The 56,709-nt window shown below is 46.2% G+C and carries 58 protein-coding genes, 4 tRNA genes, 2 rRNA genes and 2 pseudogenes (1 of these 66 only partly in view); 58 read left to right on the forward strand and 8 right to left on the reverse strand.

Going from position 1 to position 56,709, the window contains the following annotated elements; genetic code table 11:
- Positions 1-89 precede the first annotated feature (89 nt).
- The 51 genes and pseudogenes from CBI31_RS06640 to CBI31_RS06890 all read left to right on the forward strand — a co-directional run bounded on the left by CBI31_RS06640 (position 90) and on the right by CBI31_RS06890 (position 38,618).
- Positions 90-2,963, forward strand: a 23S ribosomal RNA gene (locus CBI31_RS06640).
- A gap of 105 nt (positions 2,964-3,068) precedes the next feature.
- Positions 3,069-3,182, forward strand: a 5S ribosomal RNA gene (gene rrf, locus CBI31_RS06645).
- Positions 3,183-3,286: 104 nt separating this feature from the next.
- Positions 3,287-3,371 (forward strand) — tRNA-Tyr (locus tag CBI31_RS06650).
- 5 nt (positions 3,372-3,376) lie between these two features.
- Positions 3,377-3,450, forward strand: a tRNA-Gly gene (locus CBI31_RS06655).
- Between the two features lie 20 nt (positions 3,451-3,470).
- A tRNA-Thr gene (locus CBI31_RS06660) sits at positions 3,471-3,545 on the forward strand.
- A 72-nt stretch (positions 3,546-3,617) separates the two neighbouring features.
- On the forward strand, positions 3,618-4,808 hold the full coding sequence (gene tuf, locus CBI31_RS06665) for an elongation factor Tu (protein ID WP_088525598.1): 1,191 nt from the start codon (positions 3,618-3,620) through the stop codon (positions 4,806-4,808).
- Between the two features lie 27 nt (positions 4,809-4,835).
- A tRNA-Trp gene (locus CBI31_RS06670) sits at positions 4,836-4,911 on the forward strand.
- A 20-nt stretch (positions 4,912-4,931) separates the two neighbouring features.
- Positions 4,932-5,309, forward strand: a complete 378-nt coding sequence (gene secE, locus CBI31_RS06675; protein ID WP_088525599.1) for a preprotein translocase subunit SecE — start codon at positions 4,932-4,934, stop codon at positions 5,307-5,309.
- Positions 5,310-5,316: 7 nt separating this feature from the next.
- Positions 5,317-5,889, forward strand: a complete 573-nt coding sequence (gene nusG, locus CBI31_RS06680; RefSeq protein WP_088525600.1) for a transcription termination/antitermination protein NusG — start codon at positions 5,317-5,319, stop codon at positions 5,887-5,889.
- Between the two features lie 149 nt (positions 5,890-6,038).
- Complete coding sequence (rplK, locus tag CBI31_RS06685; protein ID WP_088525601.1) at positions 6,039-6,470, forward strand: 50S ribosomal protein L11; 432 nt, start codon at positions 6,039-6,041, stop codon at positions 6,468-6,470.
- Positions 6,471-6,472: 2 nt separating this feature from the next.
- Positions 6,473-7,174, forward strand: a complete 702-nt coding sequence (gene rplA, locus CBI31_RS06690; protein ID WP_088525602.1) for a 50S ribosomal protein L1 — start codon at positions 6,473-6,475, stop codon at positions 7,172-7,174.
- A 237-nt stretch (positions 7,175-7,411) separates the two neighbouring features.
- A pseudogene (rplJ, locus tag CBI31_RS06695) lies at positions 7,412-7,930 on the forward strand (50S ribosomal protein L10); the annotation flags it as partial.
- Between the two features lie 156 nt (positions 7,931-8,086).
- Positions 8,087-8,464, forward strand: coding sequence for a 50S ribosomal protein L7/L12 (gene rplL / locus CBI31_RS06700; protein WP_087908794.1), 378 nt, complete (start codon positions 8,087-8,089; stop codon positions 8,462-8,464).
- Positions 8,465-8,691: 227 nt separating this feature from the next.
- Positions 8,692-12,792, forward strand: a complete 4,101-nt coding sequence (gene rpoB, locus CBI31_RS06705) for a DNA-directed RNA polymerase subunit beta (RefSeq protein WP_088525885.1) — start codon at positions 8,692-8,694, stop codon at positions 12,790-12,792.
- Between the two features lies 1 nt (position 12,793).
- On the forward strand, positions 12,794-17,056 hold the full coding sequence (gene rpoC, locus CBI31_RS06710) for a DNA-directed RNA polymerase subunit beta' (RefSeq protein ID WP_088525604.1): 4,263 nt from the start codon (positions 12,794-12,796) through the stop codon (positions 17,054-17,056).
- Positions 17,057-17,234: 178 nt separating this feature from the next.
- A complete protein-coding gene (rpsL, locus tag CBI31_RS06715; protein WP_088525605.1) occupies positions 17,235-17,615 on the forward strand; it encodes a 30S ribosomal protein S12 in 381 nt (126 codons plus the stop codon).
- 163 nt (positions 17,616-17,778) lie between these two features.
- A complete protein-coding gene (gene rpsG / locus CBI31_RS06720; RefSeq protein WP_088525606.1) occupies positions 17,779-18,249 on the forward strand; it encodes a 30S ribosomal protein S7 in 471 nt (156 codons plus the stop codon).
- 27 nt (positions 18,250-18,276) lie between these two features.
- Positions 18,277-20,379: an elongation factor G gene (gene fusA / locus CBI31_RS06725; RefSeq protein WP_088525607.1), complete on the forward strand. Its 2,103-nt coding sequence runs from the start codon at positions 18,277-18,279 to the stop codon at positions 20,377-20,379.
- 49 nt (positions 20,380-20,428) lie between these two features.
- Complete coding sequence (tuf, locus tag CBI31_RS06730; protein ID WP_088525598.1) at positions 20,429-21,619, forward strand: elongation factor Tu; 1,191 nt, start codon at positions 20,429-20,431, stop codon at positions 21,617-21,619.
- A 117-nt stretch (positions 21,620-21,736) separates the two neighbouring features.
- Positions 21,737-22,048 (forward strand): 30S ribosomal protein S10, encoded by a 312-nt coding sequence (rpsJ, locus tag CBI31_RS06735; protein WP_011901899.1) that lies wholly within the window; start codon positions 21,737-21,739, stop codon positions 22,046-22,048.
- 197 nt (positions 22,049-22,245) lie between these two features.
- On the forward strand, positions 22,246-22,902 hold the full coding sequence (gene rplC, locus CBI31_RS06740; protein ID WP_088525886.1) for a 50S ribosomal protein L3: 657 nt from the start codon (positions 22,246-22,248) through the stop codon (positions 22,900-22,902).
- 11 nt (positions 22,903-22,913) lie between these two features.
- Positions 22,914-23,534 (forward strand): 50S ribosomal protein L4, encoded by a 621-nt coding sequence (gene rplD / locus CBI31_RS06745; protein WP_088525608.1) that lies wholly within the window; start codon positions 22,914-22,916, stop codon positions 23,532-23,534.
- On the forward strand, positions 23,531-23,845 hold the full coding sequence (gene rplW / locus CBI31_RS06750) for a 50S ribosomal protein L23 (RefSeq protein ID WP_068947693.1): 315 nt from the start codon (positions 23,531-23,533) through the stop codon (positions 23,843-23,845). The genes rplD and rplW overlap by 4 nt, the downstream gene beginning before the upstream one ends.
- Positions 23,846-23,847: 2 nt before the next feature.
- The gene (gene rplB, locus CBI31_RS06755) at positions 23,848-24,678 is read left to right on the forward strand and encodes a 50S ribosomal protein L2 (RefSeq protein WP_088525609.1); all 831 of its coding nucleotides are present in this window, start codon (positions 23,848-23,850) and stop codon (positions 24,676-24,678) included.
- Positions 24,679-24,698: 20 nt separating this feature from the next.
- Positions 24,699-24,977, forward strand: coding sequence for a 30S ribosomal protein S19 (gene rpsS / locus CBI31_RS06760; RefSeq protein ID WP_088525610.1), 279 nt, complete (start codon positions 24,699-24,701; stop codon positions 24,975-24,977).
- Between the two features lie 7 nt (positions 24,978-24,984).
- Positions 24,985-25,317 (forward strand): 50S ribosomal protein L22, encoded by a 333-nt coding sequence (gene rplV / locus CBI31_RS06765; RefSeq protein ID WP_206075473.1) that lies wholly within the window; start codon positions 24,985-24,987, stop codon positions 25,315-25,317.
- Between the two features lie 8 nt (positions 25,318-25,325).
- Positions 25,326-26,153 carry a 30S ribosomal protein S3 gene (gene rpsC, locus CBI31_RS06770; protein ID WP_088525612.1) on the forward strand — a complete coding sequence of 276 codons (828 nt, stop codon included), beginning with the start codon at positions 25,326-25,328 and terminating at the stop codon, positions 26,151-26,153.
- A gap of 2 nt (positions 26,154-26,155) precedes the next feature.
- Positions 26,156-26,569, forward strand: a complete 414-nt coding sequence (gene rplP, locus CBI31_RS06775) for a 50S ribosomal protein L16 (RefSeq protein WP_071464443.1) — start codon at positions 26,156-26,158, stop codon at positions 26,567-26,569.
- A gap of 14 nt (positions 26,570-26,583) precedes the next feature.
- Complete coding sequence (rpmC, locus tag CBI31_RS06780) at positions 26,584-26,778, forward strand: 50S ribosomal protein L29 (protein ID WP_088525613.1); 195 nt, start codon at positions 26,584-26,586, stop codon at positions 26,776-26,778.
- 12 nt (positions 26,779-26,790) lie between these two features.
- A complete protein-coding gene (gene rpsQ / locus CBI31_RS06785; RefSeq protein ID WP_011901909.1) occupies positions 26,791-27,060 on the forward strand; it encodes a 30S ribosomal protein S17 in 270 nt (89 codons plus the stop codon).
- Between the two features lie 173 nt (positions 27,061-27,233).
- Positions 27,234-27,602 carry a 50S ribosomal protein L14 gene (gene rplN, locus CBI31_RS06790; protein WP_011901910.1) on the forward strand — a complete coding sequence of 123 codons (369 nt, stop codon included), beginning with the start codon at positions 27,234-27,236 and terminating at the stop codon, positions 27,600-27,602.
- 9 nt (positions 27,603-27,611) lie between these two features.
- Positions 27,612-27,920, forward strand: coding sequence for a 50S ribosomal protein L24 (gene rplX / locus CBI31_RS06795; RefSeq protein WP_088525614.1), 309 nt, complete (start codon positions 27,612-27,614; stop codon positions 27,918-27,920).
- A 16-nt stretch (positions 27,921-27,936) separates the two neighbouring features.
- Positions 27,937-28,479, forward strand: a complete 543-nt coding sequence (gene rplE, locus CBI31_RS06800) for a 50S ribosomal protein L5 (RefSeq protein ID WP_088525615.1) — start codon at positions 27,937-27,939, stop codon at positions 28,477-28,479.
- A gap of 9 nt (positions 28,480-28,488) precedes the next feature.
- Positions 28,489-28,794 carry a 30S ribosomal protein S14 gene (gene rpsN / locus CBI31_RS06805; RefSeq protein WP_011901913.1) on the forward strand — a complete coding sequence of 102 codons (306 nt, stop codon included), beginning with the start codon at positions 28,489-28,491 and terminating at the stop codon, positions 28,792-28,794.
- 24 nt (positions 28,795-28,818) lie between these two features.
- The gene (rpsH, locus tag CBI31_RS06810; RefSeq protein ID WP_011901914.1) at positions 28,819-29,214 is read left to right on the forward strand and encodes a 30S ribosomal protein S8; all 396 of its coding nucleotides are present in this window, start codon (positions 28,819-28,821) and stop codon (positions 29,212-29,214) included.
- A 10-nt stretch (positions 29,215-29,224) separates the two neighbouring features.
- Complete coding sequence (gene rplF / locus CBI31_RS06815; protein ID WP_088525616.1) at positions 29,225-29,758, forward strand: 50S ribosomal protein L6; 534 nt, start codon at positions 29,225-29,227, stop codon at positions 29,756-29,758.
- A 13-nt stretch (positions 29,759-29,771) separates the two neighbouring features.
- The gene (gene rplR, locus CBI31_RS06820) at positions 29,772-30,125 is read left to right on the forward strand and encodes a 50S ribosomal protein L18 (protein ID WP_088525617.1); all 354 of its coding nucleotides are present in this window, start codon (positions 29,772-29,774) and stop codon (positions 30,123-30,125) included.
- Between the two features lie 18 nt (positions 30,126-30,143).
- Positions 30,144-30,662, forward strand: coding sequence for a 30S ribosomal protein S5 (rpsE, locus tag CBI31_RS06825; protein ID WP_068947703.1), 519 nt, complete (start codon positions 30,144-30,146; stop codon positions 30,660-30,662).
- A 24-nt stretch (positions 30,663-30,686) separates the two neighbouring features.
- On the forward strand, positions 30,687-30,875 hold the full coding sequence (gene rpmD, locus CBI31_RS06830) for a 50S ribosomal protein L30 (protein ID WP_088525618.1): 189 nt from the start codon (positions 30,687-30,689) through the stop codon (positions 30,873-30,875).
- A gap of 27 nt (positions 30,876-30,902) precedes the next feature.
- Positions 30,903-31,343, forward strand: coding sequence for a 50S ribosomal protein L15 (gene rplO / locus CBI31_RS06835; RefSeq protein ID WP_088525619.1), 441 nt, complete (start codon positions 30,903-30,905; stop codon positions 31,341-31,343).
- A gap of 18 nt (positions 31,344-31,361) precedes the next feature.
- On the forward strand, positions 31,362-32,699 hold the full coding sequence (secY, locus tag CBI31_RS06840) for a preprotein translocase subunit SecY (protein ID WP_088525620.1): 1,338 nt from the start codon (positions 31,362-31,364) through the stop codon (positions 32,697-32,699).
- A gap of 4 nt (positions 32,700-32,703) precedes the next feature.
- Positions 32,704-32,922, forward strand: a complete 219-nt coding sequence (gene infA, locus CBI31_RS06845) for a translation initiation factor IF-1 (RefSeq protein ID WP_088525621.1) — start codon at positions 32,704-32,706, stop codon at positions 32,920-32,922.
- A 34-nt stretch (positions 32,923-32,956) separates the two neighbouring features.
- A complete protein-coding gene (gene rpmJ, locus CBI31_RS06850) occupies positions 32,957-33,073 on the forward strand; it encodes a 50S ribosomal protein L36 (RefSeq protein ID WP_012357167.1) in 117 nt (38 codons plus the stop codon).
- A gap of 24 nt (positions 33,074-33,097) precedes the next feature.
- Positions 33,098-33,463, forward strand: a complete 366-nt coding sequence (gene rpsM / locus CBI31_RS06855) for a 30S ribosomal protein S13 (RefSeq protein WP_088525622.1) — start codon at positions 33,098-33,100, stop codon at positions 33,461-33,463.
- A gap of 18 nt (positions 33,464-33,481) precedes the next feature.
- Positions 33,482-33,889, forward strand: a complete 408-nt coding sequence (rpsK, locus tag CBI31_RS06860; RefSeq protein ID WP_088525623.1) for a 30S ribosomal protein S11 — start codon at positions 33,482-33,484, stop codon at positions 33,887-33,889.
- A 117-nt stretch (positions 33,890-34,006) separates the two neighbouring features.
- Entirely contained in the window at positions 34,007-34,630 is a 624-nt protein-coding gene (gene rpsD, locus CBI31_RS06865; RefSeq protein ID WP_088525624.1) for a 30S ribosomal protein S4, read from the forward strand.
- A 23-nt stretch (positions 34,631-34,653) separates the two neighbouring features.
- On the forward strand, positions 34,654-35,634 hold the full coding sequence (locus CBI31_RS06870; protein WP_088525625.1) for a DNA-directed RNA polymerase subunit alpha: 981 nt from the start codon (positions 34,654-34,656) through the stop codon (positions 35,632-35,634).
- Positions 35,635-35,650: 16 nt separating this feature from the next.
- Positions 35,651-36,046 (forward strand): 50S ribosomal protein L17, encoded by a 396-nt coding sequence (gene rplQ / locus CBI31_RS06875; protein ID WP_088525626.1) that lies wholly within the window; start codon positions 35,651-35,653, stop codon positions 36,044-36,046.
- 68 nt (positions 36,047-36,114) lie between these two features.
- Entirely contained in the window at positions 36,115-36,465 is a 351-nt protein-coding gene (cutA, locus tag CBI31_RS06880) for a divalent-cation tolerance protein CutA (RefSeq protein WP_088525627.1), read from the forward strand.
- Positions 36,462-38,129 carry a protein-disulfide reductase DsbD gene (gene dsbD, locus CBI31_RS06885; protein ID WP_088525628.1) on the forward strand — a complete coding sequence of 556 codons (1,668 nt, stop codon included), beginning with the start codon at positions 36,462-36,464 and terminating at the stop codon, positions 38,127-38,129. The genes cutA and dsbD overlap by 4 nt, the downstream gene beginning before the upstream one ends.
- Positions 38,130-38,186: 57 nt before the next feature.
- Positions 38,187-38,618, forward strand: a complete 432-nt coding sequence (locus CBI31_RS06890; RefSeq protein WP_240553781.1) for an MOSC domain-containing protein — start codon at positions 38,187-38,189, stop codon at positions 38,616-38,618.
- A gap of 3 nt (positions 38,619-38,621) precedes the next feature.
- Here the strand turns inward: CBI31_RS06890 and hemB are convergent, their stop codons facing one another.
- Positions 38,622-39,641, reverse strand: a complete 1,020-nt coding sequence (gene hemB, locus CBI31_RS06895; protein ID WP_088525630.1) for a porphobilinogen synthase — start codon at positions 39,639-39,641, stop codon at positions 38,622-38,624.
- Complete coding sequence (gene yihA, locus CBI31_RS06900) at positions 39,625-40,290, reverse strand: ribosome biogenesis GTP-binding protein YihA/YsxC (protein ID WP_088525631.1); 666 nt, start codon at positions 40,288-40,290, stop codon at positions 39,625-39,627. The genes hemB and yihA overlap by 17 nt, the downstream gene beginning before the upstream one ends.
- A 106-nt stretch (positions 40,291-40,396) precedes the next feature.
- On the opposite strand from yihA, the gene CBI31_RS06905 reads away from it, so the two are divergent.
- A complete protein-coding gene (locus CBI31_RS06905) occupies positions 40,397-41,122 on the forward strand; it encodes a c-type cytochrome (protein ID WP_088525632.1) in 726 nt (241 codons plus the stop codon).
- A gap of 73 nt (positions 41,123-41,195) precedes the next feature.
- On the opposite strand, the gene lysA is transcribed toward CBI31_RS06905, so the two are convergent.
- Positions 41,196-42,494 carry a diaminopimelate decarboxylase gene (gene lysA, locus CBI31_RS06910; RefSeq protein WP_088525633.1) on the reverse strand — a complete coding sequence of 433 codons (1,299 nt, stop codon included), beginning with the start codon at positions 42,492-42,494 and terminating at the stop codon, positions 41,196-41,198.
- Between the two features lie 110 nt (positions 42,495-42,604).
- Positions 42,605-42,685 (reverse strand): annotated as a pseudogene (locus tag CBI31_RS10645) (hypothetical protein); the annotation flags it as partial.
- Positions 42,686-42,732: 47 nt separating this feature from the next.
- Here CBI31_RS10645 and cyaY point away from each other — a divergent pair.
- Positions 42,733-43,116, forward strand: a complete 384-nt coding sequence (gene cyaY, locus CBI31_RS06920) for an iron donor protein CyaY (protein ID WP_088525887.1) — start codon at positions 42,733-42,735, stop codon at positions 43,114-43,116.
- Positions 43,117-43,121: 5 nt separating this feature from the next.
- On the opposite strand, the gene aroB is transcribed toward cyaY, so the two are convergent.
- Genes aroB through CBI31_RS06940 form a run of 4 tightly spaced genes read right to left on the reverse strand, consistent with a single transcriptional unit; the run spans position 43,122 to position 46,568 of the window.
- Positions 43,122-44,204, reverse strand: coding sequence for a 3-dehydroquinate synthase (aroB, locus tag CBI31_RS06925; protein WP_240553836.1), 1,083 nt, complete (start codon positions 44,202-44,204; stop codon positions 43,122-43,124).
- Between the two features lie 16 nt (positions 44,205-44,220).
- Positions 44,221-44,745, reverse strand: a complete 525-nt coding sequence (locus CBI31_RS06930) for a shikimate kinase (RefSeq protein WP_276207127.1) — start codon at positions 44,743-44,745, stop codon at positions 44,221-44,223.
- Positions 44,746-44,757: 12 nt separating this feature from the next.
- Entirely contained in the window at positions 44,758-45,858 is a 1,101-nt protein-coding gene (locus tag CBI31_RS06935; protein ID WP_169709858.1) for a secretin and TonB N-terminal domain-containing protein, read from the reverse strand.
- 17 nt (positions 45,859-45,875) lie between these two features.
- On the reverse strand, positions 45,876-46,568 hold the full coding sequence (locus CBI31_RS06940; RefSeq protein ID WP_133062488.1) for a hypothetical protein: 693 nt from the start codon (positions 46,566-46,568) through the stop codon (positions 45,876-45,878).
- Between the two features lie 141 nt (positions 46,569-46,709).
- Between CBI31_RS06940 and CBI31_RS06945 the strand changes: the two genes are divergently transcribed.
- From CBI31_RS06945 to CBI31_RS06965, 5 genes are all read left to right on the forward strand, one after another.
- Positions 46,710-49,046 carry a penicillin-binding protein 1A gene (locus tag CBI31_RS06945; RefSeq protein WP_088525639.1) on the forward strand — a complete coding sequence of 779 codons (2,337 nt, stop codon included), beginning with the start codon at positions 46,710-46,712 and terminating at the stop codon, positions 49,044-49,046.
- A gap of 12 nt (positions 49,047-49,058) precedes the next feature.
- Positions 49,059-49,763, forward strand: coding sequence for a transposase (locus CBI31_RS06950; RefSeq protein ID WP_088525640.1), 705 nt, complete (start codon positions 49,059-49,061; stop codon positions 49,761-49,763).
- A gap of 184 nt (positions 49,764-49,947) precedes the next feature.
- Complete coding sequence (locus CBI31_RS06955) at positions 49,948-54,693, forward strand: glutamate synthase-related protein (RefSeq protein ID WP_088525641.1); 4,746 nt, start codon at positions 49,948-49,950, stop codon at positions 54,691-54,693.
- A 39-nt stretch (positions 54,694-54,732) separates the two neighbouring features.
- Entirely contained in the window at positions 54,733-56,196 is a 1,464-nt protein-coding gene (locus CBI31_RS06960) for a glutamate synthase subunit beta (protein ID WP_088525642.1), read from the forward strand.
- Between the two features lie 10 nt (positions 56,197-56,206).
- Positions 56,207-56,709: the 5' portion of an ABC transporter ATP-binding protein gene (locus CBI31_RS06965; protein ID WP_088525643.1), read on the forward strand. Its footprint extends 349 nt past the window's final position; 503 of the gene's 852 nt are visible here — the first part of the coding sequence; it begins with the start codon at positions 56,207-56,209; its stop codon lies beyond the right edge, outside the window.

The raw sequence follows: 56,709 nt of genomic DNA on the forward strand, positions 1-56,709 counted from the left end.
AACAAAGTACTTACAGTTTGGATTACGGCAAACATGTCAGAAGTAGAAGTAAAACCTGTAACAGGTGCTAGCAATGGTGCTCGTTATAGGATCAAGTGAATAAGTGCACATGATGGATGCCTTGGCGATTACAGGCGACGAAAGACGTTATAACCTGCGATAAGCCCCGGGGAGCTGGTAAATAAGCTTTGATCCGGGGATTTCTGAATGGGGAAACCCACCACTTTTGTGGTATCCATACCTGAATACATAGGGTATGAGAAGCGAACCTTGTGAACTGAAACATCTAAGTAGCAAGAGGAAAAGACATCAACCGAGATTCCCAGAGTAGTGGCGAGCGAAATGGGAAGAGCCTTCTAGTGATATCTCAGTAATTAACAGAATGGAATGGAAAGTCCAACAATAAAGGGTGATAGTCCCGTATGTGAAAATTATTGAGTGGTACTAGGCTAGAGACAAGTAGGGCGGGACACGAGAAATCCTGTCTGAATATGGGGGGACCATCCTCCAAGGCTAAATACTCGTAATCGACCGATAGTGAACAAGTACCGTGAGGGAAAGGCGAAAAGAACCCCGGGAGGGGAGTGAAATAGATCCTGAAATTGTGTGCATACAAACAGTAGGAGCCTCGTAAGGGGTGACTGCGTACCTTTTGTATAATGGGTCAGCGACTTACATTCAGTAGCAAGCTTAACCGAATAGGGAAGGCGTAGCGAAAGCGAGTCCGAATAGGGCGCTAGTTGCTGGGTGTAGACCCGAAACCAGTTGATCTATCCATGGCCAGGTTGAAGGTGCGGTAACACGTACTGGAGGACCGAACCCACTAACGTTGAAAAGTTAGGGGATGAGCTGTGGATAGGGGTGAAAGGCTAAACAAAACTGGAAATAGCTGGTTCTCTCCGAAAACTATTTAGGTAGTGCCTCGTGTATCACTGTAGGGGGTAGAGCACTGTCATGGTTGTGGGGTCCATTGCGGATTACCGCGCCATAGCAAACTCCGAATACCTACAAGTGCAAGCACGGGAGACAGACATCGGGTGCTAACGTCCGGTGTCAAGAGGGAAACAACCCAGACCGCCAGCTAAGGTCCCTAATATATGCTAAGTGGGAAACGAAGTGGGAAGGCTAAAACAGTCAGGAGGTTGGCTTAGAAGCAGCCATCCTTTAAAGAAAGCGTAATAGCTCACTGATCGAGTCGTCCTGCGCGGAAGATGTAACGGGGCTAAGCATATAACCGAAGCTGCGGATCACAGCAATGTGATGGTAGGAGAGCGTTCTGTAAGCCTGTGAAGGTGTCTTGTAAAGGATGCTGGAGGTATCAGAAGTGCGAATGCTGACATGAGTAGCGATAAAGGGGGTGAAAAGCCCCCTCGCCGTAAGCCCAAGGTTTCCTGTTCAACGTTCATCGGAACAGGGTGAGTCGGCCCCTAAGGCGAGGCAGAGATGCGTAGCTGATGGGAACAAGGTTAATATTCCTTGACCATTGTTAGATGCGATGGGGGGACGGATCGCGGAGAGTTGTCCGGGTGTTGGATGTCCCGGTTCTTGCGTTGGAGATGGCTATTAGGTAAATCCGGTAGCGTAATTCAAGGGCGTGAGACGAGTGAATTTATTCACGAAGCAATTGGAAGTGGTTCCAAGAAAAGCCTCTAAGCTTCAGTCTAACAAGACCGTACCGCAAACCGACACAGGTGGGCGAGATGAGTATTCTAAGGCGCTTGAGAGAACTCAGGAGAAGGAACTCGGCAAATTTGTACCGTAACTTCGGGATAAGGTACGCCCTTGTAGTTTGACCGTGAACAACGGAAGGACGAAAGGGTTGCAATAAAAAGGTGGCTGCGACTGTTTAATAAAAACACAGCACTCTGCAAACACGAAAGTGGACGTATAGGGTGTGACGCCTGCCCGGTGCTGGAAGATTAAATGATGGGGTGCAAGCTCTTGATTGAAGTCCCAGTAAACGGCGGCCGTAACTATAACGGTCCTAAGGTAGCGAAATTCCTTGTCGGGTAAGTTCCGACCTGCACGAATGGCGTAACGATGGCCACACTGTCTCCTCCTGAGACTCAGCGAAGTTGAAATGTTTGTGATGATGCAATCTACCCGTGGCTAGACGGAAAGACCCCATGAACCTTTACTGTAGCTTTGCATTGGACTTTGAATCGGTCTGTGTAGGATAGGTGGGAGGCGTTGATAACAGGATGCTAGTTCTGTTGGAGCCAACCTTGAAATACCACCCTGATTTATTTGAGGTTCTAACCTTGGCCCGTTATCCGGGTCGGGAACAGTGCATGGTAGGCAGTTTGACTGGGGCGGTCTCCTCCCAAAGTGTAACGGAGGAGTACGAAGGTACGCTTGGTACGGTCGGACATCGTACCTAAAGTGCAATGGCAAAAGCGTGCTTAACTGCGAGACCGACAAGTCGAGCAGGTGCGAAAGCAGGTCATAGTGATCCGGTGGTTCTGTATGGAAGGGCCATCGCTCAACGGATAAAAGGTACTCTGGGGATAACAGGCTGATACCGCCCAAGAGTTCATATCGACGGCGGTGTTTGGCACCTCGATGTCGGCTCATCTCATCCTGGGGCTGTAGCCGGTCCCAAGGGTATGGCTGTTCGCCATTTAAAGAGGTACGTGAGCTGGGTTTAAAACGTCGTGAGACAGTTTGGTCCCTATCTGCCATGGGCGTTGGAGATTTGACGGGGGCTGCTCCTAGTACGAGAGGACCGGAGTGGACATTCCGCTGGTGTACCTGTTGTTTCGCCAGAAGCATCGCAGGGTAGCTATGAATGGAAGAGATAACCGCTGAAAGCATCTAAGCGGGAAACTTGCCTGAAGATGAGATCTCCCGTAGGTTTAACCTACATAAAGGGTCGTTGAAGACCACAACGTTGATAGGTCGGGTGTGGAAGCGCAGTAATGCGTTAAGCTAACCGATACTAATTGCCCGTTAGGCTTGATCCTATAACCAGCACTATTGTGTTGGATGTTTGCCAGATTTAATCTGCATCCTGATTACATGCTTACTCAAATAGAGTTGTTGATTTATCAGCAACTCGACCCTCTACGCCCGGTGACCATAGCGAATTGGAACCACTCCTTCCCATCCCGAACAGGACAGTGAAACGATTCTACGCCGATGATAGTGCGGATTACCCGTGTGAAAGTAGGTAACTGCCGGGCACCAACGCGACGCCCAGACCCCTTTAGGTCTGGGCGTTTTTACTTGTGCAGAGCGCTAGAGTGATTGACAGATACTCCGTTTGGAGTCAGAATATTGGGTTCGCGGAGGGGTGTCCGAGCGGCTAAAGGAGGCAGACTGTAAATCTGTTGGCTATGCCTACGTAGGTTCGAATCCTACCCCCTCCACCAGATGTGCGGGATTAGTTTAATGGTAAAACAGCAGATTTCCAATCTTCGGTCAAGAGTTCGATTCTCTTATCCCGCTCCAGAATTTGTTGCAAAAGATTGGCCCATGTGGCTCAGTGGTAGAGCACTCCCTTGGTAAGGGAGAGGTCGGCAGTTCGATCCTGCCCATGGGCACCAAGGTTTCGCATTATTTTTTATTAATTATGTATTTCGTGTTTTGGTTTAAGAGTTAACTAAAGGCAGACAAAAATGGCAAAAGAAAAATTTGAGCGGACAAAACCGCACGTAAACGTAGGCACCATCGGTCACGTTGACCACGGTAAAACCACCTTAACTGCAGCGATTGCAACCGTGCTCTCTAAGCAATTTGGTGGCGAAGCAAAAGCATACGATCAGATCGATGCTGCTCCTGAAGAAAAAGCCCGCGGTATTACGATTAATACAGCGCACGTTGAGTATGAGACAGCGAATCGTCACTATGCTCACGTTGATTGCCCAGGACATGCTGACTATGTGAAGAACATGATTACTGGTGCTGCGCAGATGGACGGCGCAATCTTGGTTTGCTCTGCAGCTGATGGCCCAATGCCACAAACGCGTGAGCACATCCTCTTGGCACGCCAAGTAGGTGTTCCTTACATCATCGTGTTCTTAAACAAATGCGATATGGTTGATGATGCTGAATTGCTCGAGTTAGTTGAAATGGAAGTTCGTGAACTTCTATCTAAATATGACTTCCCAGGCGATGACACTCCAATCATTCAAGGTTCTGCTAAGTTAGCTCTTGAAGGCGATGAAGGCCCATTGGGTAAAGAAGCCATCATGAAATTGGCTGAAGCACTGGATAGTTATATCCCAACTCCAGAGCGCGCGATTGATGGCGCCTTCTTGATGCCAGTAGAAGACGTGTTCTCAATCTCTGGTCGCGGTACTGTTGTTACCGGCCGTATTGAGCGCGGTATTGTGAAGGTTGGCGAAGAGATTGAAATCATCGGTATCAAGCCAACATTGAAAACCACTTGTACTGGTGTTGAAATGTTCCGCAAATTGCTCGACCAAGGTCAAGCTGGCGATAACGTCGGTATCTTGTTACGCGGTACAAAACGTGAAGAAGTTGAGCGCGGCCAAGTATTGGCCAAACCAGGTTCAATCACCCCACACACTCACTTTACAGCCGAGGTTTACATCTTGGGTAAAGACGAAGGTGGTCGTCATACTCCATTCTTTAACAACTATCGTCCCCAGTTTTACTTCCGTACTACGGACGTAACCGGTTCAATCGAGTTGCCAAAAGACAAAGAAATGGTGATGCCTGGTGATAACGTCACGATTACTGTAAAACTCATCGCACCAATCGCGATGGAAGAAGGTTTACGTTTTGCGATCCGCGAAGGTGGCCGTACTGTTGGCGCCGGTGTGGTTGCAAAGATTTTGGCTTAGTAGTTAATTTGTAATGAGTTTTTATAAAGGGGTGTAGCTCAATTGGCAGAGCGTTGGTCTCCAAAACCAAAGGTTGGGGGTTCGATGCCCTCCGCCCCTGCCACGATTTGAACTGAAAGCAATATGTCTCAACAAACTGTAAGTCAATCTGAAGAAAAGAGTAGCTGGGTCTCTGTACTGGCTGCTTTAATCGTCGTTGCTGCGTTGGTGCTCTACTACACGCTCATCGACCAATCTTTATTGGTGCGCTTAGGTGTTTTGTTCGGTGGCATTGCTGCTGCTATTTTGATTGTGGCGATTTCACCGGATGGGCGTCGCTTTATCGCCTATGCGAAAGATTCTTGGTATGAAGTGAAAAAGGTTGTTTGGCCAACTCGTAAAGAGACCACCCAAATGACTCTAGTCGTATTTGGCTTTGTTCTGATCATGTCCCTGTTTTTATGGATTGCAGACAAATTGATTGAATGGCTAGTTTTTTCAGTCTTTTTAGGCTGGAAGTGAGCGAAAAATGATTGATTCTGAAGTAGCCGTAAACCCACAAGCTTCTGGCAATATGCGCTGGTACGTTATTCACGCTTATTCCGGCATGGAAAAGAGCGTCAAAAAAGGCCTTGAAGAGCGTATTGCACGCTCTGGCATGCCTGAGAAATTTGGCCGTATTTTGGTTCCTTCCGAAGAGGTTGTTGAGATCAAAGCCGGCGCAAAATCAGTTACAGAGCGCCGTTTCTTTCCTGGATATGTCCTGATTGAGATGGAAATGACCGATGAAAGCTGGCATTTGGTGAAAAATACGCCAAAAGTGACTGGTTTCGTTGGGGGTGTTCGTAACCGCCCAAGTCCTATTTCTACAGCTGAAGTAGCCAAAATCATGGATCAAATGCAGGCTGGGGTCGATAAGCCTAAGCCTAAGACCCTGTTTGAGGTTGGCGAGATCGTGCGTGTTAAAGAGGGTCCATTTATTGATTTCAATGGAAATATTGAAGAAGTCAATTATGAGAAGTCAAGATTGCGCGTTTCTGTTACAATTTTTGGCCGCGGTACCCCAGTTGAGCTGGAGTTCGGCCAGGTAGAAAAGATGTAAAAACAAGGACTTAGTCCTGTTATGCAGTGGCAGTAGTTTTAAGTGGTTAGTAATAACCGAGGAGCGGAGCTAGAAAGCCAAAAACTAGCAAAGCGTTTACTCAACAGCGGTCTTTCCAACGAGGTCAGGCGCGCTTTCAGGAGCAACACATGGCAAAGAAGATTATTGGCTTTATCAAGCTGCAGATCCCTGCAGGTAAAGCAAATCCATCACCACCCGTAGGTCCAGCATTGGGTCAACGCGGTCTGAATATTATGGAATTCTGTAAGGCGTTCAATGCTCAAACTCAGAGCATGGAACCAGGCTTGCCAATTCCAGTCGTAATTACAGCATTTGCTGATAAGAGCTTCACCTTTGTGATGAAGACTCCCCCAGCAACGATTCTGATTAAGAAGGCTGCAAAGCTCGAAAAAGGATCACCACGTCCGCATACCGATAAGGTAGGAAAAATTACACGTGCTCAAGCGGAAGAAATCGCTAAAGCAAAAATGCCAGACTTGACAGCAGCCGATATGGATGCAGCTGTTAGAACAATCGCTGGTAGCGCCCGCTCCATGGGCATCACTGTGGAAGGTCTCTAATCATGACTAAATTATCTAAGCGCGTAAAAGCTATTCAATCTAAGGTTGATCGCAACAAGTTCTACTCATTAGAAGATGCGTTGACTCTCGTTAAAGAGTGCGCTACTGCGAAGTTCGATGAGTCTATCGACGTTGCTGTTCAGTTGGGTATTGATGCTAAGAAATCTGACCAAGTTGTGCGTGGCGCAGTAGTGCTCCCAGCCGGTACAGGCAAGCATGTTCGTGTAGCTGTATTTGCACAAGGCGAGAAGGCTGAGCAAGCTAAGGCTGCTGGTGCAGAAATCGTTGGCATGGAAGAGCTTGCTGAACAAATTAAAGGCGGCAAAATTGATTTTGACGTTTTGATCGCATCACCAGACACAATGAAAATTGTTGGTACTTTAGGTCAAGTATTGGGCCCACGCGGCTTAATGCCAAACCCAAAAGTAGGAACTGTTACTCCGGACGTTGCTACTGCAGTGAAGAATGCAAAAGCGGGTCAAGTTCAGTTCCGTGTGGACAAGGCCGGTATCGTGCACGCAAGTATTGGCCGTCGTTCATTCGAGCCAACTGCACTGAAATCAAACTTGCTCGCGTTGCTTGAGGCTTTGAATAAAGCAAAGCCACCTGCATCAAAAGGAATATTTTTAAAGAAGGTTGCCGTAAGCAGCACCATGGGTGCAGGCGTACGCGTAGACCAAGCATCGTTACAGGCAGCTCAATAAGTAGCTTGTAACAAAAAAGAACTTTGGGTCGACTCCCGCTCTTTGGGTGAGAGTCGAACATCAAAGACCGTTGGCGAATGAGTTGCTTGTAAAGAATGAATTCTTAATCCTTGCGAAAGTAAGAGCCAGCGCAGATGGCGACCCTGAAAAGATTTTCACAAGAGTCTTTGTGAACAAATGATCAGACGCTGGTGTGTAACCCCAACTGGAAACAGTTGGTTTTTATGGAGTTAAACCGTGCCTTTGAATGTACAAGACAAAAAAGCGATTGTTGCTGATGTCGGCGCTCAATTGGCTGGAGCCCAAACCGTCGTGCTCGCTGAATACCGTGGTATTCCAGTTGAGCAGTTGACAAAGCTACGTGCTAGCGCACGTGACCAAGGTGTATATCTTCGCGTTTTGAAGAACACATTGGCACGCCGTGCTGCACAAGGCACACAGTTTGAGCCTCTTGCTGATTCGATGGTTGGCCCCTTGATTTACGGCATCTCTGCTGATCCGATTGCTTCGGCAAAAGTATTGCAGGGCTTTGCTAAGACTCAAGATTTGCTAGTCATTAAAGCTGGCTTATACAACGGCAAGTTGTTAGACGTTGCAGGCGTAAAAGCGCTCGCAACAATTCCAAGCCGCGACGAGTTGTTATCTCAGTTGTTAGGTGTGATGTTGGCACCGGTATCTGCGATGGCTCGTGTATTGGGCGCAGTAGCAGCACAAAAGGCAGCTGGAGCACCCGCTCCCGCAGCAGCACCTGTAGCAGAAGCAGCAGCCCCAGCAGCAGTCGTTGCTGAAGCCGCCGCTCCTGAAGCAGCCGCTGAGCCTGCAGCCGCAGCCCCAGAAGCTGGAACAGAAGCAAACGAAACCCCTGCCGCTGAATAAGCGACAGATTAACTATTTAAGTATTAGGAGCTAAAAATGGCGATTACTAAAGAAGAAATCATTGATGCAGTAGGCAGCATGTCTGTTATGGATTTGAACGACTTGGTTAAGGCGTTCGAAGAGAAGTTTGGTGTTTCAGCTGCGGCTATGGCTGTTGCTGGTCCTGCTGGTGCTGGCGGTGGCGGTGCTGCTGCTGAAGAGCAAACAGAATTCACTGTGAACTTGCTCGAAGCTGGCGCAAACAAAGTTTCAGTAATTAAGGCAGTTCGCGAAATTACTGGCCTTGGCTTGAAAGAAGCTAAGGACTTGGTTGATGGTGCACCAAAGCCAATCAAAGAAGCTGTTGACAAGAAAACTGCTGAAGAAGCTAAGAAGAAGCTTGAAGAAGCTGGCGCTAAAGCAGAACTTAAGTAATACAAACTGCGCTAACGCTTCTCAAAAAGGAGCGTTAGCTATGTTGGGTTTGACCATTAGTGGTCAAACCCGATTTCATTTCTGATTGAAATCGGGTTTGCCTTCTGATACGACTGCAGAATGCAAGTTTGGTCGGACACTAGATCGAAACGATTTAGTGTTGTCCGCCAGTGATTGGTAGTGGCCAATCGCCAAATCTTTGTACAGTCGCTGAATTCGGAGATGAAATGAACTATAGCTTCACCGAACGCAAGCGAGTCCGTAAAAGCTTTGCTAAGCGAGTAAATAACCACCAGGTTCCGTACCTGATCGCAACGCAGCTGGAATCCTACGCTAAATTTTTACAGGCTGAAAAGCCAGCAATGTCTCGTCTTACTGAGGGACTTCAAGCTGCCTTTACATCAGCATTCCCAATTGTGTCTAACAATGGCTATGCACGTATGGAATACGTGTCTTACCAGTTATCACAGCCACCATTTGACGTTAAAGAATGTCAACAACGTGGTTACACCTACCACTCTGCCTTACGCGCAAAAGTTCGCTTGATTATTTATGATCGCGAAGCGCCTACTAAGGTTAAAGAGGTAAAAGAGAGCGAAGTCTACATGGGTGAAATTCCACTCATGACAGAAAACGGCTCTTTTGTAATTAACGGTACTGAGCGCGTGATCGTTTCTCAGTTACACCGCTCCCCAGGCGTGTTCTTTGAGCACGATAAGGGCAAGACACACAGCTCAGGTAAGTTGCTGTTCTCAGCACGCATCATTCCTTACCGTGGTTCATGGCTTGATTTCGAATTTGACCCAAAAGATATTCTGTATTTCCGCGTTGACCGCCGTCGTAAGATGCCTGTCACCATTTTGCTCAAAGCAATTGGCTTAAACAACGAACAGATTCTTGCAAACTTCTTTAATTTTGATCATTTTGCATTGACAGCCAATGGCGGCTCTATGGAATTTGTTCCAGAGCGTTTGCGTGGTCAGCTGGCTAACTTTGATGTGCTTGATAAGAATGGCGTTGTAGTCATTCAAAAAGACAAGCGTATCAATGCAAAGCACATTCGTGAACTCGAAGCTGCTAAGACCAAAACAATCGCTGTACCAGATGATTATTTAATTGGTCGTGTAGTTGCACGCAATATTGTTGATCCAGATTCTGGTGAAATCTTGGCTTATGCTAACGATGAAATCACTGAAGAGTTATTGGCTACATTGCGCGATGCAGGCATCAAGCAATTAGAAACTATTTACACCAATGATTTAGATTCTGGCGCGTATATTTCTCAGACATTACGTACTGACGAAACTGCTGATCAAATGGCTGCTCGTATTGCTATTTATCGCATGATGCGTCCTGGTGAGCCGCCAACAGAAGATGCTGTTGAAGCTTTGTTTCAGCGCTTGTTCTATAGCGAAGATACCTACGACTTATCTCGTGTTGGCCGTATGAAGGTCAATAGCCGTCTGAATCGCCCTGAGATGGAAGGTCTCATGGTGCTATCTAACGAAGATATTCTGGACACTATTAAGTCCCTCGTAGATTTACGTAACGGTAAGGGTGAAGTAGACGATATCGATCACTTAGGTAATCGTCGCGTACGTTGCGTCGGCGAATTAGCTGAAAACCAATTCCGTGCTGGTTTGTCACGTGTTGAGCGTGCGGTTAAAGAGCGTCTCGGTCAAGCCGAAACAGAAAACCTCATGCCGCATGACTTGATTAACAGCAAGCCAATCTCTTCTGCGATTCGTGAGTTCTTTGGCTCTTCACAGTTATCCCAGTTTATGGACCAAACCAATCCACTTTCAGAGATCACGCACAAGCGTCGTATTTCTGCATTGGGGCCTGGTGGTTTGACCCGCGAGCGTGCAGGCTTTGAAGTACGCGACGTGCATCCAACCCACTACGGACGTGTTTGCCCAATTGAGACTCCAGAAGGACCAAACATTGGTTTGATCAACTCACTCGCGTTATTTGCACGCTTGAATGAACATGGCTTCCTCGAGACTCCATACCGCAAGGTTTCCAATGGCAAGGTAAGTGATGAAGTGGTTTACCTCTCTGCGATTGAAGAAGCCAAGTATGTGATTGCTCAGGCGAATGCAACGATCGACAAAAATGGCAAGTTGGCTGATGAGTTAGTTTCTGCTCGTGAAGCTGGTGAGACTCTGATGGTTAGCCCAGAGCGCATCAATTTTATTGACGTTGCTCCTAGCCAGATCGTTTCTGCTGCTGCTTCACTCGTGCCATTCTTAGAGCACGATGATGCGAACCGTGCCTTGATGGGTGCGAACATGCAGCGTCAAGCAGTTCCTTGCTTGCGTCCAGATAAGCCATTGGTTGGTACAGGCTTAGAGCGTATTGTTGCTGTTGACTCAGGCACTGTTGTATTAGCTAACCGCGGCGGTATTGTCGATTACGTTGATGCAAACCGTGTGGTGATTCGTGTGAACGATGATGAAACTGCAGCTGGTGAAGTCGGTGTGGATATTTATAACCTCATCAAGTACACCCGTTCAAACCAAAACACTAACATCAACCAACGTCCAATCGTGAAGGTTGGTGATCGCGTTGTACGCGGCGACGTTGTTGCTGATGGCGCATCTACCGACTTAGGCGAGTTAGCTTTGGGTCAAAACATGACTGTGGCATTTATGCCATGGAACGGTTACAACTTCGAAGATTCAATCTTGATCTCTGAGAAGGTTGTTGCCGACGATCGTTACACCTCTATTCATATTGAAGAGTTGTCGGTTGTTGCGCGTGACACTAAGCTAGGTTCAGAAGAAATTACTCGCGATATCTCCAATTTGGCAGAGTCACAACTCTCCCGCCTGGATGAGAGCGGTATTGTTTACATCGGTGCTGAAGTTGAGGCTGGCGACGTATTGGTTGGTAAGGTAACTCCAAAGGGCGAGACTACTCTCACTCCAGAAGAGAAGCTCCTCCGTGCGATCTTCGGTGAAAAAGCATCTGATGTTAAAGATACGTCTTTGCGTGTTCCTTCAGGAATGATTGGTACTGTCATTGATGTTCAAGTCTTCACCCGTGAAGGCATTGAGCGCGATGCACGTGCACAAGCCATTATTCAAGAAGAGTTACAGCGCTATCGTTTGGACTTAAACGACCAGTTGCGTATTGTTGAGGGCGATGCCTTCATGCGTTTAGAAAAGCTGTTGGTTGGCAAGGTTGTTAACGGCGGACCTAAGAAGTTAGCCAAAGGCAGCAAGATCGACAAAGATTACCTGGCTGATTTGGATAAGTACCATTGGTTTGATATTCGTCCAGCAGATGATGATGTTGCTTCTCAAGTTGAAGCAATTAAATCTTCTATTGAAGCCAAGCGTAAGCAGTTTGATGAAGCTTTTGAAGAGAAGCGCACCAAGCTTACCCAGGGCGACGATTTGCAGCCTGGCGTAACCAAAATGGTGAAGGTGTACTTGGCTGTTAAGCGTCGCTTACAGCCTGGTGACAAGATGGCTGGTCGTCACGGTAATAAGGGTGTGGTTTCTAAAATTGCTCCCGCAGAAGATATGCCATTTATGGCTGACGGACGCCCTGTAGACATCGTCTTGAATCCATTGGGCGTTCCTTCCCGTATGAACGTTGGTCAGATCTTGGAAACCCACTTAGGTTGGGCTGCTCAAGGCATTGGCAAGCGCATCGACGAGATGGTTCGTGAGCACGCTAAGCAAACTGAATTACGTAAGTTCTTCAAGCAGCTTTACAACGAAACTGGTCGTATCGAAGACATCGACAACTTCACTGATGAGCAGATCAATGTTTTGGCTGAGAATCTCCGCCAAGGCTTGCCATTTGCAACACCAGTGTTTGACGGTGCTACTGAGTCAGAAATCAGCAGAATGCTTGAGTTGGCGTATCCAGAAGATGTTGCTAAATCTTTGAAGATGACCCCATCACGTCAGCAAATGATTTTGTGCGACGGTCGAACTGGTGATCAATTTGAGCGTCCAGTCACTGTTGGTGTCATGCATGTCTTGAAACTCCACCATTTGGTCGATGACAAGATGCACGCACGTTCAACTGGGCCTTACTCATTAGTAACGCAGCAGCCATTGGGTGGTAAAGCCCAGTTTGGTGGTCAGCGCTTTGGTGAGATGGAAGTTTGGGCCCTCGAAGCATACGGTGCTTCATATGTCTTGCAGGAAATGCTGACAGTGAAGTCCGATGACGTCGCAGGCCGTACCAAGGTTTACGAAAACATCGTCAAGGGCGAGCACACGATTGATGCTGGCATGCCCGAATCCTTCAACGTGCTGGTAAAAGAAATCCGTTCGTTGGGTATTGACATTGACATGGAGCGCAACTGATATGAAAGCATTGCTCGATTTATTTAAGCAAACGCAGGGTGATGAGCAGTTTGATGTCATCAAGATTGGCCTTGCATCTCCTGAGAAAATTCGCTCATGGTCGTTTGGTGAAGTACGCAAACCAGAAACCATCAACTATCGGACTTTTAAGCCCGAGCGTGATGGTTTGTTCTGCGCCAAGATTTTTGGACCAACCAAAGACTACGAGTGCTTATGCGGTAAGTACAAGCGCTTAAAGTTCCGTGGCGTTATCTGCGAGAAGTGCGGTGTTGAAGTAACCCTCGCTAAGGTACGTCGTGAGCGCATGGGCCACATTGAGTTGGCAGCCCCTGTAGCGCACATTTGGTTCTTGAAGTCCTTGCCATCCCGCTTGGGTATGGTTCTCGATATGACATTGCGTGATATTGAGCGCGTTCTCTACTTTGAAGCATATGTAGTCGTTGATCCCGGCATGACTCCTGAAGGCGCAATGAAGCGCGGACAGATTATGTCTGAAGATGAGTACATTGCTAAGACTGAAGAGTATGGTGACGGTGCATTTACTGCCATCATGGGCGCTGAAGGTATTCGTGATCTCTTGCGCGGTATTGATATCGATCGTGAAGTAGAATCGATTCGTGCCGATCTAAAAGCGACCGGCAGTGATGCCAAGATCAAGAAATACGCTAAGCGCTTAAAAGTTCTCGAAGCGTTCCAGACTTCAGGGATTAAGCCTGACTGGATGATCATGGAAGTATTGCCAGTATTGCCACCTGAATTGCGCCCATTGGTGCCATTGGATGGCGGTCGCTTTGCTACCTCTGATTTGAACGACCTCTATCGTCGTGTGATCAACCGTAACAATCGTTTAAAGCGTTTGTTAGAGTTGCGTGCACCAGAGATCATCGTTCGTAACGAAAAACGCATGTTGCAAGAAGCGGTTGACTCATTGCTCGACAACGGTCGTCGCGGTAAGGCTATGACTGGCGCCAATAAGCGTCCTCTCAAGTCCTTGGCTGAGATGATTAAAGGTAAGAGCGGTCGTTTCCGTCAAAACTTGTTGGGTAAACGCGTTGACTACTCAGGTCGTTCAGTCATCGTGGTTGGCCCTACATTGAAATTGCATCAGTGCGGCTTACCAAAATTGATGGCTTTGGAATTGTTCAAACCATTTATTTTCAACAAGCTTGAGACTTTAGGAATTGCAACCACTATTAAGGCTGCGAAGAAAGAAGTTGAGAGCCAGACTCCAATCGTTTGGGACATTCTCGAAGAAGTGATTCGTGAACATCCAATCATGCTCAACCGTGCGCCTACATTGCACCGTCTCGGTATTCAGGCTTTTGAGCCAATGCTGATTGAAGGCAAGGCAATCCAATTGCACCCATTAGTCTGCGCGGCATTTAACGCTGACTTTGACGGTGACCAAATGGCGGTTCACGTTCCTTTGTCGCTCGAAGCACAAATGGAAGCACGTACATTGATGTTGGCTTCGAACAACGTATTGTTCCCAGCTAACGGCGAGCCATCTATCGTTCCTTCACAGGACGTGGTGTTGGGTCTGTACTACGCTACTCGTGACAAGATCAACGGTAAAGGCGAAGGCATGGTTTTCGCCAACATTACTGAAGTAGTGCGCGCATACGAAGCCGGTCAGGTTGAATTAGCCTCACGCGTTGCTGTGCGTATTACTGAGTTTGAGATTGTTGATAAGAAAGCAGAGGGCGATGCCCGTTTTGCTGAAAAAACCAAGATTTACCAAACTTCAGTTGGCCGCGCAATCCTGTCTGAGATTTTGCCTAAAGGCATGTCTTTCGAGGAAATTAACAAGCCTTTGAAGAAAAAAGAAATCTCACGCTTGATCAACACCTCATTCCGTAAGTGCGGATTGCGTGAAACAGTGATCTTTGCTGACCGCCTCTTGCAGTCTGGTTTCCGCTTAGCGACTAATGCCGGTATCTCAGTTGCAATCGACGATATGCTGATTCCTAGCTCAAAAGAGCGCATCATCTCCGAAGCTTCTAATAAGGTTAAGGAATATGACAAGCAGTTCATGTCAGGACTCGTAACCAATCAAGAACGCTATAACAACGTCGTTGATATTTGGGGTGCTGCTGGCGACCAAGTTGGTAAGGCGATGATGGATGAGTTGTCACACGTTGACGTACTCGACCGTAACGGTAAGACTGTGCGTCAAGAATCCTTTAACTCTATCTATATGATGGCGGATTCCGGCGCGCGTGGATCTGCAGCGCAGATTCGTCAGTTGGCTGGTATGCGTGGTTTGATGGCGAAGCCTGATGGCTCCATCATTGAGACTCCAATTACTGCAAACTTCCGTGAAGGCTTGAACGTATTGCAATACTTCATCTCTACCCACGGTGCTCGTAAAGGTTTGGCTGACACAGCGTTAAAGACAGCGAACTCTGGTTACTTGACACGACGTCTATGCGACGTTACTCAAGACCTCGTAGTGATTGAAGATGATTGCGGTGCAACTTCTGGCGTTACTATGAAGGCCCTTGTTGAGGGCGGCGAAATTATCGAGGCATTACGTGATCGTATTTTGGGTCGTGTATGTATCGGTGACATCGTTCACCCTGATACGCAAGAAGTCATTGTTCCTAACGACACATTACTCGATGAAGATCATGTTGATCAAATCGTGGCATTGGGTATCGACGAAGTTAAAGTTCGCACAGTGCTGTCTTGCTTAACTCGTTTCGGCTTATGCGCGAAGTGCTACGGACGTGATTTGGGTCGCGGTGGTTTGGTCAACGTTGGTGAGGCAGTAGGTGTTATTGCTGCTCAGTCCATCGGTGAGCCAGGCACCCAGTTGACGATGCGTACTTTCCACATCGGTGGTGCAGCATCACGGGCATTAGTTGCAAGCAATATTGAAGCCAAGTCTAACGGTACATTGAAGTTCTCCGGCACGATGCGTGTTGTGAAGAACGCGAAGGGCGAGCAGATAGTGATTTCACGTTCTGGCGAAGCCTTGATCGTTGATGACAATGGTCGCGAGCGCGAGCGTCATAAAGTGCCTTATGGTGCAACGCTCTTGTTAAAAGAAGATGCAGCAGTTAAGGCCGGCGCAAGCTTGGCGACTTGGGATCCATTAACACGCCCGATTATTTCTGAGTACGCTGGTACCGCTCGCTTCGATAACGTAGAAGAGGGTGTAACTGTTGCCAAGCAGGTTGACGAAGTTACCGGCCTTTCCACTCTGGTGGTTATTGACGGTAAGCGTCGTTCAGCAGCAAGCAAAGGCGTTCGCCCAATGATCAACCTGGTTGATGCTAAGGGTAACGAAGTCATGATTGCCGGCACCGATCATCCAGTAAACATCGGCCTGCAAGTTGGCGCTTTGATTACTGTCAAGGATGGTCAGAAGGTTGAAGTTGGTGAAGTATTGGCGCGTATTCCAATCGAATCACAGAAGACTCGCGACATTACTGGCGGCTTGCCACGCGTTGCAGAATTGTTCGAAGCACGTTCACCAAAAGATGCAGCTGTATTGGCGAAAGTCACTGGAACAGTCTCCTTCGGTAAAGAAACCAAAGGTAAACAACGTTTGGTGATTACCGATATGGACGGCGAAGCTAATGAATTCTTGATTCCTAAAGAGAAGCAAGTTCTCGTTCATGACGGTCAAGTTGTGAACAAGGGCGAGATGATTGTGGAAGGCCCTGCCGATCCACACGATATCTTGACACTCAGAGGTATTGAAGAGTTGGCTATCTACATCGTTGACGAAGTTCAAGACGTTTACCGTTTGCAAGGCGTGAAGATTAATGACAAGCACATTGAAGTGATCGTGCGTCAAATGTTACGTCGCGTGCAAATTACTGATGGTGGCGATACCGCTTACATCACTGGTGAGCAAGTTGAGCGTTCAAAACTCTACGATGCGAACGATTTAGTGATTGCTGAAGGTAAGCGCCCAGCGCAGTTTGAGAACGTATTACTGGGTATTACCAAGGCGTCCTTGTCGACAGATAGCTTCATTTCAGCAGCTTCTTTCCAAGAAACTACCCGTGTATTGACCGAAGCCGCGATTATGGGCAAGACCGATACACTCCGTGGACTCAAGGAAAACGTCATTATTGGTCGCCTGATTCCTGCTGGTACCGGCTTGTCTTACCGCCGTGCACGCAAGGTCAGAGAGCAATTCGAGCGTGATCGCGCTCAAATGATTGCCGCCGAAGAGGAAGCAATGGCCAATATGCCTGTAGAAATCGAGGCTGAAGTCGTTGCTCCTGCTGGGGAGGCCGATCCGAGCTAATTTAGTCATTCTGGCCTGAAATGGCCAGTTTTTTCCTCATTTGGTTGACGGAAAAGGCTGGCCAAGCTAGAATGCTGAGTTCTACTGATTCAGAAGAAGGTCTTTTTTGACCTAGAAATTGTCTAAGTCATTGATTTTCTTGAAGAAAGCAACAAAGAAGTACTAACCGAGCTATTTTATGCCAACAATTAATCAATTAATACGTAAGCCAAGATCAAGGCTGATCGTTAAAAGCAAAAGCCCTGCACTTGAAAACAGTCCGCAGCGCCGTGGTGTTTGTACACGTGTGTACACAACCACTCCTAAAAAACCTAACTCTGCGCTGCGTAAAGTAGCCAAAGTTCGCTTAACCAATGGTTTTGAAGTCATTTCATACATTGGTGGTGAAGGCCATAACCTCCAGGAACACTCAGTAGTGTTGATCCGCGGTGGTCGTGTAAAGGATTTGCCAGGTGTTCGTTACCACATCGTTCGTGGTTCACTAGACTTGCAAGGGGTTAAAGACCGCAAGCAATCTCGTTCCAAGTACGGTGCTAAGCGCGCTAAGAAAACTGCTTAATTTTTTAAGAATTAAGCAGTTTGAGTTTTTGTAATAAGTCATTTTTTGTCAGACTTAAAAGACAAGTAAGTGGTTGTTCCGTCTAGAAATTTTTTCTAGATAGTAGTGCAACCGGAGCGGGTGATCCAAATGGGTCATCCCTAACTGAACTGAAGGAATAGTTATGCCACGTCGTCGTGAAGTTCCCAAACGGGAAATTTTGCCGGATCCAAAATTCGGTAATGTAGAAGTAGCTAAATTTATGAACGTCCTCATGTTGGACGGCAAGAAATCGGTTGCAGAGCGCATTGTTTACGGTGCCTTTGATCACATCGAGAAAAAAGCTAAAAAAGAGCCGCTTGAAATTTTTTCTACAGCCATGGGCAACGTTAAGCCAATGGTTGAAGTGAAGAGCCGTCGTGTTGGCGGTGCTAACTATCAGGTTCCTGTTGAAGTTCGTCCATCACGTCGTTCTGCTTTAGCTATGCGCTGGGTGCGCGAAGCTGCTAAAAAGCGTGGCGAGAAATCGATGGCTCAACGTTTGGCCAATGAATTATTAGAGGCTGCTGAAGGTCGTGGCGGCGCAATGAAGAAGCGTGAAGAAGTTCACCGTATGGCAGAAGCTAACAAAGCTTTCTCACATTTCCGCTTCTAATCCAATAGTTAAGAAAAGGCACCAACAGTGGCACGTAAAACCCCCATCGACAAATACCGCAATATTGGTATTTCTGCGCACATTGACGCAGGTAAGACAACAACTACAGAACGCGTTTTGTTCTACACCGGCGTGAACCACAAAATCGGTGAAGTGCATGATGGCGCAGCTACCATGGACTGGATGGAGCAAGAGCAAGAGCGTGGCATCACGATTACCTCTGCTGCTACCACCACTTTCTGGAAGGGTATGGCAGGAACAATGCCTGAGCACCGTATCAATATTATTGATACCCCAGGGCACGTAGATTTCACGATTGAAGTTGAGCGCTCAATGCGCGTTTTGGATGGTGCTTGCATGGTTTACTGTGCGGTAGGCGGAGTACAGCCACAATCAGAAACAGTTTGGCGTCAAGCTAACAAGTATCGCGTTCCACGTTTAGCATTTGTAAACAAGATGGACCGTACTGGCGCCAACTTCTTCAAGGTCTATGACCAAATGAAGTTGCGTCTCAAAGCAAATCCAATCTTGATTCAAATTCCAATCGGCGCAGAAGAAAACTTCAAAGGCGTTGTAGACTTAGTCAAGATGAAGGCCATCTATTGGGATGAGGCTTCACAAGGCACTAAGTTTAGCTATGAAGAAATTCCTGCTGAATTAAAGGCGTCAGCTGATGAGTGGCGTGAAAAGATGGTTGAAGCAGCCGCTGAAAGTTCAGAAGAGTTGATGGAAAAGTATCTCGGTGGCGAAGAGCTAACTGAAGATGAAATTAAAGGCGCATTGCGTCAACGCACTATTGCCAATGAAATCATTCCCATGATGTGTGGAACTGCTTTCAAAAACAAAGGTGTTCAGGCAATGTTGGATGCGGTAGTTGAGTTATTACCATCCCCATTGGATGTTCCACCAGTTCCTTGCGAATTGGAAGATGGAACACCTACAACGCGTGAAGCTTCCGATAAGGAAAAATTCTCTGCATTGGCATTTAAGATCATGACTGACCCATTCGTTGGCCAGCTCATCTTCTTCCGCGTTTACTCAGGCGTAATGAAGTCTGGCGACACAATCTACAACCCAATTAAGGGCAAGAAAGAGCGTGTTGGACGTTTGTTGCAAATGCATGCAAACCAACGCGAAGAAATTAAAGAAGTTTATGCGGGCGATATCGCTGCAGCAGTTGGCCTGAAAGACGCAACTACTGGCGAAACATTGTGTGATCCAGACAGCATCGTGATTTTGGAGCGCATGGTATTCCCAGAGCCGGTGATCTCACAGGCTGTTGAGCCTAAAACTAAGCCTGACCAAGAAAAAATGGGTCTGGCTTTGAATCGCTTGGCACAAGAAGATCCTTCTTTCCGTGTTAAGACTGATGAAGAATCAGGCCAAACGATTATTTCCGGAATGGGTGAGTTGCATTTGGAAATTTTGGTTGATCGTATGCGTCGCGAGTTTGGTGTAGAGGCAACCGTTGGTAAGCCACAGGTTGCCTATCGCGAAACAATTCGCAAGGTTTGCGAAGAGATCGAAGGTAAGTTTGTTAAGCAATCCGGTGGTCGCGGCCAATATGGCCACGTCGTATTGAAGCTTGAGCCGCAAGCGCCGGGCAAAGGTTTTGAATTCATTGATGCTATTAAAGGCGGTGTAGTTCCTCGCGAATACATCCCTGCAGTAGAAAAAGGAATTCGTGAAACATTGAACTCCGGTATTTTGGCTGGCTATCCTGTGGTTGATATCAAGGCAACATTGTTCTTCGGTTCATACCATGACGTTGACTCCAATGAAAACGCCTTTAAGATGGCGGGCTCAATGGCATTCAAAGATGGTATGCGAAAAGCAGCTCCAGTATTGCTAGAGCCAATGATGGCTGTTGAAGTAGAAACTCCAGAAGATTTCATGGGTAACGTAATGGGAGACCTCTCATCTCGTCGCGGAATATTACAAGGTATGGATGACATTCCAGGCGGCGGTAAGATCGTCCGCGCTGAAGTGCCGTTGGCAGAGATGTTTGGTTATTCAACTGGCTTGCGCTCGTTGACCCAAGGTCGCGCTACCTACACTATGGAATTTAAGCATTACACCGAAGCACCTAAGAACGTTGCTGAAGCAGTCATGGCTGCTAAAGCGAAGTAATTTATCCACATTATTTTGAATATTGACTAGCTAAAGAAGGCAGACAAAAATGGCAAAAGAAAAATTTGAGCGGACAAAACCGCACGTAAACGTAGGCACCATCGGTCACGTTGACCACGGTAAAACCACCTTAACTGCAGCGATTGCAACCGTGCTCTCTAAGCAATTTGGTGGCGAAGCAAAAGCATACGATCAGATCGATGCTGCTCCTGAAGAAAAAGCCCGCGGTATTACGATTAATACAGCGCACGTAGAGTATGAGACAGCGAATCGTCACTATGCTCACGTTGATTGCCCAGGACATGCTGACTATGTGAAGAACATGATTACTGGTGCTGCGCAGATGGACGGCGCAATCTTGGTTTGCTCTGCAGCTGATGGCCCAATGCCACAAACGCGTGAGCACATCCTCTTGGCACGCCAAGTAGGTGTTCCTTACATCATCGTGTTCTTAAACAAATGCGATATGGTTGATGATGCTGAATTGCTCGAGTTAGTTGAAATGGAAGTTCGTGAACTTCTATCTAAATATGACTTCCCAGGCGATGACACTCCAATCATTCAAGGTTCTGCTAAGTTAGCTCTTGAAGGCGATGAAGGCCCATTGGGTAAAGAAGCCATCATGAAATTGGCTGAAGCACTGGATAGTTATATCCCAACTCCAGAGCGCGCGATTGATGGCGCCTTCTTGATGCCAGTAGAAGACGTGTTCTCAATCTCTGGTCGCGGTACTGTTGTTACCGGCCGTATTGAGCGCGGTATTGTGAAGGTTGGCGAAGAGATTGAAATCATCGGTATCAAGCCAACATTGAAAACCACTTGTACTGGTGTTGAAATGTTCCGCAAATTGCTCGACCAAGGTCAAGCTGGCGATAACGTCGGTATCTTGTTACGCGGTACAAAACGTGAAGAAGTTGAGCGCGGCCAAGTATTGGCCAAACCAGGTTCAATCACCCCACACACTCACTTTACAGCCGAGGTTTACATCTTGGGTAAAGACGAAGGTGGTCGTCATACTCCATTCTTTAACAACTATCGTCCCCAGTTTTACTTCCGTACTACGGACGTAACCGGTTCAATCGAGTTGCCAAAAGACAAAGAAATGGTGATGCCTGGTGATAACGTCACGATTACTGTAAAACTCATCGCACCAATCGCGATGGAAGAAGGTTTACGTTTTGCGATCCGCGAAGGTGGCCGTACTGTTGGCGCCGGTGTGGTTGCAAAGATTTTGGCTTAAGGAAGTAGCAGTAAATAATATTTAGCGGTTTGCTAACCGGTGACGTCAGTGCTGCTGATGTCACCGTGCTCTTTAGATGTATAACGTGGCAGCACCACACCGCTCTTTGGAATTAATATGCAAAACCAAAAAATTCGTATTCGCCTTAAAGCATTTGATTACCGTTTAATCGACCAGTCTGCTGCTGAAATCGTTGATACAGCTAAGCGTACTGGTGCAGTTGTTAAGGGTCCAGTACCTTTGCCAACCCGTATTGAGCGTTTTGATATCTTGCGTTCACCACACGTGAATAAGACATCCCGCGACCAATTAGAGATTCGCACCCATCTTCGTTTGATGGATATCGTTGATCCTACAGAGAAAACGGTTGATGCTTTGATGAAATTAGACCTTCCAGCAGGCGTGGACGTCGAAATTAAGCTGCAGTAATGTATTTTTTCCGGTCTTAGCTATTGCCAAGGCTGGACTTTCGGGATAGAATCTAAGGCTTCGCTGGATTATTTGGGCGAATTTTCAGGTTTTATCAGCATTAAAAACGTTGTAAGTTATTGATTTAGAAGTACTTTTACTTGTAAATCACTTAAATTAATTTTGCCGACCAATCGAAGTCGGCGTGGAGCATGAATATGAGCTTAGGCTTAATCGGCCGCAAGGTCGGCATGACCCGTCTATTTACGGACGAAGGGGATTCAATTCCTGTGACCGTAATCGACGTGAGCGATAACAGAATCGCTCAAATCAAGACCCAGGCAACTGATGGCTATGACGCTATCCAGTTGGCACATGGCACACGTAGAGCTACTCGCGTTACCAAATCAATGGCTGGTCACTTTGCTAAAGCAGGTGTGATGGCTGGTAACGGGCTTAACGAGTTCCAATTAGACGCAGCAAAAATCGCTGAAATGACACCAGGACAAGTCATTACTGCTGAAGCTGCTTTTACAACAGGCCAAAAAGTAGATGTGCAAGGCGTATCTATCGGTAAAGGTTACGCAGGCACTATCAAGCGTTATCACTTTGCTTCTGGTCGTGCTTCTCACGGTAACTCTCGTTCACACAACGTACCAGGTTCTATCGGTATGGCACAAGATCCAGGTCGTGTTTTTCCAGGTAAGCGCATGACTGGCCACCTTGGTGACGTTACCAAAACAGTTCAAAATTTAGTCATCGCACGCATTGATGCAGAACGTAATCTCATCATGGTTAAAGGCGCCATTCCAGGTGCCCCAGGCGGTAAGGTCATTGTTACTCCAGCGGTGAAAACACCGTTGAAGAAGAAATAAGGAGAGCGAATATGGAACTTAAGCTTCTCCAAGACAACGGTACTTTAGGTGCGGGCGTACAAGCTTCACCAGAAGTATTCGAGCGTGAATATAACGAAGCATTGGTACACCAAGTTGTAGTGGCTTACCAAGCAAATGCACGTAGCGGTAACCGTGCACAAAAAGACCGTGAGCAAGTTAAGCACACAACTAAGAAACCTTGGCGTCAAAAAGGTACTGGTCGTGCACGTGCTGGTATGAGCTCTTCCCCGCTGTGGCGTGGAGGCGGCCGTATATTCCCAAATTCTCCAGAAGAGAATTTCAGCCAAAAAGTAAACAAGAAAATGTACCGCGCTGGTATGAGATCTATTTTGTCTCAGTTAGCACGCGAAGGTCGTTTGAATGTTGTTGATCAATTTAATCTTGATGCTCCTAAGACCAAAGCATTAGCTGACAAAGTTAAAGCAATGGGCTTAGATTCAGTCTTGATCATCGTTGATCAGGTTAGCGAGAATTTGTACTTGGCATCACGCAACTTGCATAAGGTTGCCATCTGTGAGCCGCAGCATGCTGATCCATTAGCTTTGGTTCAATACAAAAAAGTATTGGTAAGCAAAGCTGCGATCGCAAAAATTGAGGAGTTGCTGAAATGAGCCAAGTCCGTAAAAACGATCACAACCTAATGAAGGTTCTGCTTGGTCCTGTTATCTCTGAAAAAGCGACTATGGTTGCAGAGAAAAACGAACAAGTAGTTTTCCAAGTAGCTCGCGATGCAAACAAGAGCGATGTAAAACAAGCAGTTGAATTGCTCTTCAAAGTGCAAGTTGACTCAGTTCAAATCGTGAATCAAAAGGGTAAGCCTAAGCGCTATGGCCGTTTTGAAGGTCGTCGTGACCACACTAAGAAGGCCTATGTGAATTTGAAGCCAGGTCAAGAAATTAACTTTGAAGCGGAGGCGAATTAATCATGCCTTTGATGAAGACAAAACCGACCTCACCAGGTCGCCGCTCAATGGTCAAGGTGGTCAATCCTGACCTGCATAAAGGTAAGCCTTTTGCAGCGTTGGTAGAGCCACAATTCCAAAAAGCAGGTCGTAACAATAATGGTCATATCACTACCCGTCATAAAGGTGGTGGTCATAAGCATCACTATCGTGTTGTGGATTTCAAGCGCAACGACAAAGATGGTATTCCAGCAAAAGTTGAGCGCTTAGAATACGATCCAAACCGCAGTGCCAATATTGCATTGATCGTGTTTGCCGATGGCGAGCGTCGTTATATTCCGGCTGCTAAAGGTATGACTGTTGGCCAAGCAATCATGAATGGTTCTGAAGCCCCAATCAAATCTGGTAATAACTTGCCGATACGCAATATTCCAGTGGGTAGCACTATTCACTGCGTAGAAATATTGCCAGGTAAAGGTGCTCAAGTAGCACGTTCTGCCGGCGGTTCTGCAGTACTACTGGCTCGCGAGGGTGTATACGCTCAAGTGCGTTTGCGCTCTGGTGAAGTTCGCCGCGTTTTAATTGAGTGCCGCGCCACTATTGGTGAAGTTGGCAACGAAGAGCACAGCTTACGTGTTATTGGTAAAGCTGGTGCAAATCGCTGGCGTGGTATTCGCCCAACTGTTCGCGGTGTGGCAATGAACCCAGTAGATCACCCACACGGTGGTGGTGAAGGTAAGACAGGCGAAGGCCGTGTACCTGTATCTCCATGGGGCACTCCAACCAAAGGTTATCGTACACGTCGTAATAAGCGTACAACATCGATGATCGTTCAACGCCGTCAAAAGCGCTAAGCGATTAAGGAAAAATAGATATGACACGTTCAGCTAAAAAAGGCCCATTTTGCGAAGCCAGCTTAGTAAATAAAGTTGAAGTCGCACAAGCCAACAAAGACAAAAAGCCGATCAAAACTTGGTCACGCCGTTCAACGATTCTTCCAGACTTTATCGGTCTGACAATCGCTGTTCACAACGGTCGTCAACACGTTCCGGTTTATGTATCAGAAAACATGGTGGGTCATAAGTTAGGCGAATTTGCCTTGACCCGTACTTTCAAAGGTCACGCTGCTGACAAGAAAGTTGTGAAGAAGTAAGGGGATGATGATGGAAGTTAAAGCTATTCACAAGAGCGCCCGCATTTCAGCGCAAAAGACACGTTTGGTCGCTGACCAAATTCGTGGTTTGCCGATTGCTCGCGCATTAAACATTTTGAATTTCAGCCCTAAAAAAGCTGCCTTCATTGTGAAAAAAGTAGTTGAATCAGCGATTGCAAATGCTGAACACAATAAAGGCGCAGACATTGATGAGCTCAAGGTATCAACAATCATTGTTGATAAAGGAACATCCTTGAAACGTTTCACAGCACGCGCTAAGGGTCGTGGCAATCAAATTGAAAAACAAACTTGTCACATTAGCGTGACCTTGAGTAACTAAGGAAAGATATGGGCCAAAAGATAAACCCCACCGGATTCCGACTCGCGGTAACGAAGAATTGGACATCACGTTGGTATGCAAACAATACTGACTTCGCAAAGATGCTGAAAGAGGACGTAGATGTCCGCATCTATCTGAAGAAAAAGCTAAAGAATGCATCCGTTAGCAAAGTCATCATTGAGCGTCCTGCAAAGAACGCGCGCATTACTATTTACAGCTCACGTCCAGGTGTAGTTATTGGTAAAAAAGGCGAGGACATTGAAGTTCTCCGTCGTGAACTCCAAAAGCGTATGGGCGTTCCAGTACATGTAAATATCGAAGAAATCCGTAAGCCAGAAGTTGACGCACAATTGATCGCTGACTCTATTACTCAGCAGTTAGAAAAGCGCATTATGTTCCGCCGCGCAATGAAGCGTGCAATGCAAAGTGCTATGCGTCTTGGTGCGCAAGGGATCAAGATCATGTCGTCTGGTCGCTTGAATGGTGCTGAGATTGCTCGTCGCGAATGGTATCGTGAAGGCCGTGTTCCACTTCATACATTGAAGGCTGATATTGATTACGCAACATCAGAAGCTGAAACAACGTACGGCATCATTGGTGTAAAAGTTTGGGTTTATAAAGGCGACACATTGGGTCGTGGTGCTGATGCTCCAGCAGCTGCTCCATCTATTGAGCCTGCTGCCGAAGAAAAGAAAACTCGTCGTGCTCCAAGCAAAACAGCTGCTCGTAAACCAGCTGCCGGAACCGATAAGCCATTAGTTGCTGCTAAGCCAGCAATCAAGCGTGTGCGTAAGGTTGAAGCACCTGCCGCAGATACGCAGAAGTCAGGAGAGTAAGCATGCTACAACCAAAGCGTCGCAAGTATCGTAAGGAACAAAAAGGCCGTAACACTGGCGTGGCAACACGTGGTAGTTCTGTAGCCTTTGGTGACTTTGGATTGAAGGCCGTTGGCCGCGGTCGTTTAACTGCTCGTCAAATCGAGTCAGCACGTCGCGCAATGACCCGTCATATTAAACGTGGTGGCCGTATCTGGATTCGTATTTTCCCAGATAAGCCAATTTCACAAAAACCTGCTGAAGTACGTATGGGTAACGGTAAAGGTAACCCAGAGTACTACGTAGCTGAAATTCAACCAGGCAAAGTGCTTTACGAGATGGATGGTGTGGATGAGACTTTGGCGCGCGAAGCTTTCAAGCTTGCTGCCGCTAAATTACCTTTGCAAACCACTTTCGTGATTCGCCACTTAGGTTGATCGGGATAGAGATTATGAAAAATAAAGAATTAGCAGCTAAAGATCTGACTGGCTTGAATGCAGAATTGACAGAGCTCTTAAAGACTAACTTTAAGCTCCGTATGCAAAAAGGCACTCAGCAACTCACTAATACCAGCCAATTGGGTAAGACTAAGCGCGACATCGCTCGCGTGAAGACTTTTATTACCCAAAAGACTGCACAGAAATAAGGAAAAAGGGATATGACAGAATTATCTAAACCCTTGCGCCGCACCCTCGTGGGCCGTGTTGTTAGCGACAAAATGCAAAAAACTGTGACGGTATTGGTTGAGCGTCAAGTTAAGCATCCGGTGATTGGTAAATACGTTGGCCAGTCCAAAAAGTACCATGCTCATGACGAAGCTGGCACATACAAGATGGGTGATACCGTTGAAATTGCTGAATCTAAGCCAATTTCACGTACAAAATCTTGGGTTGTGACCCGTTTAGTAGAGGCTTCAAAGGGTATTTAAGGGATTTTGGTGGAAATTCTCCCCAAATCCCTGTTTTACGTAGTAGAATAGAAGGCTTCTCTGGTTTTATTGGAGAAGCAGTGTTTTTCATTAATTCCGGGTTTTAACTTTCGTTAAAGCCCCTAGACGGAACCAAGACTGTTTGCCTTTGGCTAATAAGTTGGGGATTAGAAATGATACAAACCGAAAGTAGATTGCAGGTCGCCGATAACACAGGCGCCAGTGAAGTTTTGTGCATCAAGGTATTGGGCGGCTCTAAGCGTCGTTACGCCAGTATCGGTGATGTCATCAAAGTCAGCGTTAAGTCAGCTGCTCCACGTGGCCGTGTAAAAAAAGGCGATATTTATAACGCTGTAGTGGTGAGAACAGCTAAGGGTGTTCGCCGTCCAGACGGTTCATTGATTAAGTTCGATGCAAACGCTGCGGTATTGCTCAACGCTAAATTAGAGCCAATTGGCACACGTATCTTTGGACCAGTTACACGCGAATTGCGTACTGAAAAGTTCATGAAGATCGTTTCTCTCGCCCCCGAAGTGATTTAAGAGGCTGATATGAAAAAGATTCGTAAAGGTGATTCTGTAGTTTTATTGACTGGCCGCGATAAAGGCAAGCAAGGAACTGTAACGGACGTTCTCGAAAACAAATTAGTGATCGAAGGCGTGAATATTTATAAAAAGAGCGTTAAGCCAAACCCAGCAGCTGGTGTAACCGGCGGCATGATTGACAAGACGATGCCTGTTCACATTTCTAATGTGGCTTTGGTTGACGGTAACGGCAAACCATCACGTGTTGGTATCAAACTCGTTGATGGTAAAAAACAGCGTTTCCTCAAAACCACTGGCGCAACCTTAAGCGCATAAGGGGCACGGAGAAATTATGAGCACACGTTTTCAAGAACACTATCAACAAAAAGTTGTTGCTGATTTGATTACCAAGTTTGGTTACAAGTCTGCAATGGAAGTTCCGCGCATTACCAAAGTAACCCTGAATATGGGCTTGGGCGATGCAGTGAACGACAAGAAAATTATCGAAAATGCAGTTGGCGATTTAACTAAGGTTGCAGGCCAAAAGCCGGTAGTAACTAAAGCTAAAAAAGCGATTGCAGGTTTCAAAATTCGTCAAGGCTACCCAATCGGTGCCATGGTGACATTGCGTGGTCAACGCATGTACGAATTCTTGGATCGTTTTGTTACTGTTGCATTGCCACGCGTACGTGACTTCCGCGGCATCTCCGGTAAAGCATTTGATGGCCGTGGTAACTACAACATCGGCGTTAAAGAACAGATCATTTTCCCTGAAATCGAATACGACAAGATTGATGCCCTGCGTGGTCTCAATATCAGTATTACGACGACTGCTAAAACCGACGAAGAAGCAAAAGCTTTGTTGGCAGCATTCAAATTCCCTTTCCGCAATTAAGAGGCTAACGTGGCAAAACTATCCCTGATTGAGCGCGAGAATAAGCGCGCAAAAACTGTAGAGAAGTACGCTGTAAAGCGTGCTGAACTCAAAGCGATCATTGCTGATCAATCCCGCAGCGATGAAGAGCGCTATGAAGCTCGCTTGAAGCTACAGGCACTTCCACGTAACGCAAGCCCGATTCGTCAAAGAAATCGTTGTTCATTAACCGGTCGCCCACGTGGCACATTCCGTAAGTTCGGTTTGGCCCGTAGCAAGATTCGCGAAATCGCCTTCCGTGGCGAAATCCCCGGTTTAACCAAGGCCAGCTGGTAAGCGGCGAAAGAATTAGGAGAACTCATGAGTATCAGCGATCCAATCGCCGACATGTTGACCCGGATCCGCAATGCGCAAGCAGTGCAGAAGCCCGTAGTCTTGATGCCGTCGTCAAAAGTTAAAGTAGCCATCGCAAAAGTATTGCAAGACGAAGGCTATATCGAAAGTTTCGAAATCAAAGGTGAAGCAGCTAAGCCAGTGCTCCACATTGATCTCAAATACTATGCAGGCCGTCCTGTTATTGAGCGTATTGACCGTGTATCTACACCAAGTCTACGTATCTATAAAGGTCGCCATGACATTCCAGAAGTAATGAATGGCTTGGGCATTGCAATTATTTCAACCCCTCAAGGCGTAATGACAGACCGTAAAGCACGTGCAACAGGCGTGGGCGGCGAAGTTATTTGCTACGTAGCTTAAGGAGAGAAATATGTCCCGCGTAGGTAAATCACCAATTACAGTTCCTAAGGGAGCTGAGATCAGCATCAACGGTGCAAACATTACTGTTAAAGGCCCATTGGGCACCTTGACACATAACCTGCACCCTTCTGTTGGTTTAAAGCAAGCAGATGGCGTATTGACAGTGGTTGTCAATAACGACTCACCAGAGGCTGGCGCGCAGTCAGGCACAGCACGTGCTTTAGTTAACAACATGGTTGTTGGCGTAACTGCTGGCTTTGAGCGCAAGCTCAGCTTGGTAGGCGTTGGTTACCGTGCTGCTGCACAAGGCGAAACATTGAAGTTGCAGTTAGGTTTCTCACACGACATTATTTATAACCTACCAAAGGGTGTAAAAGCTGAGACTCCAACGCAAACCGAAATCATTATTAAAGGCTTCAACAAGCAGCAAGTTGGCCAGGTCGCAGCTGAAGTTCGTGCTTACCGTTCACCAGAGCCATACAAAGGCAAGGGTGTTCGATACGTCGACGAAGTTGTGCATCTAAAAGAAACTAAGAAGAAGTAAGCGAGATTAGAAAATGAATAAAGACGAATCCAGACAAAGACGTGCTCGGCAGACTCGTATTCGCATTGCCGAAGCATTGGCAAATCGCTTAACAGTTATCCGTAGCAATTCACATATTTCTGCGCAGGTTTATAGCCCATGTGGAACCAAAGTTGTAGCAGCTGCTTCAACAATGGAAAAAGATTTGCGCCAAGCAATCAAAAATGGCGGCAACGCTGAAGCTGCAAAACAAGTTGGCAAGTTAGTTGCTGAGCGTGCTGTTAAAGCAGGCATTGTTGATGTTGCTTTTGATCGTTCCGGTCATCGTTATCACGGCCGTATTAAGGCCTTAGCTGAAGCTGCGCGTGAAGCCGGCCTGAAGTTCTAATAGGGTTTAGGAAAAAACATGGCAAAAATGCAAACTAAGATGCAAAACGAAGAGCGTGATGATGGTCTTCGCGAGAAGATGATCGCTGTTAATCGTGTTACTAAAGTGGTTAAGGGCGGTCGTATTCTCGGCTTCGCTGCACTCACTGTAGTTGGCGATGGCGATGGCCGCATCGGCATGGGTAAAGGCAAATCAAAAGAAGTTCCAGTTGCCGTTCAAAAGGCAATGGATGAAGCTCGTCGCAAGATGATCAAAGTTTCCTTGCGTAAAGGTACTTTGCAACACACTGTTACTGGTCAACATGGCGCATCACGCGTTTTGATTTCTCCAGCTAAAGACGGTACTGGAATTATTGCCGGCGGTCCAATGCGCGCGATTTTCGACGTAATGGGCGTAACCAACGTTGTTGCTAAGTCACTCGGTTCTACAAACCCATACAACTTAGTTCGCGCAACGATTGATGGTTTAAGCAAGATGAGTACTCCTGCTGAGATTGCTGCTAAGCGCGGTAAGTCAGTTGAAGAGATTCTCGGCTAAGACTAAAAGATTAGGAATCTACAAATGACAAAATCTAACTCTAAAGTCAAACTGCAGCTAGTACGCAGCTTGATCGGTACACGCGAAAGCCATCGTGCAACTGTCCGTGGCTTAGGCCTTGGTCGCATCAATTCTGTTTCTGAATTGGAAGACACACCAGCTGTACGCGGCATGATTAATAAAGTTTCTTATCTAGTTAAAGTCCTTGGTTAATAACTAGCAAGTAAATAGGCGAATAATATGCAACTTAATACACTCAAACCCGCAGAGGGCTCCAAGAAAAATCGTCGTCGCGTTGGTCGCGGCATTGGTTCTGGTCTTGGTAAAACTGCTGGCCGTGGTCACAAAGGTCAAAAATCCCGTTCCGGTGGTTTCCACAAGGTTGGATTTGAAGGCGGGCAAATGCCGATGTATCGTCGTTTGCCAAAACGCGGCTTCGTATCTTTGACACGTCGTCACGTTGGTCAAATTACTTTGAATGACTTGGCAAAAATCAATTTGCCAGAAGTAGACTTGTTAGTTTTGAAGGCACATGGTTTTGCTGGTGAACAAATCAACTCAGTTAAGGTTGTTAAAACTGGCGAACTCAAGATTGCTGTAACCCTCAAAGGTATTACAGCTACTGCCGGTGCAAAAGCAGCTATCGAAGCGGCTGGCGGCAAATTGCTTGAAGTAGCTTAATAGGTCTTTTTACTTAATATGGCATTAGCACCTACCACTAACCTAGGCACTGCAGCGGCAGGAGGCAAGTTTGGCGAATTACGTCAACGCTTGATTTTCTTGGTGTTGGCTTTGCTCGTGTTCCGTTTGGGTGCCCATATTCCAGTTCCAGGTATCGATCCCGACCAATTGGCTCAATTATTTTCAGATCAAAAAGACGGTATCTTGGGGATGTTCAACTTGTTCTCAGGCGGCGCTTTATCGCGCTTCACTGTGTTTGCCTTGGGAATCATGCCTTACATCTCTGCATCGATCATCATGCAGTTAATGACCATTGTTCTCCCATCTTTAGAAGCTCTGAAAAAAGAGGGCCAAGCAGGTCAGCGCAAGATTACTCAATACACCCGTTATGGCACCGTGCTATTGGCAACTTTCCAGGCCTTGGGAATCTCAGTTGCTTTGCAAGCTCAGCCTGGCTTGGTATTAAATCCAGGCTTGATGTTTGAACTCAATACTGTTGTGACCTTAGTCACTGGTACGATGTTCTTGATGTGGCTTGGTGAGCAAATTACTGAGCGCGGTCTTGGTAATGGCATTTCTATCATTATTTTTGGCGGCATTGTTTCTGGATTGCCAAGCGCATTAGCTAGCTTGTTAGAGTTAGTTCGTACTGGTTCGATGAATATTATTTCTGCATTGCTCATCGTTGTGATTTGCGTGGCAGTGACCTATTTTGTAGTGTTTGTAGAGCGCGGTCAGCGCCGTATCTTAGTGAACTACGCTAAGCGTCAAGTAGGCAACAAGGTTTATGGCGGTCAATCTTCCTACTTCCCATTGAAGTTAAATATGGCAGGCGTTATTCCTCCTATTTTTGCTTCTTCAATTATTTTGTTCCCTGCAACGATTGCTGGCTGGTTTACATCAGGCGAGCCAACTAATATGTTTAGCAGAATTATTAAAGACTTGGCTGCTACTTTGGCCCCAGGTCAACCCGTGTACACCATTCTGTATGCGGCAGCGATTATTTTCTTCTGCTTTTTCTATACCGCTTTGGTATTTAACAGCCGTGATACTTCTGAGAACCTCAAGAAGAGTGGTGCGTTTGTTCCCGGTATTCGTCCAGGCGACCAAACCGCACGCTATATCGATAAGATCTTGGTGCGTTTGACATTGGCCGGTGCAATTTATATGGTTTTGGTTTGCTTGTTGCCAGAATTTTTAGTGTTGAAGTACAACGTGCCGTTTTATTTCGGTGGTACTTCCTTGTTGATTATTGTTGTTGTTGCGATGGATTTCATGGCTCAAGTTCAGTCATTCGTGATGCAGCAGCAGTATGGCTCTTTGATGAAAAAAGCCAACTTTAATATGGGCGCCTAACTGAATGTCTAAAGACGATGCAATTCAGATGGCGGGTGAGATTGTTGAGAATTTGCCGAACGCAATGTTTCGCGTGAAGCTTGAAAACGGACATGTAGTTCTAGGGCACATTTCTGGAAAGATGCGGATGCATTACATCCGTATTTTGCCGGGAGATAAGGTAACAGTGGAGATGACTCCTTACGACCTGACACGCGCCAGAATTATATTCCGGGCGAAGTAAAGATTTAGTAGTACCTATTTTTAAGAGGTGAGTTATGAAAGTTTTAGCATCCGTTAAGTGTATTTGCAGAAATTGCAAGATCATTAAGCGCAAACGTGTTGTGCGTGTGATCTGTTCTTCAGACGCACGTCATAAGCAGCGTCAAGGCTGATCTAGTTAATTAAGAGGAAATCTCATGGCACGTATCGCTGGGGTAAACATCCCAAATCATCAACACACTGTCATTGGTTTGACAGCAATTTTTGGCATTGGCACAACTCGTGCTCGCAAAATTTGCCAAACCACAGGTGTGGCTATTGATAAAAAAATCAAAGATCTTACTGACGCCGACTTGGAAAAGTTGCGTGATGAAGTAGGTAAGTTCATCACCGAGGGTGATCTTCGTCGCGAAGTAACTATGAGCATCAAGCGTTTGATGGACTTAGGTTGCTACCGTGGCGTACGTCATCGTAAGGGCCTGCCTGTACGTGGACAGCGTACTAAGACCAATGCGCGTACCCGTAAGGGCCCACGCAAGTCTGGCGTGCAACTGAAGAAATAATCAAGAAAGTTTATTGACATGGCAAAACAACAATCCGCTTCTGCTGCTTCACAGCGCACTCGCAAGAAGGTTAAAAAGAACGTTGCTGACGGTATCGCGCACGTTCACGCTTCTTTTAATAACACCATTATTACGATCACTGATCGTCAAGGAAATGCGCTTTCATGGGCAACCTCTGGCGGCCAGGGCTTCAAGGGTTCCCGTAAATCAACACCTTTTGCTGCTCAGGTAGCCGCAGAAGTTGCTGGTAAGGCAGCTGTTGAATGCGGTATTAAGAACCTGGAAGTTCAGATCAAGGGTCCAGGCCCTGGTCGTGAATCAGCAGTTCGTGCATTGAACTCTTTGGGAATCAAGATCACTGAGATTCAAGACGTTACTCCAGTCCCACACAATGGTTGCCGTCCTCCAAAGCGTCGTCGTATTTAAGCTGTGGAGTTAGTAGTAAAAAGTTGAGTAGTTTTTTATTTAAAGCCCACTGTTCATCTGATTTAAAGGGTGAACTCACCGCTGGTCGCAAGACTGCGGCAAAGAAAGGAAAGCATCGTGGCACGTTACTTAGGGCCTAAGGCCAAATTAGCACGTCGGGAAGGTACCGACTTATTTTTAAAGAGCGCACGTCGCGCCCTGTCAGACAAGTGCAAGTTAGATACTAAGCCTGGTCAACATGGTCGTACGTCTGGCTCAAGAACATCAGATTACGGTAATCAATTGCGTGAAAAGCAAAAGGTTAAACGTATTTACGGCATTTTAGAGCGTCAATTCCGTCGTTACTTCGCAGAAGCTGAGCGTCGTAAGGGCAATACTGGTGAAACATTGCTCCAGTTGCTTGAGTCACGTCTCGACAACGTGGTTTATCGCATGGGATTTGGTTCAACACGCGCAGAAGCACGTCAGCTGGTTTCTCATTGCGCAATTTTGCTCAATGGTAGCCCAGTGAATATCCCATCAATTCAGGTTAAGCCTGGCGATGTGGTTGCTATTCGTGAAAAAGCGAAGAAGCAAACGCGTATTACAGAATCACTCAATTTAGTTCAGCAAATGACTGCTATTAGCTGGGTTTCAGTTGACGCAGGCAAGCTGGAGGGAACTTTCAAGCAAGTGCCAGACCGCGAAGAAATTAGCGGTGAAATTAATGAAAGTTTGATCGTTGAATTGTATTCACGCTAATTAGGCACTATCAAGGAAAAAATATGCAAACAAATTTGCTCAAGCCAAAAATTATTTCTGTTGAAGCGCTTTCCGCCAACCAAGCTAAGGTTGTTATGGAGCCGTTCGAGCGTGGCTATGGCCACACACTCGGAAATGCATTACGTCGTGTACTTTTGTCCTCGATGGTTGGTTATGCGCCAACTGAAGTAGCAATTGCAGGTGTAGTTCATGAATATTCCACCTTAGATGGCGTTCAAGAGGACGTAGTTAATCTCCTGCTCAATCTCAAAGGTATCGTATTTAAGTTGCAGTCACGTGATGAAGTGACTATCAATTTGCGTAAAGAAGGCCCAGGCGTCGTTACAGCAAAAGATATCGATTTGCCACACGATGTAGAAATCATTAATCCTGATCATGTGATCGCTCACTTATCTGCAGGTGGTAAGTTAGATATGCAGATCAAGGTTGAAAAAGGCCGTGGCTATGTCCCAGGTAACGTGCGTCAATACAACGACGAAACTACTAAGATCATCGGTCGTATCGTATTGGATGCCTCATTTAGCCCAGTAAGTCGTGTTAGCTATGCTGTTGAATCTGCTCGTGTTGAACAACGTACCGACCTCGATCGTCTCGTAATGACTATCGAAACAAACGGAGTATTGTCGCCTGAGGAAGCAATTCGTCAAGCAGCAACTATTTTGGTTGACCAGTTGGTTGTATTCGCAGCTCTTGAGAGCAGCGAAGTTTCTGGTGATCTCGCACCAAGCCGCTCCTCAATGGTTGATCCAATGTTGATGCGTCCGGTTGACGATCTCGAGCTCACAGTTCGCTCTGCAAACTGCTTGAAGGCTGAGAATATTTACTACATCGGTGACTTGATTCAACGTACAGAGAATGAATTGTTGAAGACGCCTAATTTGGGTCGTAAGTCTTTGAATGAAATTAAAGACGTATTGGCTGCTCGTGGTTTAAGTCTTGGCATGAAACTCGAAAGCTGGCCTCCAGCTAACCTCGAGAAATAATTAGAAAGGAAGCATCATGCGTCACGGAAACGGCTTACGCAAACTAAATAGAACATCTTCACATCGCTTGGCGATGCTACGAAACATGTCCAATTCTCTTTTGGAGCACGAAGTGATTAAAACCACTTTGCCAAAAGCAAAAGAATTGCGCATGGTTGTTGAGCCTTTAATTACCTTAGGCAAAAAAGACAACTTGGCAAACCGTCGCTTGGCATTCAATCGCACACGTGATCGCGATATCGTGACTAAACTCTTCACAGAGCTTGGTCCACGTTATGCAACGCGTCCAGGTGGCTACCTTCGTATTTTGAAGTTTGGCTTCCGTCATGGCGACAATGCGCCAATGGCACTGGTTGAGTTGCTTGATCGTCCAGAAGTTGATGAAACAGCAGCTACGGTTGAAGAGGCTTAAGTCTCACAGCCATTTCAAAAGCCAGGCTTCGGTCTGGCTTTTTTCATTAATAGGTTTATAAATACGGTATGCCTCAAAACCTCTCAGTCAATCCCAATCAGCTTCTGGTAGTGGTGACTGCTCTGCCGAGTATAGAGGCTGCTACAGCCTTAGCTAAAGCCCTGGTTGAGGCACATCTTGCTGCCTGTGTTCAGATGAATGAAGGGATTTATTCAATCTATCGTTGGGAAGGAAGGGTTTGCGAGGAGCAAGAAGTTCTCTTGTCTGCAAAAACGATGTCTCATCAATGGGAAGAGATCTGCGCATTCATCAAAGAAAGTCATCCTTATGATCTTCCTGAGATTTTGGCTTTTTCACCAGAGCAATACGACCAGCAATATGCTCGGTGGGTAAGGTCTGAGGTAAATTCAAAGGTATGAGATTGTCTTACTTTCTGACAAATTTTTTTGGGCTATTACTGCTCTTATCGACGCATGTATTTGCAGCGCCAGATTTTTTGCCGCCAGAAAAAGCTTTCCGCGTAGAAGCCACATGGTCAGCAAACTCTAATCAACTTGAGATTGAATTTATTCCTGCTAAGGGTTATTACATCTATCAGGAGTCGCTTCAATTTAATGTGGGTGTAGAGGCTTCTAAGCTATATAAAATAAGCCCCTATCTGCCATTAGGCATTGAAAAGTTTGATGAAACTTTTCAGAAAAAAATGCAGATTTATAAGCAGCCATTGATAGTGCTGTTGGATGTAAAGCCAGAAGTAGGAAAACCACTTCATATTGAAGTTGGTCTGCAGGGCTGTGCAGAAGCCGGTATTTGTTATCCACCCATGACTTTAAAGTTTTTGTTAGCTGCGCCTGGGGTTAAAGCAGCACCAATACCAGAAGCTCTTGAAGGTTCACAAAAGATCACTCAGTCCAAGGCTGAATTTAGCCTGACTGATTTATGGCGCAATCGAGATGACGTTAATGCGATTAGCCGCTTTTTAGCAAACACTTCTACAGCTTATTTATTCTTGGCTTTCTTTGTGTTGGGCCTTGCATTGGCGTTTACGCCTTGTGTTTTACCAATGCTCCCAATTCTCTCTAGCGTGATCTTTGGTTCGCAAGGTGGTAAAGCGATTTCTAAGGGGCGTGCAAGCCTCTTGGCACTCTCTTATGTCCTGGGCATGGCTTTGGTCTATGCCTTGGCCGGAACCTTGATGGCCGCCCTAGGCGGTAGCGTACAAAGGGTTTTACAAAGCCCAGTTGCATTGGCTGCCTTTGCTTTATTGCTATTAGCCCTCTCAGGTAGCTTATTTGGGTTGTATGAGCTTCGTTTGCCGCATTCATGGCACCAGCAGGTTGATCGTCTGGCAGGACGTCAAAAGGGCGGTAGCGTCTTTGGCGCCTTCGCTTTAGGCGGAATCTCCACTTTAGTGGCCAGCCCCTGCATCACGGCACCATTAGCAGGCGTATTGGCATTTATTGCCCAAACTGGATCTATGTCTTTAGGTGCTGGATTACTTTTTGTCATGGCCTTGGGAATGGGCTTGCCGCTCCTCTTTATTGCCATTGAGGCACGCGTTTTGATTCCTTCGACCGGTATTTGGATGGTTTGGTTACAGCGCACCTTGGGGGTGTTGCTCGTGGCAACCGCAGCCTGGATAGCCTCTCCATTGTTGGGGCAGAAGGATGTCAGTGGGTCTGTCAAAATAATCAATGGACAAAAAATTCATCAAGTTGGTGATTTATCTTTCGTAGTGATCCACTCTCTGGAAGAGCTTGATGCACAGCTTCGTCAGGCAAAGCAAGAGCAAAAATTGGTATTACTCGATTTCTATGCTGATTGGTGTATCAGTTGCAAAGAGATGGAGATCAATACTTTTGCCAACTCAGAAGTGAGTAAAGAGTTAAAACAATTTATTTTGTTGCAGGCTGATGTGACCGCGAATAGCCCTGAAAACCAAGCATTACTAAAGCGCTTTGGTTTATTCGGCCCGCCAGGTATTTTGTTCTTTAATCTCAACTCTGAAGAACAAAAAGATCAACGCTTGATTGGCTATATGCCACCCCAACGCTTCATTGACCGTTTACAAAAACTACCTTAGAGCTAGTTCATGCCCAAAATACATTCTATTTATATAGCCTCTCAGGCAGGGGAGCTAATGAATAAAAGGGAAGGTGCAAGGCTGATTGTTGGGGCCGGAATTGAGGGTGATAGATATGCGCTTGGTATCGGCGCATTCTCAGGTTCAATTCCAGCAAAGGTCAGAGATGTATCGCTCATTGCGTTGGCCGGAATTGAAGATGCGAATCAAGAGCTAGAGGCAAGTGGATTAAAGGCTTATCTTCCTAGTGAGGTCAGAAGAAATATTGTCATTGAGGGTATGAGTTCGGATGCTCTCAATCAATTAATTGGAAAGGAGTTCTCTCTAGGCTTCATTAGGCTGAGGGCCACAGAGTTGTGTATTCCGTGCGAGCGCCCAGCAAAGCTCAGTGAGAAGCTAAACTTTCTATCAGCCTTTACAAACAGAGGCGGCATTAGAGCTCAAATACTAGACTCTGGCGATATTAAGGTTGGCGACCAGCTGAGTTAGACCTTACTTGCCTGACTTTGTGAGTCTTGCAGCTTCGAGTGCAAAGTAAGTCAGAATGCCATCTGCACCAGCGCGTTTAAATGATAATAGAGATTCCATCATTACAGCATCATGATCTAGCCAGCCATTTTGCGCAGCAGCTTTGAGCATGGCGTATTCGCCGCTCACTTGATAGGCGTAAGTGGGGTAATCAAATTCTTCTCTAACGCGACGCACGATATCTAAATAGGGCATTCCAGGCTTAACCATGACCATGTCTGCGCCCTCACTAATATCGAGGGCAACCTCCCGCAAAGCTTCGTCGCTATTGGCGCAATCCATTTGATAGGTTTTTTTATCTGCTTTGCCAAGGTTCTTTGCTGAGCCTACGGCATCTCTAAATGGGCCATAAAACGCAGAGGCGTATTTAGCTGAATAAGCCATGATGCGCGTATGAATTAATTTCTTTTGTTCGAGCGCTTCCCGAATTTTTCCGATGCGCCCATCCATCATGTCTGATGGCGCAACGATATCTACACCTGCTTCCGCTTGAGTGGTTGCTTGTTGTACTAAGATCGCAGTGGTCTCATCGTTAAGTATGCGACTTTGTTCATCGAGGACGCCGTCTTGGCCATGGCTGGTATATGGGTCAAGCGCAACGTCTGTCATGATGCCTAAATTAGGAAAGCGTTTTTTGAGTTCGCGAACCGCGTTAGGAATGAGACCATTTGGATTAAAGGCTTCTCTGCCATCAGGTGTTTTTAATGCTGTATCAATCACCGGAAATAAAGCTAAAACTGGAATGCCTAAATCTACACATTCTTGTGCAACATTAAACAGTAAGTCTAATGAAACACGATTGACGCCTGGCATCGAAGCAACTGCCTCGGATTTGCCTTTGCCCTCTAGTAAGAACACAGGGTAGATCAAGTCATTTGCAGAAAGACTATTTTCTTGCATGAGGCGCCGCGACCAATCATCACGACGCATCCGGCGTGGGCGGTGCCCTGGAAAGTTGAGCAAAGAGTTAATTGGTGATTTCATCTTCGTGGGTTTCTGGTTCAAATAGCCATTTAATAATTAAATTATCTGCCTCTTCAAGGCCAATCCGTTTTGTGCTTGAAAATAATTGTGCCGTAAGTTTCTTAGAGTCACCAGTGCCGTCTGGCAAAGCCGGGTCATATTGTTGTAACTGCTTCTGAACAGCCTCAAGAGCATGTTTGCACTCACTTTTATTGAGTTTGTCGCATTTGCTCAGCAAAATATGGATCGGTTTACCGGTAGGTACAAACCACTCAATCATTTGTTCATCCAGGTCGGTGATGCCGCGCCGGGCATCCACAATGAGAACCATGCCAACTAGCTGCTCACGTTCCTGGAGATAGTCGCTCAGGAGGCTATTCCAGTGGTATTTGGTTTCACGATTCACTGCGGCATAGCCGTAGCCAGGCAAGTCCACTAAATAGGCTAAAAGTTCATCCTTTGAAAAAAGCCCGAAATAGTTGATGTGTTGGGTGCGGCCAGGCGTTTTACTGGCAAAAGCCAGCCTTTTCTGATTGCATAAGACATTGATAGCGCTCGATTTGCCCGCATTTGAGCGGCCAGCAAACGCCACCTCACGTAAGGGCGTAGCAGGCAGGCAATGGGTGTCATTGACTGTAGTGGCAAATCGGGCTTGAAAGAGTTTAGACATGTCCTGAAGCTATTGTAAAATCATGAAATAATTCATGGTGTTGGGTAAAAAGAGTTGTAAATACAGGGCCCAAACACTTTTAGGAATTTTTGCCAAGGTAAACATAATGCGTCAAAGCTCCAAAATCTCCAAATTAACTGGTTTACGTGCCGGTTTTGCTGTTCTTTCTATTTTCGCTCTGATCGGTATTTCTGGGGTTGCTATGGCCGCCGATCCAGCCCCAATGCCTGCAGAAGCTCAAGCCAAGGCTGGAGTGCCAGGCAAGCCAAAGGTTGATCTTGCTGTTGGCGAGGCTCTTTACTCTAATGGAGATGCAAAACGTGGCGTCACAGCTTGTATTACTTGCCATGGCCCTAAGGGTCAAAGTGCAGTCAGCGCATGGCCCAAGTTATCTGCACAACATGCTGCATACACAAATAAGCAATTGAAAAACTTCAAAGAAGGCACTCGTGCTAACCCAATCATGATGGGTATGGCTGCAGCATTGACTGAGGAAGACATGCAAAATATTTCTGCATATTTAGTCAAGCAGCCTCTTTCACAAGGGGTAGCTCAAAATAAAGAAACTATTGCGTTAGGCCAAAGTATTTACCGTGGTGGTATTGCTGCAAAAGGCGTTCCAGCTTGTGCTGCATGCCACAGCCCAACAGGCGCTGGTATTGCCGCTCAATATCCACTCTTAGGTGGCCAATGGGCTGATTACACGAATGCACAATTGATCGCATTCCGTGAAGGCGTCCGTAAAAATAGCAGCCAAATGACTGCCATTGCTACAAAGCTTTCTGATGCAGAAATGAAGGCAGTTTCTGATTACATGGCTGGCTTGCATTAAGAAATCATTCTCAGTTTCAAATAAAAACCCCGCTCAAGTAGCGGGGTTTTTATTTGCCTCATTTTTCCGACAATTACTTTGGCAAAATAGTTTCGCTTGAAAATAAGTCAGCTGTTTTTTCACGTGCACGGATGACGTAAACATTTTTTCCATCAACCATAATCTCAGCTGGTTTTGGGCGCGTATTGTAGTTAGATGCCATAACAAAACCATAAGCACCAGTCGAAAGGATTGCTAGAAGATCGCCTTCTTCCACAGCAAGTGTGCGATCTCTTCCCAACCAATCACCAGACTCGCAGACTGGCCCTACGACGTCATAGGTTGAGCTCTTAGCCTCTTTAGCTTGAACGGGAACAATGCCATGATGCGCTTCATATAAGGCTGGACGCATCAACTCTGTCATAGCAGCATCAACAATGCAGAAGTTTTTCTCAGCACCAGGTTTTAGGTATTCAACAGTGGTAAGTAGCACGCCGGCATTACCTACTAAAGATCTGCCAGGCTCTAAAACAATATCTAAATGAGCAAAGCCACGCTGCGCCACATGGTTTAAAAGTGCATTCGTGAACTCTGTGATGTCGGGCGGTGTTTCATCGCCATAGGAAATTCCGAGGCCACCACCTAGATCAAGATGGTGAATCACAATACCTTCCTTGTGAAGCTGCTCGACTAAGTCTAAAACTTTATCCAAGGCATCTAAGTAGGGCGCAGTAGTAATAATTTGAGAACCAATATGGCAATCAATTCCCACCACATCAATCTGTGAGAGTTGACTAGCCTCGCGATATGTTTTTAAAACTTCGTGATACGCAATCCCAAATTTATTTCCTTTTAAGCCAGTGGAAATATAAGGGTGTGTTTGTGCATCGACATCTGGATTAACGCGTAAGGAGACTGGCGCGCGGCAATTTAGCTTGCTAGCCACACGATTAATATTATGCAGTTCGGCAATTGACTCAACGTTGATACACTTCACACCAGCCTCTAAAGCGGCGGCGATTTCAATAGCAGATTTGCCAACGCCGGCAAATACTAGACTTTTAGGATCGGCACCGATTGCTACCGCACGCGCTAATTCTCCGCCGCTCACTAAGTCAAATCCTGCACCAAGTTTTTTGAAGCAATCAATCACTGCCAAATTGCTATTTGCTTTCATGGCGTAATGGACGCGTGCGCGACGTTTGCCTGTGTTATCGACGCAGGCTTTGTCGTAAGCTTGGTAAGCCTCAGTCAGCGCTTTCTTGCTATAGACATAAAGTGGTGTACCAAATTCTTTTGCTAAATCCGTCAGCCGAACTTCTTCAGCGTACCAATTGCCTTCGCGCTCAGTAAATCCAGATAATGGAGGAAGTGGAATTGCTTTACTTGTCATTGCTTTGCCGGTGACGGATTGCTTGTGCTAGCAGGGGTTTGTGGTGGATAGAGTTTTCCTTTAGGCTCCTGCTCTTTAGGGGCTGGTGGCACGATGGGTGGATTTGGCATAAACAGAGGACCCCTAACCCCACATCCAACAAGGGCTATTAGTAGGGTAATGCCAAAGGCTCTATTAAGAATCGCTATCATGAATGTCTCTAAAACGAATGATTGAATATAGCATGCAGGACTCTGGAATGAATCCAAATAATTTGACCGTGGAAGCCATTGATGACAAGCAGTTTCATCAGCTAGGCAGTAATTTATTACAGTCTATTGAAGTAGCCTTGGAGGCCGCTGATGACGAATTAGATCTGGATTTGGATGTAGAACGCCAAGGCGGGAATGTTATCAATATCCGCTTTAGGGATAAAAGCGTGATTGTGGTCAATACCCAGCCACCTTTACATGAAATTTGGGTAGCAGCGAAGTCTGGCGGTTATCACTACCGTTGGGCAGGAACCATGGCAATGCCTTTGTGGCTTGATACAAAGACTGGTAGAGAGTTATTGGGGGATTTGACGCAGTTTGCAAGTGCCCAGGCTGGTCAAGCAGTCAAGATTACTTTGACCAAGCCTTAAGTCATTTAGGCAGCACCAGTAGCGGATAAAGTTTCGATCACTTGGGTATCGGGAACACTCTTGATTTGAGCCTTACCAATCTTCTCTAGGATGACGTAGCGAATTTGGCCGCCCTCAGTTTTCTTGTCCACTTGCATCAGTTCCATATAACGTTCTGCGCCAAATTTAGGCGGAACAGTAGGCAGATTCATTGATTTGATAATCTTGATGAGACGCTCGAGCTCAGCTCTGCTAATGAGGTTTAAACGGCAAGATAAATCAGCGCCCATCACCATGCCGCAGCCAACAGCTTCCCCATGAAGCCATTCGCCATAACCCATTCCAGCCTCTATCGCATGCCCAAAGGTATGGCCAAAGTTGAGAGTTGCACGAATACCGCCCTCTCTTTCATCTGCTGAAACTACTGCAGATTTAATTTCACAAGAACGGAGTACTGCATGTCCCATAGCACTTGTATCGCAGGCTAGTAATGCCTCTGCATTTGCTTCAATCCAATCTAAAAATTGGGCATCAGCAATTGCACCATGCTTCACCACTTCAGCAAGGCCTGCTGAGAGCTCTCTCGGCGGCAAAGTTTTCAGTGTGTTGAGATCTGCGATTACCGCAACAGGTTGATGAAATGCCCCAATCATGTTTTTACCCAATGGGTGATTGATACCAGTTTTACCGCCAACAGAAGAGTCAACCTGGGCCAATAAGGTGGTTGGAACTTGAATGAAACGAACGCCACGCATGAAGCTGGCCGCAGCAAAGCCTGTCATGTCGCCAATCACGCCACCACCCAAAGCAATCAACATAGTTTGCCGATCCGCGCCAAACTTTAAAAGATCATCAAAAATAAGCTGAAGATTTTCCCAGTCTTTATAGGACTCGCCGTCTGGGAGGGTAATTGTTCTAATGGGCTTGCCAAATGCTTCTAGGGTCTTAGTCAGGCGGGCGGCATAAAGCGGTGCAACCGTAGTGTTGGTAACGATATAGATTGAAGTGGATTTTTCACAGGCGCTAAATAAGCTCGCTTGATCAATGAGATCACTACCAATGTAGATTGGATAGCTACGGTTACCAAGATCAACTTCAAGGGTTTTCATCATAGTGCCAATATATTTAAGCGGAAAGTTCAAGTTGCATGATTAAGGTATTGACCAACTGATTCACGCTGGGCTTGCCAGTTTCAATCACATGATCGGCGATTTCGCGATAAAGAGGATCGCGAATAGTATATAAATTTCCCAGAATTTTTTTGGTATCGCCATTGAGAAGTAAAGGGCGTCCGTCACCTCCTTTAGTGCGATGCCAAAGCTCATTTGGATTTGCATGGAGATAAATAACGGTGCCATGCTCACGGAGTGCTTGACGGTTATCGGGAAATAAAACAGCACCCCCACCGGTGGCTAGGACAATGTCGTGCTCAGCGGTGATTTCTCGAATGACTTGCGCCTCTCGTTTGCGAAAACCTTCCTCGCCCTCCATCTCAAAGATCACTGGAATCTTGACGCCACAGCGCTCTTCAATCACATGATCCGCATCCAGAAAGCGGCGGCCTAATTTCTTGGCCAGCACTTTACCCACGGTCGACTTTCCGGCACCCATGAGGCCAATGAGAAAGATATTGTTTGTCGGAGAGTTCACCCTTTGATTTTATTAGGGTTTATCAATAACGGTAGGTGTTAGGAAGACAAGTAGCTCAGTTTTGTCTTGTAATTTCGATTTATGGCGAAATAAGTGGCCAATGAGAGGGATATCTCCTAGTAAGGGGATTTTGACTTCATCCTCCCTCTCGGTTGTCTGAAAAATGCCCCCAATAATGACTGTTCCACCGCTTTCAACAGTCACTTCAGAGCTCAGGCTTTTAGTATCAATTGCGTATCCCTGCTCTGTTTTCATGCCAATGGTGTCCTTATTAATCCCAACGAGCATGGAGATTTTTCCATCTGGATGAATTTTTGGCAAAACTTCTAAACGCAAATTAGCCTTCCGAAATTGCAATTTACTGCCATTTTGTGAAGTCGTTTGATAGGGGAGTTCAGTACCTTGTTCGATAGTGGCTTTCACTTGATCGCCGGTCATGATGCGGGGATTAGAAAGAATCTTTCCTTGACCATCCGATTCAAGGGCTGATAGTTCCATTTGTAAAAGACGACTACCGTTTCTAGAGACTAGAGTTGCAGCCACGGTTGCTGGATTAAATCCACTTAAGCCCGATCCACCTAAATCAATATTGCTAGAAACTTTCCTATCCTGGTTGCCGCCCAAGGAGTTTGCTTGGTAGCCAAGCTTCACTCCTAGTTCACGGGCAAAGCGCTCATCAGCCTCTACAATGCGGGCCTCAATGAGTATTTGCCTTGGACTATTAATATGGTCGCCACCAAAGGGCAGGGCGGCATCTTCACGACGATACTTTTGGAATGCAGTAATTTCTGCATGAGGACCAATCCAGTAAATATCGCCGTTACGAACTAGCCTTAATCCCCTACTTGCTAGAATCGCATCAAGTGCTGTATGCCACGGCGTGTTATTAAGTTCAATCGTTACCTTGCCTTTAATGGATTCGCTTAGCAAAAAGTTGGTGTTAGCAAGTTTTGCAAGTACTTGTAAAAGTGCGGTCACTTCAATGTCGGTAAATTGCAAACTAATGGGGGCTTCAAGTAAGTTTTGTGCTGGCATATTGGCGTGTATTGGGCTAAGTAAAAAAATGGATAAGAGGCCAATACAAAGACTGAATTTTTGTATGTATTTATGCATGCGTTTTAGGCCTTGCTTTATTCTGTTTTCGAGGGTTTGAGGTTCAGAGTTTTGCCTTTGCCGTGACTTAGGGTGGCAAGATCTTTTTCAAGATGAGTCAAACGCCAATCTCCCAAAACAAGCATCCCCTTTTGAAACATCACAGTGCCTTGCCCAGAATCAAAAAATGCCTGATGGGAGCCCCTCATTTGGCTAGCTCCCAAATATCGCCAGCGACTTAACTCCGCCTCATGAGGTAGTGCTTGAGGCTTAGCGGTGACTTTATGGATTGACCTGTTTTCTATTAATGAGTGAACACTCACTTCTATTTGATCTATTATTTCATATAGATCATCTTGTTCCATTTGTAATTCAGTACGTAACTGAGAAAACTCTTTTTTAAGCTCGGAAATTTCCTTAAGGGACTCTTGGACCTGGGATTCAGAGCTAGTTTTTAGAGATTCATAGCCAATCAAAAGCGCAATACCAATGCCGAAAACGCAGGCGCCAAAAGTCAGGAATCCTGCTAATTTTGGAACTTGACCCAATAGATTTTGGCTGCCGAAGGCTTCTGGCCAAGTGGGCTCTTTGGTCGGTTTTGGGGGCTGTAAAGGGGGGCCCTTAGGGTAAGTAGTTTTACGAATTCCATGGGGATCAGGAATGGCTGGATCATCACCAAGCTCACTTAAAATATCGTCGAAAGATTGGGGAGAGATATGGCGAGATGGCATACCTTTATTTTTCAAGTTTAAGCAAGCAATGGCCATCAGCTTGGTTTGAAGCTAATGTAAGTAAAGACAAGCATCAAAACTCAAAAACAAGGGTTTTGGAGCTTTTAGGCAAATTACTTAAGCACCCTATAATTTGAGCTTATGGCCCTCCCCCCAAAAGACAAGCCGCCACAAAACCAGCGACCAATTCGTCAAGTCGATAGAAGTCCGCGATATTCCCGACTAGGGTCTGGCACAACCCAAAAATCATCTAGCAATCCTTTGGTAAAAGCCATCTTGATTATTGGTGTCGTATTTGCCATGGTGGTGATGTTGTTAATGGGCTACGCATTTTTAGTGGCCAAACCCAATCTACCGAAAATCTCCGCTTTAACCGATTACAACCCGAAAACTCCACTCCGGATTTTTACGGCCGATAAGGTTTTGATCGGCGAGTTTGGGGAAGAGCGCCGCAACGTGATCCCTCTAGATGAAATTCCAAAAAGCATGCGTAATGCTGTTTTGGCAATCGAGGACGATCGCTTCTACTCCCATGGCGGTGTTGACTATGTGGGTATTTTGAGAGCTACCTTGACCAATTTGCGTGGGAACTTATCTCAGGGTGCTTCCACCATCACCATGCAGGTGGCCCGAAACTTTTTTCTGAGCAATGAGAAAACCTTCAGTCGAAAAATCTATGAAGTTTTATTGGCCTGGGAAATCGAATCTCAACTAACAAAAGATAAGATTCTTGAAATCTATATGAATCAGATTTTCTTGGGTCAAAGGGCTTATGGCTTTTCAAGTGCTGCTCAGATTTACTTTGGTAAAGAATTAAAAGACATCACGATTGCAGAGTCTGCAATGTTGGCGGGATTGCCAAAAGCCCCCTCTGCATATAACCCTGTTTCAAATTTCCGTCGAGCCAAGATTCGTCAGGAATATATCTTGCAGCGTATGCGTGATCTGGGATACATCAGCTCTGAGGAATATCAAAAAGCCATGATCGAGGAGTTGCGTATTCGCGGGCTGGGTAATGAATTTACAGTGCGTGCAGACTTCCCCGCAGAAATGGTTCGACAGTTACTTTTTACTCAATACGGTGAGGCTATTTATTCTCAGGGAATCAATGTTTACACCACGATCTTAAAAGCGGACCAAGATGCTGCATATAAGGCTGTGCGTCGGGGTATTTTTGAGTATGACTTGCGTCACACTTACCGTGGTCCAGAGGGTTTTATTGATCTTCCAGAGGATCGTGTCAAGCGTCAACGCGCTATCGATGAGGCTTTGCTTGCCCACCCACAGTTAGATGATTTGCAATCTGGCGTTGTGCTCGATGTGAAGCCAAAAGAAATGCAAGTCATGATTGCCACTGGCGATATAGTCGTCTTAAAAGGCGATAGCTTGAAATTAGCATCAGCATCTATTACTGATAGTACTCAGCCCAAAAAACGTTTGCGTCCAGGTGCGATAGTGAGATTACTTTCGGATGGAGGAGTGTGGAAGTTAGCACAGCTGCCCCAAGTCGAAGCAGCTTTTGTTTCAATGAATGCAGATACTGGCGCGATTTTGTCTCTGGTTGGTGGGTTTGATTTCCGCCGTAATCAGTTCAACCATGTGACCCAAGCATTGCGTCAACCAGGCTCTTCCTTCAAGCCTTTTATTTATGCTGCTGCAATTGAAAAGGGCTTTACACCGAGCACCATGGTGAACGATGCACCTTTATCAATTGGTAGTCTGGAGACTGGTAGTCAGGCCTGGGCGCCAAAGAACTACGATGGTAAATATGAAGGCATGATGCGTTTACGCACTGCTTTAGCGAAATCAAAAAATTTGGTTTCTGTTCGCATTATTCGTGCAATCGGACCTTCATATGCCCAGGAATATATTCAGAGATTTGGTTTTGAACCTGAAAAACACCCGCCTTATTTAACAATGGCTTTGGGCGCTGGTTCAGTAACGCCTTTGCAGATGGCCTCGGCCTACAGTGTGTTTGCAAATGGTGGCTATCGTGTAGATCCTTTTTTAATTAATAAGATGGTGGATTCCAAAGGAGAAGTTTTGTTTGAGGCAAAACCTGTTCGTGTTGGAGACGGCGCGACACGTGTTTTAGATGCGCGTACTGCTTTCGTGATGGATAGCATGTTGCAAGAGGTAACTAAGACTGGTACGGCGGCCTCCGCTAGAGCAAAATTAGGTCGTAGTGATATTGCCGGAAAGACTGGAACTACCAATGACTCTCATGATGCTTGGTTTGCCGGTTATAACCCTAAGATAGTAGCGATTGCTTGGATTGGTTTTGATAAGCCAGCCAGCTTGGGCGATCGCGAAACAGGTGGTGGCCTTGCTTTGCCGATGTGGATCTCTTATATGTCCGTAGCGTTAAAAGATGCACCACAAGAAGCGCGCGAAGTTCCAAGTGGTGTGACACAGGTAGACGGAGATTGGTTCATTCCTGAATTTTCTCGTAGTGGTGGCCCACGCGAACTACAGTAGTTCGCTTTCAACATGGCTCGGCAAGCGCGTACTGTAATCCCTGGCCAAGCAATGCATGTCATGGTTCGTGGCAATAATCGAGAAACTCTTTTCTTTAGCCCTGAAGATCGCCGTATTTATTTAGATTGGTTGCGAGAAGCTGCCAGCCAATTTGGCTGTGCAGTTCATGCGTTTGCATTAATGCCCAATCATGTGCATTTATTGATGACGCCACAAACCAAAGACTCGCTCGCTAAAACAATGCAATCTTTAGGTAGGCGTTATGCCCAATACTTCAATCAACAGCATCATCGTTCTGGAACGATTTGGGAAGGACGTTATCGCTCCTCCTTAATTGACCCAGACTATTTTTTACGTTGCCAACGCTATATTGAACTCAATCCGGTAAGGGCTGGGCATGAGTCAAGCCCCCAAGATTCCAGTTGGACTAGCTTTGCCTCACATATTGGAGGAAAGACAGAGCCTTGGTTGGCTGACCACCAGTACTTTTGGAAGTTAGGCAATACGCCTTTTGAAAGGCAAATGAACTGGGCGAACTTCGTAAAAGACGGCGCGCCTCACTGGGAGGATCAGCAAATCACCGAATCCTTACTTCGATCCAAGCCTTGGGTTAGTGATATTTATGCAAATAAAGTATTTAAGGATGTTCCAGAGGTGACTCAAATACGGGATCGTGGCCGCCCTAGAAAAATTAAGCTAATAAATTCAGTAACTTAGAGATTTCCTGGTATTCGGTGGTAGTTGTACGCCTTTCACTCTGTCCCCTTTTTAATAACTCATTGTGGTGCATGCTATAAATAAATGGGACAGACTCATTTTATTTCTGTTGCATCGGTATGGGTATTCACCTATATTTGATCCTCCAAAAGTTATCGGGCCATTGTCGCCCCTCGGAAATACTATGACTACACAATTGAATACTGATCTTCGCCCAATCGCTCAAGGTCTATATGACCCCCGTAATGAGCATGATGCCTGTGGCGTAGGATTTGTTGCGCACATCAAGGGTAAGAAATCTCACGAAATCGTTGCTCAAGGCCTCAAGATTCTTGAGAACCTAGATCACCGGGGCGCGGTTGGTGCCGATCCTTTAATGGGCGACGGCGCTGGCATCTTGATTCAGATTCCAGATACTTTGTATCGCGAAGAAATGGCCAAGCAAGGTGTCACATTGCCGCCATTAGGCGAGTACGGTGTTGGCATGATTTTCTTGCCAAAAGAGCAGGCATCACGTTTAGCTTGTGAGCAAGAGCTAGAGCGCACCGTGCGTTTAGAGGGTCAAGTTGTTTTAGGTTGGAGAGATGTGCCGGTAGATGTGAAGTTACCGATGTCCCAAACAGTGCAAATGACAGAGCCATTCATTCGTCAAATTTTTATTGGCCGTGGTCGTGACATCATGACAACGGATGCGCTTGAGCGCAAGTTATATGTGATACGTAAAACTGCGAGTCATGCAATTCAGGATTTACATTTGAAGCACGGCAAGGAATATTTTGTTGCTTCCATGTCTGCACGAACGATTGTTTATAAGGGTTTACTGTTGGCCAATCAAGTGGGCGCGTATTACCAGGACTTGCAAGATCAACGCACCATCTCAGCACTTGCATTAGTGCACCAACGCTTCTCTACAAACACTTTCCCTGCCTGGGAATTGGCTCATCCATACCGCATGATTGCGCATAACGGCGAGATTAATACCGTTAAAGGTAACGTCAATTGGGTTAACGCACGCGAGGGCGCTATCACTTCTCCAGTGCTGGGCGATGATTTGCAAAAATTATGGCCACTAATTTATCCAGGCCAGTCAGACACTGCATGTTTTGATAACTGCTTAGAGTTATTGGTGATGTCCGGCTACCCATTAGCGCAAGCCATGATGATGATGATTCCTGAGGCATGGGAGCAGCACACATTGATGGATGAAAACCGCCGCGCTTTCTATGAATACCATGCAGCCATGATGGAGCCATGGGATGGTCCAGCTGCAATGGCATTTACTGACGGCCGTCAAATTGGTGCAACTTTGGATCGTAATGGTTTGCGTCCAGCGCGTTATTACGTCACGGATGATGACTTAGTCATCATGGGTTCCGAAGCTGGAGTATTACCAGTTCCGGAAAGCAAGATTATTCAAAAATGGCGCTTGCAACCTGGCAAGATGTTCATGATTGACATGGAACAAGGCCGCATCATTGATGACGTTGAGCTCAAGAACGCTGTTTCTAAAGCTAAGCCATACAAGAGTTGGATCGATGCAGTAAGGGTAAAGCTCGATGAAATTGACGCAAGTAAGGCTGACTTGCTCGATGAAAAAATGACCATTCGACCAATGGCTAAATTATTAGACCGCCAACAAGCATTTGGTTATACCCAAGAAGATCTCAAGTACCTCATGGCTCCCATGGCTATGAATGGTGAAGAGGCAATTGGTTCAATGGGCAACGATAGCCCATTAGCGGTTCTTTCTAACAAGAACAAGCCTTTGTATAACTATTTCAAGCAGCTGTTTGCACAAGTTACGAATCCCCCGATTGATTCTATTCGCGAGAATATGGTGATGTCATTGGTGTCATTTATTGGGCCAAAGCCTAACTTATTAGATACCAACAATATCAATCCACCAATGCGCTTAGAAGTTAGTCAACCAATTTTGGATTTTGATGACATCACGAAGATTCGTCATATTGGTCACTACACTAACGGTAAGTTCAGCTCTTATGAGTTGGATGTTTGCTATCCGGCTGTATGGGGCAAAGCTGGTATCGAAGCGCGCCTAGCATCGTTATGCGCTGAAGCAGCTGATGCCGTACGTTCTGGCTACAACATTCTGATTGTTAGCGATCGTCAAATTGACGAGAAGCATGTTGCGATTCCAGCCTTATTGGCCACCTCTGCAATTCACCAGCATTTAGTACAAAAAGGTTTGCGTACTAGCGTAGGCCTTGTGGTTGAGACAGGTAGCGCTCGTGAAACGCATCACTTTGCACTCTTGGCTGGCTATGGCGCTGAAGCAGTTCATCCATATCTGGCGATGGAAACCTTGACAGAGATGGCTAAAGGCTTATCGGGTGATTTGTCTGGCGAAAAAGCAGTTAAGAACTACATCAAAGCAGTTGGTAAGGGCTTGCAAAAGGTGATGTCCAAGATGGGCATCTCTACCTATATGTCCTATACCGGCTCACAGATTTTTGAAGCGATTGGTTTGAACCCTGAAATCATCAATCAATATTTCAAGGGCACCCCATCAAACGTTGGTGGTATCGGCGTATTTGAAGTGGCTGAAGAAGCGCTGCGCATGCACACTTCTGCCTTTAGTAATGATCCAGTATTAACTAATATGCTAGATGCTGGTGGTGAATACGCTTTCCGTATCCGTGGTGAAGATCACATGTGGACACCAGATACGATAGCAAAGTTGCAGCATTCCACTCGTATTGGTGCAGAGAAGGGTTATCAGACGTATAAAGAGTACGCCAATATCATCAATGACCAAACCAAACGTCAAATGACACTGCGCGGTCTGTTTGAATTTAAGATCGATCCTGCTAAAGCTATTCCATTAGAAGAGGTCGAATCTGCTAAAGAAATCGTGAAACGTTTTGCAACGGGCGCGATGTCTTTGGGTTCAATTTCTACTGAAGCGCATGCCACTTTGGCAATTGCGATGAATCGTATTGGTGGAAAGTCCAATACTGGGGAAGGCGGTGAGGATCCTAACCGCTACATTAATGAGCTCAAAGGCATCCCAATCAAGAAGGGTGAAACGCTTGCTAGCGTATTGGGTAGCGACGTTGTGGAAGCCAATATTCCATTGCTCGATGGCGATTCATTGCGCTCCAAAATTAAACAGGTTGCTTCTGGTCGTTTTGGTGTAACCACTGAGTACTTGCGCTCTGCAGATCAAATTCAGATCAAGATGGCGCAAGGTGCTAAGCCGGGTGAAGGCGGTCAATTGCCAGGGGGCAAAGTTTCTGACTACATTGGTAAGCTGCGCTTCTCCGTGCCAGGTGTTGGCTTGATTTCTCCACCTCCACACCATGACATTTACTCAATTGAAGATATTGCCCAGTTGATTCATGACTTGAAGAACGTCAACCCAAAAGCAGATGTTTCTGTGAAGTTGGTATCTGAAGTTGGTGTTGGTACAGTTGCAGCTGGTGTTGCTAAAGCAAAAGCGGATCACGTAGTGATTGCTGGACATGATGGCGGTACTGGCGCTTCACCACTATCTTCCATTAAGCATGCTGGTTCGCCATGGGAGCTCGGTTTAGCAGAAACTCAGCAAACCTTGGTTCTCAATGGTTTACGCAGCCGTATTCGTGTTCAGGCTGATGGCCAAATGAAGACTGGTCGTGATGTTGTGATCGGTGCATTGCTAGGCGCAGATGAGTTTGGTTTTGCCACAGCGCCATTAGTAGTTGAAGGCTGCATCATGATGCGTAAGTGCCATTTAAATACTTGCCCAGTAGGTGTTGCTACTCAAGATCCAGAGTTGCGTAAGAAGTTTTCGGGCAAGCCAGAGCATGTTGTGAACTTCTTCTTCTTTATTGCAGAGGAAGCTCGCGAGATCATGGCGCAATTGGGCATTCGTAAGTTTGATGACTTGATTGGCCGCGTTGATTTATTGGATACTCGCAAGGGTATTGATAACTGGAAAGTACATGGCTTAGATTTCAGTAAGATCTTTGCTGAGCCACAGGTAGCAAGTGATGTTCCACGCTATCAAGTACTCACGCAAGATCATGGCCTAGCAAGTGCTTTGGACAATATCTTGATTGAGAAGAGTGAGCCTGCTTTAGAGCGTGGTGAGAAAGTTTCATTTATTGTTCCAGTGAAGAACGTAAACCGTACTGTTGGTGCAATGCTTTCAGGTGAAATTGCACAGCGCTATGGCCATGCTGGTTTGCCTGATGACACTATTCATATTCAATTAAATGGTACGGCTGGCCAGAGCTTTGCAGCTTTCTTGGCTCACGGCATCACTTTAGATTTAGTTGGTGATGGCAATGACTATGTTGGTAAAGGCTTGTCTGGTGGGCGTGTGATTGTTCGTGCACCACATGAGTTCCGTGGTGATACAGCTCAAAACATCATTGTTGGCAATACCGTTTTGTACGGTGCTATTGCTGGCGAAGCCTTCTTTAATGGCGTTGCTGGTGAGCGATTTGCAGTGCGTAATTCTGGAGCCACTACGGTTGTTGAGGGTACTGGCGACCATGGTTGTGAATATATGACTGGTGGAACTGTGGCGGTGCTTGGTGCTACTGGCCGTAACTTTGCTGCCGGTATGAGCGGTGGTATTGCTTATGTTTACGACGAAGATGGCCTATTCGCTAAGCGCTGTAATACCAGTATGGCAACCTTAGAAAAAGTGTTGCCTGCAGCAGAGCAAATTGCCAAGATGCCTCAGTCTGAATGGCATGCCCCAGTTGACGTGAAGGATGGCGGCGAGCGTTTAACTGATGAGCAAATTTTGAAGAGCTTAATTGAGCGTCACTTCCGCCATACAGGCTCAGAGCGGGCTAAATCACTCTTGGCAGATTGGGAAAATTCCCGTAGTCATTTTGTGAAGGTTCTTCCAACTGAGTACAAGCGTGCTCTAGGTGAGTTATGGGACAAAGCACAAAACAAAACTGTCGCTGCTTAATTAATATAGACGTTAAGAAAAAGATACTAAGGATTAGATATGGGCAAGGTTACTGGATTCATGGAGTTTGAACGCGTCGCTGAAACATATGAAGCGCCTACCAAACGTCTCCACCATTACAAAGAGTTTGTTATTGCTTTAACTGATGATGAGGCTAAGACTGAGGGTGCGCGTTGTATGGATTGCGGTATTCCGTTCTGCAATAACGGATGCCCTGTAAACAATATTATTCCGGATTTCAACGATTTAGTCTTTCATAACGATTGGAAGAATGCCTTAGATGTTTTGCAGTCAACCAATAACTTCCCTGAATTTACGGGTCGCATTTGTCCTGCGCCTTGCGAGGCTGCCTGCACTTTAGGAATCAATCGTGCTCCTGTTGGCATTAAGTCTATCGAGCACGCCATTATTGATAAGGGCTGGGAAAATGGTTGGGTTAAGCCTCAACCATCTAAAACGAAGACTGGCAAAAAAGTAGCCGTTGTTGGCGGCGGTCCTGCTGGTATGGCTGCGGCTCAGCAATTAGCGCGTGTGGGTCATGACGTCACCGTATTTGAAAAGAATGATCGCGTTGGTGGATTGCTACGTTACGGAATTCCTGATTTCAAAATGGAAAAATGGTTGATTGATCGTCGTGTAGAGCAGATGCAGGCTGAAGGTGTGAAATTTGAAACAGGCGTTTTTGTTGGCAAAGAAGCCATGGGCACTGAAGTCAAGAATTACTCTACAAAGACTGTTTCGCCAGAGCAGTTGATGAAAGATTTTGATGCAGTGGTGATTAGTGGTGGCGCAGAGCAACCACGTGACTTGCCAGTGCCTGGCCGTGAGTTGGCTGGTGTGCACTATGCATTGGATTTTTTAATTCCACAAAACAAAGAGAATGCTGGCGACTTCAAAAATGAAATTCGCGCTACTGATAAACATGTTGTAGTCATTGGTGGTGGCGATACTGGTTCTGATTGCGTTGGAACTTCTAACCGTCATGGCGCAAAGCAAATTACTCAGTTTGAATTGCTCCCTCAGCCTCCTGAAGTTGAGAATAAACCTTTGGTATGGCCTTATTGGCCAACAAAGTTACGTACATCTTCATCTCACGAGGAAGGTTGTGAGCGTGACTGGTCGGTAGGAACAAAGCGTTTTGAAGGTAAAAATGGCAAGGTAGAAAAACTCATTGGCGTTCGTTTGGAGTGGAAAGACGGCAAGATGACTGAAGTTCCAAACTCTGAATTTGAGATCAAAGCAGATTTAGTACTTTTAGCCATGGGATTTGTATCCCCAGCGCAGCAGGTACTCAATGCTTTTGGTGTTGAGAAAGATGCCCGTGGCAATGCCAAGGCTACTGTAGATGGCCAAAATGCCTATCAAACCAACGTTCCCAAGCTGTTTGCAGCTGGTGATATGCGTCGTGGTCAGTCTTTAGTTGTTTGGGCAATCCGTGAGGGTCGCCAATGTGCTCAGGCAGTAGATGAGTATTTGATGGGGTCATCTGTTTTACCCCGATAATATCGGGGATATGAACAGTGTCGACTCAACCTCTTTGGACGCAAGCAATCAAGCTCTAGGCGAAGTTATCGTTTCTATTAAGAACGTAGACTTTTCCTATGCTCCAGGCGAGCGGCAGATTTTGTCTGGGCTCAATATGGATTTTCGTCGTGGTCAAGTAGTCGCAGTGATGGGTGGATCAGGCTGCGGTAAAACTACTATTCTGCGTTTAATTGGCGGTCAATTTACTGCTCAATCTGGCCAAGTGCTGTTTGAAGGCAAAGACATTGGCAAGATGACTAGCAATCAACTGATGGCTGCACGTCGTCGTATGGGCATGCTGTTTCAGTTCGGCGCATTGTTCACGGATTTAAGTGTCTTTGAGAATGTTGCTTTCCCATTGCGCGAGCACACTGATTTAAGCGAAGAGCTTTTGCGTTCTTTAGTATTGATGAAGTTAAATGCAGTGGGCTTGCGAGGCGCACGTGATTTAATGCCATCGCAAATTTCTGGTGGAATGGCAAGGCGCGTTGC

Source organism: Polynucleobacter campilacus, from assembly GCF_002206625.1.
GTDB classification, from domain to species: Bacteria; Pseudomonadota; Gammaproteobacteria; order Burkholderiales; family Burkholderiaceae; genus Polynucleobacter; species Polynucleobacter campilacus.

Bases quoted from the DNA above. Each gene is read 5' to 3' on its own strand.
- tuf (WP_088525598.1), top strand. From the start codon at position 3,618: ATGGCAAAAGAAAAATTTGAGCGGACAAAACCGCACGTAAACGTAGGC.
- secE (WP_088525599.1), top strand. From the start codon at position 4,932: ATGTCTCAACAAACTGTAAGTCAATCTGAAGAAAAGAGTAGCTGGGTC.
- nusG (WP_088525600.1), top strand. From the start codon at position 5,317: ATGATTGATTCTGAAGTAGCCGTAAACCCACAAGCTTCTGGCAATATG.
- rplK (WP_088525601.1), top strand. From the start codon at position 6,039: ATGGCAAAGAAGATTATTGGCTTTATCAAGCTGCAGATCCCTGCAGGT.
- rplA (WP_088525602.1), top strand. From the start codon at position 6,473: ATGACTAAATTATCTAAGCGCGTAAAAGCTATTCAATCTAAGGTTGAT.
- rplL (WP_087908794.1), top strand. From the start codon at position 8,087: ATGGCGATTACTAAAGAAGAAATCATTGATGCAGTAGGCAGCATGTCT.
- rpoB (WP_088525885.1), top strand. From the start codon at position 8,692: ATGAACTATAGCTTCACCGAACGCAAGCGAGTCCGTAAAAGCTTTGCT.
- rpoC (WP_088525604.1), top strand. From the start codon at position 12,794: ATGAAAGCATTGCTCGATTTATTTAAGCAAACGCAGGGTGATGAGCAG.
- rpsL (WP_088525605.1), top strand. From the start codon at position 17,235: ATGCCAACAATTAATCAATTAATACGTAAGCCAAGATCAAGGCTGATC.
- rpsG (WP_088525606.1), top strand. From the start codon at position 17,779: ATGCCACGTCGTCGTGAAGTTCCCAAACGGGAAATTTTGCCGGATCCA.
- tuf (WP_088525598.1), top strand. From the start codon at position 20,429: ATGGCAAAAGAAAAATTTGAGCGGACAAAACCGCACGTAAACGTAGGC.
- rpsJ (WP_011901899.1), top strand. From the start codon at position 21,737: ATGCAAAACCAAAAAATTCGTATTCGCCTTAAAGCATTTGATTACCGT.
- rplC (WP_088525886.1), top strand. From the start codon at position 22,246: ATGAGCTTAGGCTTAATCGGCCGCAAGGTCGGCATGACCCGTCTATTT.
- rplD (WP_088525608.1), top strand. From the start codon at position 22,914: ATGGAACTTAAGCTTCTCCAAGACAACGGTACTTTAGGTGCGGGCGTA.
- rplW (WP_068947693.1), top strand. From the start codon at position 23,531: ATGAGCCAAGTCCGTAAAAACGATCACAACCTAATGAAGGTTCTGCTT.
- rplB (WP_088525609.1), top strand. From the start codon at position 23,848: ATGCCTTTGATGAAGACAAAACCGACCTCACCAGGTCGCCGCTCAATG.
- rpsS (WP_088525610.1), top strand. From the start codon at position 24,699: ATGACACGTTCAGCTAAAAAAGGCCCATTTTGCGAAGCCAGCTTAGTA.
- rplV (WP_206075473.1), top strand. From the start codon at position 24,985: ATGATGGAAGTTAAAGCTATTCACAAGAGCGCCCGCATTTCAGCGCAA.
- rpsC (WP_088525612.1), top strand. From the start codon at position 25,326: ATGGGCCAAAAGATAAACCCCACCGGATTCCGACTCGCGGTAACGAAG.
- rplP (WP_071464443.1), top strand. From the start codon at position 26,156: ATGCTACAACCAAAGCGTCGCAAGTATCGTAAGGAACAAAAAGGCCGT.
- rpmC (WP_088525613.1), top strand. From the start codon at position 26,584: ATGAAAAATAAAGAATTAGCAGCTAAAGATCTGACTGGCTTGAATGCA.
- rpsQ (WP_011901909.1), top strand. From the start codon at position 26,791: ATGACAGAATTATCTAAACCCTTGCGCCGCACCCTCGTGGGCCGTGTT.
- rplN (WP_011901910.1), top strand. From the start codon at position 27,234: ATGATACAAACCGAAAGTAGATTGCAGGTCGCCGATAACACAGGCGCC.
- rplX (WP_088525614.1), top strand. From the start codon at position 27,612: ATGAAAAAGATTCGTAAAGGTGATTCTGTAGTTTTATTGACTGGCCGC.
- rplE (WP_088525615.1), top strand. From the start codon at position 27,937: ATGAGCACACGTTTTCAAGAACACTATCAACAAAAAGTTGTTGCTGAT.
- rpsH (WP_011901914.1), top strand. From the start codon at position 28,819: ATGAGTATCAGCGATCCAATCGCCGACATGTTGACCCGGATCCGCAAT.
- rplF (WP_088525616.1), top strand. From the start codon at position 29,225: ATGTCCCGCGTAGGTAAATCACCAATTACAGTTCCTAAGGGAGCTGAG.
- rplR (WP_088525617.1), top strand. From the start codon at position 29,772: ATGAATAAAGACGAATCCAGACAAAGACGTGCTCGGCAGACTCGTATT.
- rpsE (WP_068947703.1), top strand. From the start codon at position 30,144: ATGGCAAAAATGCAAACTAAGATGCAAAACGAAGAGCGTGATGATGGT.
- rpmD (WP_088525618.1), top strand. From the start codon at position 30,687: ATGACAAAATCTAACTCTAAAGTCAAACTGCAGCTAGTACGCAGCTTG.
- rplO (WP_088525619.1), top strand. From the start codon at position 30,903: ATGCAACTTAATACACTCAAACCCGCAGAGGGCTCCAAGAAAAATCGT.
- secY (WP_088525620.1), top strand. From the start codon at position 31,362: ATGGCATTAGCACCTACCACTAACCTAGGCACTGCAGCGGCAGGAGGC.
- infA (WP_088525621.1), top strand. From the start codon at position 32,704: ATGTCTAAAGACGATGCAATTCAGATGGCGGGTGAGATTGTTGAGAAT.
- rpmJ (WP_012357167.1), top strand. From the start codon at position 32,957: ATGAAAGTTTTAGCATCCGTTAAGTGTATTTGCAGAAATTGCAAGATC.
- rpsM (WP_088525622.1), top strand. From the start codon at position 33,098: ATGGCACGTATCGCTGGGGTAAACATCCCAAATCATCAACACACTGTC.
- rpsK (WP_088525623.1), top strand. From the start codon at position 33,482: ATGGCAAAACAACAATCCGCTTCTGCTGCTTCACAGCGCACTCGCAAG.
- CBI31_RS06870 (WP_088525625.1), top strand. From the start codon at position 34,654: ATGCAAACAAATTTGCTCAAGCCAAAAATTATTTCTGTTGAAGCGCTT.
- rplQ (WP_088525626.1), top strand. From the start codon at position 35,651: ATGCGTCACGGAAACGGCTTACGCAAACTAAATAGAACATCTTCACAT.
- cutA (WP_088525627.1), top strand. From the start codon at position 36,115: ATGCCTCAAAACCTCTCAGTCAATCCCAATCAGCTTCTGGTAGTGGTG.
- dsbD (WP_088525628.1), top strand. From the start codon at position 36,462: ATGAGATTGTCTTACTTTCTGACAAATTTTTTTGGGCTATTACTGCTC.
- CBI31_RS06890 (WP_240553781.1), top strand. From the start codon at position 38,187: ATGAATAAAAGGGAAGGTGCAAGGCTGATTGTTGGGGCCGGAATTGAG.
- hemB (WP_088525630.1), bottom strand. From the start codon at position 39,641: ATGAAATCACCAATTAACTCTTTGCTCAACTTTCCAGGGCACCGCCCA.
- yihA (WP_088525631.1), bottom strand. From the start codon at position 40,290: ATGTCTAAACTCTTTCAAGCCCGATTTGCCACTACAGTCAATGACACC.
- CBI31_RS06905 (WP_088525632.1), top strand. From the start codon at position 40,397: ATGCGTCAAAGCTCCAAAATCTCCAAATTAACTGGTTTACGTGCCGGT.
- lysA (WP_088525633.1), bottom strand. From the start codon at position 42,494: ATGACAAGTAAAGCAATTCCACTTCCTCCATTATCTGGATTTACTGAG.
- cyaY (WP_088525887.1), top strand. From the start codon at position 42,733: ATGAATCCAAATAATTTGACCGTGGAAGCCATTGATGACAAGCAGTTT.
- aroB (WP_240553836.1), bottom strand. From the start codon at position 44,204: ATGAAAACCCTTGAAGTTGATCTTGGTAACCGTAGCTATCCAATCTAC.
- CBI31_RS06935 (WP_169709858.1), bottom strand. From the start codon at position 45,858: ATGCATAAATACATACAAAAATTCAGTCTTTGTATTGGCCTCTTATCC.
- CBI31_RS06940 (WP_133062488.1), bottom strand. From the start codon at position 46,568: ATGCCATCTCGCCATATCTCTCCCCAATCTTTCGACGATATTTTAAGT.
- CBI31_RS06945 (WP_088525639.1), top strand. From the start codon at position 46,710: ATGGCCCTCCCCCCAAAAGACAAGCCGCCACAAAACCAGCGACCAATT.
- CBI31_RS06950 (WP_088525640.1), top strand. From the start codon at position 49,059: ATGGCTCGGCAAGCGCGTACTGTAATCCCTGGCCAAGCAATGCATGTC.
- CBI31_RS06955 (WP_088525641.1), top strand. From the start codon at position 49,948: ATGACTACACAATTGAATACTGATCTTCGCCCAATCGCTCAAGGTCTA.
- CBI31_RS06960 (WP_088525642.1), top strand. From the start codon at position 54,733: ATGGGCAAGGTTACTGGATTCATGGAGTTTGAACGCGTCGCTGAAACA.